The organism is Streptomyces sp. NPDC043853 (assembly GCF_056436025.1).
The window spans coordinates 1-57,671 of the sequence record NZ_JBWKDJ010000023.1 but is presented as its reverse complement, the minus strand read 5'-3'; the positions used below and the strand labels follow the sequence as shown (position 1 = coordinate 57,671).

Here is a 57,671-nt window from a genome sequence, read left to right as displayed (position 1 = left end):
ATGCCCAGCGCGTGGGCCGCCTCGGTCTGGCCCTCGTCGACCGACTGGATGCCGGCCCGGACGATCTCCGCCATGTAGGCGCCCTCGTTCAGGCCCAGGCCCAGCAGCGCCGCCAGGAACGGCGTCATGACCTGGGTCATCTCGTCCTTGTAGAACCCGAGGTTCAGGATCGGGAAGACCAGGGCGAGGTTGAACCAGATGAGGAGCTGGACGTACACCGGGGTGCCCCGGAAGAGCCAGATGTAGAACCAGGCGATGGTGCTGGTCACCGGGTTCTTCGAGAGCCGCATCACGGCGAAGACCACACCGAGCACCAGACCCAGCGCCATGGAGGCGATGCTGATGATGACGGTGTTGCCCAGACCCGAGAGGATCGTGGGGTCGAAGAGCTTCTCCGGCACGGTCGCCCAGCGCACGTTGCCCTGCGAGAAGGCGTACACGAGCGCCACGACCAGGGCGATGACGACCACACCGCTGATCCACCGGCCGTAGTGGCGGACGGGGATGGCGCGGATCATCTCGGGAGGAGTGCTCCCGGCCGGCGGGGTGTCCGCCGGGCCGGAAGTCTTGTCGAGCTTGTCAGTCACAGTGACTGCCCTTCAGTGCTGCAAGAGGGGGCGGAGTGCGAGGGGAGCACTCCGCCGGGGATGTCACTGGCCGGCGTTGATCTTCGCCTCGGTCACGGCGCCGGAGCCGGCGTTCCACTTGTCCAGGGCGGCCTTGTAGCTGCCGTCCTTGATGGCCGCCTCGAGGGCCGCCTTGAGGGCGTCGCGCAGCTCGGTGTTCTTCTTGTCCACCGCGATGCCGAGGGGGCCCGCGTCGGTCGGGTTGGCGATGGCCTCGAAGTCGTTGCCGCCGCCCGCCTTCAGTGCGATGTGCGCGGCGACCGGGGAGTCGTTCAGGTCGGCGACCGCGCCGCCGGCCTTCACGCGGGTCTGGGCCTCCGGGTCGGTCGGGAAGGACTCGATCTTGAGCTCGCCCTTGCCGTCCTTCTTGCACTTCTCGGCCTGGTCCTTGGCGACCTGCTCGTAGGTGGTGCCGCGCTGGACGGCGACCGTCTTGCCGCAGAGGTCGTCGAGGGTCTTGATGCCCTCCGGGTTGCCCTTCTTGACCAGCATGCCGGTGGAAGCCGTGAAGTAGTCGACGAAGTCGACACCGGCGCCGGTCTTGTTGCCCTTGTCGTCCAGACCCTCCTGGCGGGCCTTGGTGTCGCTCAGGGAGGACATGACCATGTCGCTGCGGCCGGTCTGCATGCTGCTGATCAGGGTGTCGAAGGTGCCCGACTCGAACTTGAAGGTCACGCCGAGCTGCTTGCTCAGGGCCGCCGCGACGTCCGGGTCCACGCCGATGATCTTGCCGCCCTCGGTGTACTCCATCGGCGCGTACGTCGCGTCCGTACCGACCTTGATCACACCGGCGTCCTGGATCTTCTTCGGCAGCTTCGAGAACAGCGGGGCGCTGCTGTTCTTGGTCTGGCCGGACGGGGTCGAGGAGCCCTTGTCGGTCTGGTCGCCACAACCGGTGAGGATCAGGGCGCCGGCGACCGCGATCGCGCCGACCGCGGCGATCCGGGACCGGGCGGCGGTCGTACGACGGGTGGTGCTAGCGGTCATGAGCTGGTTCCTCCGGCTGGGGTGGAAGCATCCGATGAGTAAGGCCACGCACGCACCATCGAGTGTCGCGACCTCGTGTGATTACGGCATCTTGCCATTCGGACTGACATATTCAGGCTGCCCGTCAGGTCAAAATCGGATAACGGGCGGAGGCGATCACCGGACAGGAGCGTCGGGTTCCGGTGTGACGGCCGCAACATGTGCGGCGAGTGGCCTGTTCCACGGAGGTTTCTACGGCCCGATGCGCCCCCGGGGTGCGCCCTCTTGGACTTTTCGCCGAAATCCGGACAACAGCTTTCGATTCATACAGGAATCGACTCGTCTGGGCCAGTGTTCTTCGGGTAGAACAGATGGTTACACCCCTCATCCGGGGCTCAGGGCGCGTGTGCGGCGCGCCCGCGCGTACGAACCTCCCCTTCGCGGAGACGGGCCAACCGTCGATGCGGAGCACGGACGCGGTGCCCGCCCACCCCTTAACCAGGAGTGGCCACCCTCGACATTTTCAATACTTAAGGGGTCACACACAGTGGCAGCGGAGATCGTCAATCCTCGCTCCGACGAGGAGACGGACAACAACCCGGACGCGGTGTTCGCACTGCACCGGGGCGGCAAGATGGCCATCCAGGCCACCGTGCCGGTCAACGACAAGGACGACCTGTCCCTGGCGTACACGCCGGGCGTGGCGAAGGTGTGCACCGCCATCGCCGAGCAGCCCGAGCTGGTGAACGAGTACACCTGGAAGTCCAACGTGGTCGCCGTCGTCACCGACGGTACGGCCGTGCTCGGACTCGGTGACATCGGTCCCGAGGCGTCCCTCCCCGTGATGGAGGGCAAGGCCATCCTCTTCAAGCAGTTCGGCGGCGTGGACGCGGTCCCGATCGCGCTCGCCACCAAGGACACGGACGAGATCGTCGAGACGGTCATCCGCCTCGCGCCGTCCTTCGGCGGGGTCAACCTGGAGGACATCTCCGCCCCCCGCTGCTTCGAGATCGAGCGCCGGCTGCAGGACGCCCTGGACATCCCGATCTTCCACGACGACCAGCACGGCACGGCCATCGTGACGCTGGCCGCCCTGCGCAACGCGGCGAAGCTGACCGGCCGTACCCTCGGCGACCTGCGCGCCGTGATCGCCGGTGCGGGCGCTGCGGGCATCGCCATCGCCAAGATCCTCGTGGACGCGGGCATCGGCGACGTCTGCGTCACCGACCGCAAGGGCGTCGTGTCCGCCGACCGCACCGACCTGACGGACGTCAAGGCGGAGATCGCGGGTCTGACCAACAAGACGGCCCGGACCGGCACGCTGGAGGAGGCCCTCGCGGGCGCCGACGTGTTCATCGGCGTCTCCGGCGGCACGGTCGCCGAGGAGGCCGTGGCCACGATGGCGGCGAACTCCTTCGTGTTCGCCATGGCCAACCCGAACCCGGAGGTCCACCCCGACGTCGCGCACAAGTACGCGGCGGTCGTGGCCACCGGCCGGTCGGACTTCCCGAACCAGATCAACAACGTTCTCGCGTTCCCCGGCATCTTCGCGGGTGCCTTCAAGGTCCAGGCCTCCCGGATCACCGAGAACATGAAGATCGCCGCTGCCGACGCCATCGCCGGCGTCGTCGCGGACGAGGAGCTCGCGGCCGACTACGTGATCCCGTCGCCGTTCGACCCCCGCGTGGCGCAGGCCGTCACCGACGCCGTCGCCGCCGCTGCCCGTGAGGACGGCGTCGCCCGCCGTCCGTAACACCGTCGTACGTCTGGCACCGCCGTACGCCGTACGCGATACCGCACAGGCCCGGCCGGAGCGATCCGGCCGGGCCTGTGTGCTGTCCGGGGCTACGGGGCCGCGCGGGTGCGGAAGTCCTCCACCGGCGGGATCTCCCAGCGGGACGGGTCCGGCACGGTGGCGAGGCCGGTCATGGCGGCCCCGCGGCGCGTCGATGACCGCGACGGCGGCCAGCGCGCCGAGCAGGACGCTGCCGGCCCCGTGTACGACGTTCAGGAGCACCGGGGCCATCGCGGCCGCCGCGAGGCCGGCCGCAGCAGCATCCGGCCGTGCACCGCCGCCCGGAAGTACGGCCGGGACGGCAGCGGCCGGGCGCGCAGCCCGGGGGCGGTGGTGCGCAGGTTGGCCGGGTCGCGCAGGTAGCGCTCGGTGGTCTCGAACTCCGAGTAGCCCCAGAACATGTCGCCGGGGTCGGCGATCACGGCCACCGGGTAGCCCTTGGGACCGGGCCGCCCGCCGACCGCCTGGACGAGCTGCCACCGCTCGGGCCACAGCATCCAGACGTGACGGCCGGCCGACCGGGGACCGAACTCGGCGAGCTGCTTGCAGTCCAGAGGCAGACCGGTCGGGGTGTCGAGTGAAGATCACTCGACGTCCGGACCGGCCGGACAGGCCGAAGGTTGTGGCCGTTTCGGCCCCGGGGACGACGGGTGCCGGAGGCTCCGGCCACGCGTCCGCCGGCAGTCCCCCTACTCGTCCTCGTCGTCCTCGTCGTCGAGACGGGCCAGCCAGGTCGCCAGCCGCTCGACCGGGACCTCGAAGTCGGGGTTGAGGTCGACGAACGTGCGGAGCTGCTCGGCGAGCCACTCGAAGGTGACCTCCTCCTCGCCGCGCCGCTTCTCCAGTTCCTCGATGCCGCGATCGGTGAAGTACAAGACAGGCTCCGTGGGTCATGGGTGATTCCAGGCCAGGATAAGCGGGCTTCCGCCCGGACCTCCCCTCCGGGCGGGGGCGGCGCTAGCCTGAACTGCTCCAACACGCGTGACGCGCGGGCCGGTTGGGTGCCGGGGGAGGGCCGGGGAGCCGGCGACCGGTACGTCCGCGGAAGCCTGGTGGGGCCTGGTGGGCCCGGGGGGAGGACAGGGCATGGGCGAAGAGCGCACGGGCGACACCGCGCGCGCCTTCGAGCTCCTGGAGCCCCTCGTCCTGGCGGCCACCGTGCGCATCCACGCGGCTCCGGACGGGTATGCAGACCCCGGGACCCTCGCCACCTGGGGGAGCGGCTTCTTCATCGCCCCCGGCTGGGTCCTGACGTGCGCGCACGTGGTGGGCGAAGGGGGTGGTGCGCCGGTGCGGCTCACGGGCCGGGAGATCGGCATCACCTTCTCCTCCGGGGACGACGGCACCACCGGGACCGTCGCCGGCCGGGTCGAGTGCGTGCTGCCCGAACCGGACGGCCGCCCCCGCCCCGCCGGGCTGTGGCCGCTGCCCGACCTCGCCCTGGTCCGCGTCCTGGCCCCCGTCTCGCACGCCTGCGTATGGCTCTCCGACCGCCCGCGCCCCCGCTTCGAGGACGTCGCCTACTTCGGCTGCACCGACGAGATGGGCTACCCGGAGATCACCGGGCGCACCACCACCCTGCGCGGCGTCCTGGGCCGCCAGGGCGCGCTCCGCCTCGGCGCGGAGGACGAGGTGGAGGCCGGCATGTCCGGCGGCCCCGTGGTGGACCTGGTCCGCGGCGAGGTCGTCGGCATCGTCAAGGCCCGCCGCCAGGGCGGCGGGGGCGGACTGGCCGTGGCCGTCACCCAGCTGCGCGAGCTCCCGCAGGCCCCCCGCGGCCGGGCCGGCCTCTACCGCCGGGTGATGCAGGGACACGACCTGCACCACTACGACCAGCACGTGAGCGACCTCAACACCCGCCGCACCTGGACCGACGTCCACGAGGAGCTGCCCGAGGGCCGCGAGCCCTTCGGCGGCCGGCAGCGGCTCACCGCCGCCGAACGCACCACCCTGTGCGGGCTGCTCGCCGAGCTCCCGCCGCCCGGCTCCTCCGAAGCCGTCCAGCAACTGGTGGAGGCCGCCCGCGGAGAGGACCGCGACCCCGCCCTGAAGGCCCCGCTGACCTGGCGGGACGGCCTGGGCCTGCTCTACGACCCGCCGGGCGTGGTCAGCGAGGCCGCCGCCATGCTGCGCTACGCCACCGACGTCAGCACCGCCGACCACCGCGAGCCGCCCGCGCCCGGCGCCGACGAGGAGCTCTGGGACTGGGTGCGCGGCACCGCCGAACGGCTGTGGCGGCCGCTCCGCCGCGAGCTCGGCGAACGCCACGACCAGGGCCTGGCCGACCGCGAACTGCGCCGCCGGGCCGCCGCCGCCCGCTCCGTCCGCGGCCCGGCCGGCCGCGAGGCCGGACTGCTCCCGGCCGGCCCGTCCGTGCTGCTGGAGATCTGGGCGCACACCTGGGACCCGCTCCACGACTGGCGGGTGTCGGTGTGGCTGGGCCCCGAGCACCTCTCCGCCGTCGACTCCGGCGCGGACGTCCGCCTCGAACGGCTGCCCACGGCGTTACGCGGCCCGCTCGTCGAGGGCTTCCGGCGCTGCGACACCCACGAGGGCGCCGCACTGCTCGAAGTCGCCGTCGAGCCGGAGCTCTTCGGACTCCCCGTCGACGAGTGGACGGTGACCGGCGGGGTGCCGCTGGGCGTGCAGCGGCCCGTGGTCTTCCGCTATCCGGCCGGGTCGCCGCCCCCCGCCGGGGAGCGGCTCCGCCGCCACACCGGCCGCTGGTCCAGGGCGATGACCGGCCCGCTCCGGGACGAGCGCGCCGACTGCTCCGGGGGCCGCGCCCGCATGCTCCCGTACGAGACCCTCGCCGCCCTCCCCGAGCAGGTGGTCCCGGTGCACTGCCGGCTCGGTGCCGTGCACGAGGTGCGGGACGCCGGATACGGGGTGTCGGTCGCCCGGCGGCCGCCGTCCGGACCGGCCGTCTCCTGCGCCCCCTTCCACCGCGGGGTGCGGGAGGAGCTCGCCGAGGCCGGCCGGACCGGACCGCTGCCGCTGCGGCTGCAGTCGCTGCGCGGCCGGGCCTACGGCCGGGACCCCGACGCGTACTGGGCTGCCGGAACGGTCCTGGTCTGGGAGGACCCCGACCGCCCGCTCCCCTGCGACGAGCCCTTGCAGGGAGACCTGTGAACGGCCCGGACGCCCGGACACCGCAGGCGCAGTCAGCCGAGGAGGCATCGTGAACGAGGAGTGGCTCATCTACCGGGGTGTCGGTGAGCCCCATGACGGCATCGGCGCCCTGCCCGACCCGCCGCCCTGGCGGGACTTCGACGGCGGACCGCTGGCCGCCCCCGCGCCCGCCGCGGCCGAACCCGACAGCACCGCCGCACGCCGGCTCGGCGCCCACCGGCACGCCGCCGAACTGCACCGGCCCGAGCCCGAGGAACTCGAAGCGGTCAACGCCGCGCTCTACCTGCGCCGGCCGCTGCTGGTCACCGGCTATCCCGGCACCGGCAAGTCCACCCTGGCGCACGCCGTGGCCCACGAGCTGAAGCTCGGCCGGGTGCTCCGCTGGCCGGTGGTCTCCCGGACCGTGCTCCAGGAGGGCCTCTACCGCTACGACGCCATCGCCCGGCTGCAGGACGTACAGATCGCCGGAGGCTCCGGCCAGGCCGCCCCCGGCATCGGCAAGTACATCCGGCTCGGACCGCTCGGCACCGCGCTGCTGCCCGCGGCCCGCCCCCGCGTGCTGCTCATCGACGAGCTCGACAAGAGCGACATCGACCTGCCCAACGACCTGCTGAACGTGCTGGAGGAGGGCGAGTTCGCGCTCCCCGAGCTGGAACGTGTCGCCGACCGCGAACCCGAGGTCGAGGTGCTCACCGACGACGGGGACCGGGTCACCGTCCGGGACGGGCGGGTGCGCTGCCGCGCCTTCCCGTTCATCATCCTCACCAGCAACGGAGAACGGGAGTTCCCCGCCGCCCTGCTGCGCCGCTGCATCCAGCTCAAACTGGGCCAGCCCGGCGAGAAGCGGCTCGCCACCATGGTCCGCGCCCACCTCGGGGAGGAAGCGGCCCGGCTCGGCGCCGAACTCATCAACGAGTTCCTCAGCCGCTCCCGCACCGAGCTGCTCGCCGCCGACCAGCTGCTCAACGCCATCTACCTCACCCACTACGCGGCCCCGCCCACCCGGGAGGACCTGGCCGACCTGCTCATCCAGCGCCTCGACCGCCCGAGGTGACGGGCCGTGACCGCCGAAGGCACCGGTCCCAATCCGGCCGACCGCCCCGTGCCCGAGCCCGAGCCCGGTGCCGCCGCGGGCGGCACCGCCGACCCGGGCCCCGGGCTGCGCACGCTGGTCGGCGTCCTGCGCTCGGGCGGACTCGACCCGGCCGCCGAGGAGCTGGCCGACGCCCTGTGGCTGGCCCTGCGCACCCGCGGAGCCGAAGGACCCGGCCCGTCGCCCGCCGGGACGGCCGACCGCCCGGCCGCGCCCCCCGGCACCCCGGACGGGTCCGACCGGCAGCGGGGCGCCGCCGAGCCCGGGCCCGTAAGCCCCTCCCCGCCGCCGGAGGACGACCCGCTGAGCCTCTACGCGCCCGGCCGCCCGGGCGGCCCCCGAGAGCCGGGCGGCCGGGGCGGTCAGCAGCCGGAGGACCCGGCGGGGCTGCCGCCGGGCACCGTGGCCCTGCCCGTCCGGGTGCCCGTCGCGGCGGCGCTGCCCCGGATCCTGGACATCCAGCGGGCCCTGCGCGCCCTCCAGCGGCACCGCCCGCCCGCCCCGCCCGCCCGGCTGGTGCTGGACGAGCCGGCCACCGCCGATGCCAGTGCCCGGGCGCTGGGCCAGGTCATCCCGGTGCTGCGGCCGGAGGCGCGGCGGGAGACCACCGTCCGGCTGGTGATGGACGCCTCCCCGTCCATGGCCGTGTGGCAGGACATGTTCGAGGAACTGCGGGCGGTGTGCGAGCGGCTGGGCGCCTTCCGGGACGTGCAGACGCACTACCTGCACCGGCTTCCCGACGGCACCCCGGCGGTGGGCCGCGGCCCGTCCCCGGACACCGGGGTGCGGTCCGCCGAGCAGCTGCGCGACCCCACCGGGCGGGGCATCACCATGGTGGTCTCCGACTGCACCGGGCCGCTGTGGCGGGACGGCCGGGCGCAGCGGCTGCTGCACCGGTGGGCCGAGTGCACCCCGTCGGTGGTCGTCCAGCCGCTGCCGCAGCGGCTGTGGGGGCGGACCTGGCTGCCCACCGAACGGGGCACGCTGGCCCGGGAGGAAGGGGCGCCGGGCGGGCTGCGGTTCCGGCCGGACCGGCCGACGCCGCACGGCCGGCCGTCGGGAGGCCTGACCGTGCCCGTGCTGCCGCCGAACGCGCGGGCGCTGGGGGCGTGGGCCCGCCTGGTCGCGGGGCTCGGGTCCGGTCCGGTGCCGGCCGAGGTGGGCCGGGTGCTGCCGGCGCACCCCGCCGCGCCCGCGCCGCCGCCGCGGGCCGCCCGGCCGCCGCGCGAAGTGGTGCGCCGGTTCCGGTCCACCGCCTCCCCGCGGGCCGTGCAGCTGGCGGTGTACCTGTCGGCGACCCCGCTCACCCTGCCGGTGATGCGGCTGGTGCAGCGGACGATGCTGCCGGACTCGGAGCCCTCGGACCTAGCGGAGGTACTGCTCGGAGGGCTGCTGCGCCGGTCCTCCGACCAGTGGTACGAGTTCGTGCCCGGGGTGCAGGAGGTGCTGCTGGGGCCACTGGGGCGGGACGAGGCCGCGCTCGTGCTCAAGCACTGCTCCGAGTACGTGATCCAGCACTTCGGGCGCGGGGTGCGGAACTTCCCGGCGCTGGCGGTGGCGCAGCTGACCGGGGTGGCCGAGGAGGAGCCGGGGGCGGACCCGGAGGCCGAACCGGCCCCGGGGAGCCGGATACCCCCGGCCCGGCTGCCGCAGGCGTTCGCCCGGGTCTCCGCCAAGGTGGTGCGCCGCTACCTGCCGGTACCCCCGCCGGAGGCCCCGACCCGGCCCGAGGTGCCGGGCCCCGACCGGGAGGCCGCCGTACGGGCCGCGCGGGCGCGGCTGGCCGCGCACGACCGCGACGGCGGCCAGCGCGCCCTGCACGAGGCGGTGGCGCTGCTGCGCCGGGCGGTGGCGGCGAACCGGGCCGAGGGACGGGGCGGCGGGGCCGGGCAGGGGTCCGGCCGGGGAGCCGGGGACCTGCCGGCCCGCGGGCGGGACCTCGCGGCCGAGCAGGCCGCGGAACGGGCCGCGGAACAGGCCGCGGACCGGGCGGCGTACGAGGCGGAGTACGAGCTCGCGGGCGCCCTGCTGCGGATGTGGACGGTGCAGCGGGACCCGGAGCTGCTGACCGAGGCGGAGCGGCTGGCCCGCCGGCTGACCGAGCTCCCGCTGCCGGAGAGCCCGGTGGCGCAGACGGGACGGGCCGGGCAGCCGGTGCGGGAGGTGCCGCCGGTGCAGGCGCGGGCCCGGGTGCTGCTGGGGCGGGTGCTCTGCGAGCAGGCCGGGGTGACGGCCGGCGCGGAGGCGGCGGTGGAGCTGCTGACCGCCGCCGACGCCGAGTTCGAGGCGGTGGAACGGCTGCTGCCTGCCGACCCGGAGCTCCGGGCGGAGGCCGCCGTGCGGCGCGCGGAGGCCCTGGTCCGCCTCCACGAGCTGCGCGAGGACCCGGTGCACCTGCACACGGCGTACTCCGTGCTGGCCTTCCACGCGGGCACCGACCCGGCCGGGGCCGGCTCCGGGCTGTCCCTGGCGCTGGGCCGGGTGCTGCTCGCCCTGGCCGACCGGGAGCCGGAGTCCGGCCCGCGCACGGTCTGGGCCGGACAGGCCGCGACCTGGCTGGCCGCGGGCCTGGCCGGGCTGGGCGGCGGCGGGGCCCCCGAGGCCGGAGCCACCACCGGGCCGACGGCCGATCAGGCCGCTCCCGCCGATCAGGCCGCTCCCGCCGGTCCCGTCGGCCGACCGGGCGGCGGCCCGGAGGACGGCCGGCCCGCCGACGGCCCGGAGACGGGTCCGGGGCGGCGGCTGGAACGCGCCGCGGCGCGGGTGGCGCTCGCCGGTGCCCTGCGCCACCTGCCGGCCCGGCTGGAGGAGGCCGTCGCGCAGCTGGGGACGGCGCTGGACGAGGCGGCCGGCGATCCCGAGGCGCGGCTGGCCGCGCTGGTCTGCCTGGCCCGGGTGCACCGGGCCCGGTACGCGCGGGACGGCGATCCTGCCGCGCTGGAGGCGGCGGGCGAGGTGTACGGGCGGGCCCGGCGGCTGATCCCGCGCGACGCCGAGGCGTACGGGGAGCTGCTGCCCGAGTGGGGCGACGTGCTGCTGGACCGGGCCCGGGCGGCGGACGGGCGGCGGTTCGTCTCGGCTGCCGTCCGGGTGCTCCGCGAGAGCAGGGCCGCGGTGCCGCAGTCCGATCCCCGGGTCGGGCGCCGCCTGCTGCGGCTGGCCACCGGCCTGCGGCTGCGGCACGGCTACGAAGCGGACCCGGTGGACCTGCGGGAGGCCGAGTACCTCCTCGAACTCGCCGTGCGGACCAGCCCGGAGCCGCTGGACCGGGCGCGGGCCTGGCGGGAGCACGGGGACGTGCAGCGGGAGCTGCACGCCCACACCCGGGCCGCGGACCGGCTGGACCTGGCCGCCGACTCCTACCGGCGGGCCTGGCGGGCCGCCCTGGAGGCCGACCGGGCCGGCCGCGGGGACACGGCGGCCCGGCTGGCGGCGCGGGTGCAGGAGCTGCGCGGGGAGGTACTGGAGCTGCTCGGGCGGCCCCGGGCCGCGCTGGACGCGTACCGGGCGGCCATGGAGCTGTGGCAGCGGCTCGACGAGGAGGGCGACGCGGCCCGCCGGGAGGCGGTCCACGCCCGGATCCGGGACCTGGAGAGCCCGTGAGGCCCGCCGTTTCCCCGGCCGGGACCGCGGGAAAGGGGCAGTGAACCGTACGGTCGTACGACACAACTGGGGGAGATGAGCAGCATGGTGACCGACAGTCAGCACACCGCCGGCGGCGTGGCAGCCCGTCGGTGCCCCGGCGAGCTGCCGGACCTGTCCGGCTTCGACCTGGCCGCCCTCCGCGGCATCGACCACCCGGTGCTCGCCGAGGTGATCGAGAGCATGGTCGAGCGCGTCACCCACCCCGCGGAGATCCTCAACGCCTTCGACTCCGGAGTCGTCTGACCGTCCCACGGCCATGGGTTGACCACTTTCCGCCGTTAGCCGCGCGCATCGGAAGGGCAGGGATGGGCAATCCGCCGGGACCGGCTCAGGGGGAGGCGGCCGGGGGCGGGGGCACTCCCCCGGACTCCGTCCGGGGGCACCCCCACCCAGCGGTAGCCGGGGGAGAGAGGAGCAGGCGATGACGCACACGACGGCGCGGCCCTCCGTGCTGCCCGCACACCGCCGGCACGCCCCCTGGCCGTACCAGCGGCTGGACGTTCCGGCCCTGCGCGCCGCCGGGCACCGCCCGCACCCGGTACGGCAGTTCGTGCTCAAGACCCGCAGCCGCTGCAACCTGGCCTGCACGTACTGCTACGTCTACGAGATGGCCGACCAGAGCTGGCGCGGCCGGCCCCCGGTGATGGCCCCGGCCACGGTCCGCCTCGCCGCCCGCCGTATCGCCGAGCACGCCGCCGTCCACGAACTGCCCCGGGTGGACCTGGTCCTGCACGGCGGGGAACCCCTCCTGGCCCCCGCCCCGGACCTCACCGCCCCGGTCACCGGGATACGCGCCGAACTCGCCCGCCGCTCCCCCCGGACCCGGGTCACCGCCAGCGTCCAGACCAACGGCACCCTCCTCACCCCGCGCCGCCTCGACGCGCTCGCCGCCGCCGGCATCCGGGTCGGGGTCAGCCTCGACGGCGGCCTGCCCGCGCACAACGCCCGCCGCGTGGACCACGCCGGACGGCCCGGATTCGCCGCCGCCGTGCGCGGGCTGCGACTGCTGGCCCGCCGCCCCGAGAGCTACGCCGGGCTGCTGTGCGTGGTGGACCCGGCGCAGGACCCGGTGGAAACGTACGAGTCCCTGCTCGGCTTCGCCCCGCCGACGATCGGGCTGCTGCTGCCGCTCGCCAACTGGAGCACCCCGCCGCCCGGTTCCCGGCCCGGCGCCACCCCGTACGCGGACTGGCTGATCGCCGTGTTCGAACGCTGGTGGCACGACGGTGTACGGCGCACCCGGATCCGGCTCTTCGAGGAGGTCATCGCCCTGCTGCTGGGCCTGCCCGCCGCCACCGAATCCCTGGGCCTGACCCCCGCGGCCACCGCCGTGATCGAGACCGACGGCACGCTGGAACAGGCCGACTCCCTCAAATCCGCCTACGAGGACGCCGCCGCGACCGGACTGCACCTGGCCCGGGACAGCTTCGACGACCTCCTCGACCACCCCGGGATGGCCGCCCGCCAGCTCGGGCGGGCCGCGCTCCCGGCAGGCTGCCGCTCCTGCGAACTCGTGACGGTCTGCGGCGGCGGCCACTACCCCCACCGGTACCGCCCCGGCCACGGCTTCCGCCAGCCGTCCGTCTACTGCGCGGACCTCCAGCAGCTGATCCGCCACATCGCCGCCGCCGTGCACGCCGCCGCGACCACGGCCGCGACCACGGCCGCCACCGGGCCCCGCCGGGACCCGCCGGGCTCCGCCCCGGATTCCTGCGGCCTGCGAGCGGCCGGGCCGCCGCCGCACCCGGGGAGTCCGGCCCCGGACACCGGGGGCCCCGCCCCCCGGCCGGTCGCGGGCCGCCGGATCACCGCCGGGCACGACCGGAAGGCGACTTCATGACGGCGGACGAGAGCGCGCGCGGCCGCACCCGGAGCGGGGCGGGCGTGCCCGCGCAGCGGTCGCCCGGAGCGCCGGGCCCGCCCGGGCCCGCGCCCGAGGGCGACCCGGCCACCGGCCCCGCGGCCACCGCCCCCGCGGGCCCGGCAGCCGGGAGCGTCGTGCCGGGCGGGTTCCGGGTGTCCGCCCGTACCCTGCGGGCGCTCGCCTCCTCCGAGCCCTCCGCGGAGGGGACCGCGCTGGTGCGGGACGTGTGGTGGTCCAAACGGCTGCTGCTGCTCCGGGCCGTGCTCGACGCCGCGCCGCCCGGAGAGGCCGGGGCGCACTGGGAGCTGCTGGAGACGGCCGAACGAAGCGACCCCGGAGCCGTCCGCGACGTACTGCTCTACCCGTCCACCGGGGTCTGGGCCGAAGAGGCCCTGCGCCGGCTGCACGCCCCCGACGGGCCGCCCGCCGACCTCGCCCACCTCGGCTCCCTCGCCGCCGCGGCCGCCCTGCGGGCCCGGATCCCCTTCGAGCTGACCCTGCGCCCCGTGCTGGGCCGCATCGCCCTGCCCACCCTCGGCCTGCTGCGCCCCCACCGGCTCGGCCCGGTCCCGCTCACCGAGGGGGCCTGGGACCCGGACCACCCCGAGGTCCTGCCGCTGCACACCCTGCCCGGAGGCCGTACCGCCCTCGACGACCTCGACCCGTACCGGGCCGCCCCCGGCCGCCCCGGCCCCGTACGGCCCGCCCGCCGCCTCACCCCCAAGGGGCACAAGCGCTGGGACACCCAGTGGTCCGGCGCCCTCACCCTGCTGGAGCGCTACGACACCGCCCGGGCCGGCGAGATCGCCGGACTGCTGCGCTCCGTCGTGCCGCTGTCCGGTGGCAGCCGCTCCGCCGGCGCCACCCTCCCGGCCGCCGCCGGCTCCGTCCTGGCCCGCGGGCAGGCCCCGCCCGCCCTCGCCGCGACCCTGGTCCACGAGACCCAGCACGGCAAACTCGGCGCCCTCACCGACGTCCTGCCACTGCACACCGCCGACCGGACCGCCCGCTACTGGGCCCCCTGGCGCACCGACCCGCGCCCGCTGGAGGGCCTCCTGCACGGCGCGTACGCCCATCTGGCCCTGGCCTGCTACTGGCAGCGCGCCGCCCTCTACGGCGCCCGCGCCGCCTGGGCCTGCCACGCCCGCTGCCGCGCCCAGCTCGCCGCCGTCCTCCCCGTCCTGCTCGGCGAACCCCAACTCACCAGGGCCGGGCAGGAGTTCGTGGCGGCCATGGCCGAGGCCGAACGGGCCATGGACGAACTGCCGCCGCCCGGCGACCAGCACGCCACCGCCCGCCGCACCCTCGAACGGGAACGCCGCGCCTGGTGCGAGGCGCATCCCGAACTCGCCGCCTCCGCACCAGGTTGACCGGCTGTGACCTGCGCTACATTTCTGTTCCCGTCCACGCCCCGGACCCGAGGGAGACGGCCCGTATGACCCTCGCCGTGCAAGCCCAGCGCTTCGTCATCAGCTTCGCCGGGTTCAACCGCCCCTGGGCCGTGTGGATCGCCCACCGGCTGGAGGAACACGGCCACCGCGTCACCCTCCAGCGCTGGGACCCGCAACGCAGCCCCGGACTCACCGAGGCCCTCGACGACCTCGCCCGGGCCGGCGGGAAGATCCTCGTCATCCTCAGCGAACGCTACTTCTCCGCCGGCACCCATACCGAGGACGAGTGGAACACCGCCCTCCGCGCGGTGACCGAGGCACACCCGGACCGGTTCGCCGCGGTCTCCCTCACCGACGCCCCGCTGCCCACCGCCGTGGCCGCGCTGGAGAAGACCGACCTGTGGGGCCTGGACGCGTACGAGGCGGAGTTCCGGGTGCTGCGCCGGCTGGAGCTGCCCACCGACCGGGTCGGTGCCGAGAGCGGCCGCCGCGGGCCCCGCTTCCCCAACGACCCGCCCGAGGTGTGGGGCCGGGTGCCGCGCCGCAACCCCCGCTTCACCGGCCGCAACGACGTCATCGGCGCCCTCCGGGAGGCACTCGCCGAAGCCCCGACCGGCGCCTCCGTGGTGACCCTGCTCGGCCTGTCCGGCGTCGGCAAGACCCAGATCGCCACCGAGTACGCCTACCGGTTCGCCTCCGAGTACGACGTGGTGTGGTGGGTGCCCGCCGAGGACCGCCCCACCCTCCGCGAACGCCTCGCCGACCTCGCCCCCGAACTCGGCCTGCCGCGCGGCGCCGGCAGCTACGGCGAGCAGATCCGGGCCGTCCTCGAAGCCCTGCGCCGCGGCAACCCCTACAGCCGCTGGCTGATGGTCTTCGACGGCTGCGACAACCCCGACGACCTCACCGACCTGCTGCCCTCCGGCGCCGGAGACGTGATCATCACCTCCCGGAACCACGAGTGGGCGTCCCGCCGCACCAACCTCGTGCAGGTCCCGCTCTACGCCCGGCCCGAGTCCATCACCTTCATCCGCCGCCGCGCCCTGCGGCTCACCGCCGAGGAGGCCGACCAGCTCGCCGAGGCGCTGGAGGACTACCCCCTCGCCCTCGACCAGACCGCGGGCTGGCTCGCCGACTCCCCGCTCACGGTCGGGGACTACCTGACCCTGCTCCAGCGCCGGCTGGACTCCCGGGAGGCGGTCACCGTCTCCGAGGACTACCCGCTGCCCTTCCCCACCGCGCTGGCCATACTGCTCAACAACGTGCGGGAGAACTTCCCCGACGCCCTCGCCCTGCTCCGGCTGTTCGTGTTCTTCGCACCCGGCCGGGTGCCGCTGCGGCTGCTCCGCGAGTTCCCCCTCGACGACGTGCCCGAACAGCTGGCCGGGCTGATCAACGACCAGGTCCGCTGGAACGCCGCCCTCAACAAGCTGGTGCAGTTCTCCGTGGTCCGGCTGGAGTACTCCGACCTGGCCGTGGAGGAGGGCGGCGGCGGCACCGAGACCGTGCAGCTGCACCGGATGGTGCACGGCATCGTCCGGGAGAACCTCGGCGAGGAGGAGGCGGACGTCCTCTCCCGCGCCGTCCGCCAGGTGCTGGCCGCCGCCGACCCCGGCCGGCCCACCGACTCCCGGCTCTGGCCCCGCTACGCCGAACTGATCCCGCACCTGGAGCCGTCCGGGGTCCTCACCAGCTCCAACCCGCGGATCCAGAACTTCCTGCTGCGCTGCCTGCGCTACCTGATCCTGGCCGGCGAGTACCGCACCTGCCTGCGGCTGGCCGAGCAGACCGACACGGCCTGGCGGGCCATGCTCGGCGAACACCACGACCAGGTACGGGAGCTCAGCTACCACTACGGCGGCGCGCTGCGCATGCTCGGCCACTTCCGCCGCGCCGAGGTGCTCAGCAAGGCGATCGCCGACCGGCTCCGCGCCGAGCGCGGCGACCGGGACCTGGAGACCCTCCGAGCCATCAGCACCTACGCGGCGGTCCTGCTGAACACCGCCAAGTTCGAACCGGCCCGGGAACTCCTGGAGCACTGCTTCGTCTCCTACCGGGAACTCCTCGGCGAGGACGACTCCATGACCCTCAACGCCGAGAACAACGTCGCCGTCGTGCTCCGCCTGCTCGGCCGCTACCAGGAGTCCTACGAGGCCGACCTCGACACCCTGCGCCGCCGCGAGCGGGTGCTCCGCGTCCGGCACATCGCCACCCTCTCCAGCGGCATCGGCTGCGCGATGGGCCTGCGCCTGATGGGCCGCTACCGCGAAGCCCTCGCCCGCCAGGAACAGGGCCTCAAGCTCAACGCCGCCGTCCTCGGCACCAACCACCCCCAGACCCTCCGCGCCGAACACAACCTCGGCCAGTGCCTGCGCCGCTCCGGCGACATCCCCGGAGCCGGCGCCCGGCTCCGCAGCGTCTGGGAACGCTCCACCCGCGTCCACGGGGCCGAGTTCCCCTGGACCCTGATGGTCGCCTCCGACTACGCCACCTACCTGCGGGAGTACGGGGACATCGAGGAGGCCCGCCGGATCTCCGAGGAGGTGGTCCGCGGCTACCAGACCCAGCTCGGCCTCGCCCACCCGTACAGCATCGGCACCGTCGGCAACCTCGGCCTGGTCCTGCGCGCCCAGGGCGAGCGCGAGGCGGCGCTCAGCCTCTGCGAACAGGCCCTCGTCGGCATGCGCGGCGCTCTCGGCGACCGGCACCCGTGGACCCTGGGCTGCGCCGTCAACGCGGCCGGCTGCCGCAACATCACCGACCGCTTCGCCGACGCGCTGGACCTGAGCCGGGACACCCTGCGGACCGCGGAACGGGTCCTCGGCACCGACCATCCGATGACCCTCACCGCACAGATCGCCCTTGCGGCCGACCTCCGCTCCACAGGGCGGATGGAAGAGGCCGCCAAACACGAGGACGCGGGCCTCAAATCCCTCGCCCGGACCCTCGGCCCGCAGCACGTGCACACCGTGTCGGCCCGTCAGCGCGTCCGCCCGTACTGGGACTTCGAACCGCAGCCGTAGCAGGCCGGCAGGAGGGCCCGTGTCGGCATGTCGGCCAGTTGTCCGGTTTCCGGGTCATTCGTGAGACGCACGCGAACCGGGCCTCCGGGATGATTCGCCGCGCCTGCGCATGCAACAGGGTGAATGGGTAAGCGACTTCGCCCAACCCAAGGACGGTCCTGTTGCGCAGGAAATCCCTCGCACCGCTGCTCGCCGCCGCCGGTCTCCTGGCCACCACCGTGCCCCTCCTCACCGCGACCCAGGCCACCGCCGCCGGCACGGACGCGGCGTACCTCAAGCAGAAGCCGAACTGGCAGCGCTGCGCGGCCGACCAGCCGGCCGGGTACGAGTGCGCCACCCTGAAGGTGCCGCTCGACTACCGGCACCCCGAGGGACGGAAGATCGACCTCGCCATATCCCGGATCAAGAGCACCAACCCCGGCAAGCGGCAGGGCATCCTGCTGTCCAACCCGGGCGGGCCGGGCGGTCCCGGCCTCGACATGCCGCTGATGATGAACCAGCTGATGCCCAAGGACGTGCGCGACCGGTACGACCTCATCGGCTTCGACCCGCGCGGCGTCGGCAAGAGCACCCCCATCACCTGCGGGCTCACCGAAGCCGAGCAGAACTTCGACCGCGCCTACCGGCCCGGGACGTACGCCGCCGACATCGCCTGGGCGCGCACCGTCGCCGACAAGTGCCGCGAGAAGTCCGGCGACGTCCTCCGGCACATCACCACCCGCAACACCGCCCGCGACATGGACACCGTCCGGGCCGTGCTGGGCGAGAAGAAGACGTCGTTCGTCGGCTACTCCTACGGCACCTACCTCGGCGCCGTGTACTCGCAGATGTTCCCGCAGCGCACCGACCGCTTCGTGCTGGACAGCGCGGTCGACCCGCAGCGCGCCTGGCGCGGCATGATCCAGGTGTGGGCGACCGAGGCCGAACCCGCCTACCGGCGGTGGACCCAGTGGGCGGCCCAGCGGAACGCCGCCTACGGGCTCGGCACCACCCCGGACGCGGTGTCGAAGACCTTCTGGGGCCTGGTGGCCCAGGCCGACCGGAAGCCGATCGACTTCTTCGGCACCAAGCTCAAGGGTGACGACATCCGGGCCGGCCGGGCGGTCTTCTTCTACCCGCAGCAGGCGTCGGACATCATCAAGCAGCTCAAGGCCGCGGCCGAGGGCAAGCCGCTGCCGAAGAACCAGGCCGCGGCCGACGGCCTGAAGAAGCTGCTGCCCGGCACGCTCATCGCCGACGCGTACGCCGGCCGGGCCCCGAGCGCGGAGTCCGGGGCGCCGGCGGACAACGGCTCCGCGGTCTTCTGGGCCGTGGTGTGCGGGGACACCGCAGCCTGGCCCCGCTACACCGAGCAGTACGCCCGGGACGCCGCGGCGGACAAGAAGAAGTACCCGCTGTACGGGGACATGGCCTCCAACATCAAGCCGTGCGCGTTCTGGGACCGCCCGGCCGAGGCGGCCACGCCCATGAACAAGCAGGCCAACGTGCTGACCGTGCAGAACGAATGGGACTCGCAGACCCCGCTGGTCAGCGGCCAGGGCATGCACCGCGCCCTGAAGGGCTCCCGGATGGTGCTCGCGGCCGGCGGCGAGGGCCACGCCGTGTACCTCTTCGACCCCCGCTCCTGCGTCAACGCCCCGGTGAACGACTACCTGTCCACGGGCCGGCTCCCGGCCAAGGACCTGACCTGCAAGAACCCGCCCGCCGACGCCTCGCGCCGGGTCGCCGGCCCGTCGGATTCCCGGTCGGTGCCGTTCCCGAAGGGCACCCCGCGGTTCTGACCGCTCCCGCACAGCCCGAAGGCCCGGCCTCCCCGCGAAGGGGAAGCCGGGCCTTCCGGTACGCCGTGCCTTCCGGGGCGGTTACGCCTCGAAGACCTCGTTGACCAGCTGCGCCTGCTCGGCCTGGTGCCGCTTGGCCGAACCCACCGCCGGGGACGAGCCGTGCGGGCGGGAGATCCGGCGCAGGCGCTCGCCCGCCGGGACGTCCGCGCCGACCGCCAGGTCCAGGTGGTCGATCAGGTTCAGCGCGATGAACGGCCACGCACCCTGGTTCGCCGGCTCCTCCTGCGCCCAGATGTACTTGGCCGCGTTCGGGAACTTGGCGATCTCGGCCTGGAGCTCGGCACCCGGCAGGGGGTAGAGGCGCTCGAGGCGGATAATCGCCGTTTCGCGAGCTGCAGCGTCCGTGATGCCGCGCTTCTCCCGCTCGGCCTCCAGGTCGTAGTAGACCTTGCCGGCGCAGAAGACGACCTTGCGGACCGCGTTCGGGTCGACCGTGCTGTCGCCGATGACCGGACGGAACGAGCCGGTGGTGAACTCCTCCGCCTTCGACGCCGCCGCCTTCAGACGCAGCATCGACTTCGGGGTGAAGACGATCAGCGGCTTGTGGTGCGGGTTGTGGACCTGCCAGCGCAGCAGGTGGAAGTAGTTCGACGGCAGGGTCGGCATGGCCACCGTCATGTTGTTCTGCGCGCACAGCTGCAGGAACCGCTCGGGGCGGGCGGAGCTGTGGTCCGGGCCCTGGCCCTCGTAGCCGTGCGGCAGCAGCAGGGTGACGCCGGAGGTCTGGCCCCACTTCTGCTCGGCCGAGGAGATGAACTCGTCGACGACGGTCTGCGCGCCGTTGACGAAGTCACCGAACTGCGCCTCCCAGAGCACCAGCGCGTCCGGGCGGGCCAGCGAGTAGCCGTACTCGAAGCCCATGGCCGCGTACTCGGAGAGCAGCGAGTCGTAGACGTTGAACCGGGCCTGGTCCTCGGACAGGTACAGCAGCGGGGTGTAGTCCTCGCCGGTCTCCCGGTCGATGAGCACCGCGTGCCGCTGGCCGAAGGTGCCGCGGCGGGAGTCCTGGCCGGACAGCCGGACCGGGGTGCCCTCCATCAGCAGCGAGCCGAAGGCCAGGGTCTCGCCCATGCCCCAGTCGATGGTGCCCTCGTCGATCATCGCCGCGCGGCGCTGCAGCTGCGGCAGCAGGCGCGGGTGGACGGTGACGCCCTCGGGGATGCTGACCTGGGACTCGGCGATCCGCTTGACCACCTCGAAGGAGACGGCCGTGGGAACCGCGGTCGGGAACTCGGCCTGCGCGACCGGCGCCGGGGCGCCCGCAAGGGGCTGCGAGGCGGCCTCGCGGACCTCCGCGAAGACCTTCTCCAGCTGGCCCTGGAAGTCCTGCAGCGCCTGCTCGGCCTCTTCCAGGGTGATGTCACCGCGACCGATGAGGGACTCGGTGTAGAGCTTGCGCACCGAGCGCTTCTTGTCGATCAGGTCGTACATCAGCGGCTGGGTGAAGGCCGGGTTGTCCGACTCGTTGTGGCCGCGGCGGCGGTAGCAGATGAGGTCGATGACCACGTCCTTGTTGAACGCCTGGCGGAACTCGAAGGCGAGCCGCGCGACGCGGACCACGGCCTCCGGGTCGTCACCGTTCACGTGGAAGATCGGCGCCTCGATCATGCGGGCCACGTCGGTCGCGTACATCGAGGAACGCGAGGACTCCGGGGCGGCGGTGAAGCCGACCTGGTTGTTGATCACGACGTGGACGGTGCCGCCGGTGCGGTAGCCGCGCAGCTGCGACATGTTCAGCGTCTCGGCGACCACGCCCTGGCCGGCGAAGGCCGCGTCACCGTGCAGGGCGACCGGCAGGACGGTGAAGTCGGTGCCGCCCTTGTTGATGATGTCCTGCTTGGCGCGGGCCACACCCTCCAGGACCGGGTCGACGGCCTCCAGGTGGGAGGGGTTGGCGACCAGCGAGACCTTGATCTGCTCGCCGTCGAGGCCGGTGAAGGTGCCCTCGGCGCCCAGGTGGTACTTCACGTCGCCGGAGCCGTGCATCGACTTCGGGTCGAGGTTGCCCTCGAACTCGCGGAAGATCTGCGCGTAGGACTTGCCGACGATGTTCGCCAGCACGTTCAGGCGGCCGCGGTGGGCCATGCCGATGACGACCTCTTCGAGGCGGGCCTCGGCCGCGGAGTCGATGACCGCGTCGAGCAGCGGGATGACCGACTCGCCGCCCTCCAGCGAGAAGCGCTTCTGGCCGACGTACTTCGTCTGCAGGAAGGTCTCGAAGGCCTCGGCCGCGTTCAGGCGGCGCAGGATGCGCAGCTGCTCCTCGCGCTCCGGCTTGGTGTGCGGGCGCTCGATGCGGTCCTGGATCCACTTGCGCTGCTTGGGGTCCTGGATGTGCATGAACTCGACGCCGGTGGTGCGGCAGTACGAGTCGCGCAGCACGCCGAGGATGTCGCGGAGCTTCATCATCGACTTGCCGGCGAAGCCGCCGACCGCGAACTCGCGCTCCAGGTCCCACAGGGTGAGGCCGTGCTCGGTGATGTCCAGGTCGGGGTGCTTGCGCTGCTTGTACTCCAGCGGGTCGGTGTCGGCCATGACGTGGCCGCGGACCCGGTAGGAGTGGATCAGCTCGAAGACGCGGGCGGCCTTGGTGACGTCGTCGTCGTGGCTGGCGTCGATGTCGCGGTTCCAGCGGACCGGCTCGTACGGGATCCGCAGGGATTCGAAGACCTGGTCGTAGAAGCCGTCCTCGCCGAGCAGGAGGTTGGCGACGATGCGCAGGAACTCGCCGGAGGCCGCGCCCTGGATGACCCGGTGGTCGTAGGTCGAGGTCAGGGTCATGACCTTGGAGATGCCCAGCTTGTTCAGGGTGTCCTGGGAGGTGCCCTGGAACTCGGCCGGGTAGTCCATGGAGCCGACGCCCATGATGACGGACTGTCCGGGCATCAGGCGGGGCACGGAGTGCACGGTGCCCAGGCCGCCGGGGTTGGTCAGCGAGACGGTGACGCCGGTGAAGTCGTCCATCGTCAGCTTGCCGACGCGGGCGCGGCGGACGATGTCCTCGTAGGCCTGCCAGAACTCGAAGAAGTTGAGGGTCTCGGCCTTCTTGATGCCGGCGACGACGAGCTGGCGGTCGCCGTTGGGCTTCACCAGGTCGATGGCCAGGCCGAAGTTCACGTGGTCGGGCTTGACCAGGGTGGGCTTGCCGTCCTTCTCCACGAAGGAGTGGTTCATCGACGGCATGGCCTTGATGGCCTGCACCATTGCGTAGCCGATGAGGTGGGTGAAGGAGATCTTCCCGCCCCGGGCGCGCTTGAGGTGGTTGTTGATGACGATCCGGTTGTCGAACAGCAGCTTCACCGGGACGGCGCGGACCGAGGTGGCCGTCGGCACGTCGAGGGAGGCGTTCATGTTCTTCGCCACGGCGGCGGCCGGGCCGCGGAGCGTCACCAGCTCGGGGCCCTGGGGGGCCTCGGTGGCGGGCGCGGCCTTGGCGGCGGCAGCGGGGGCGGGGACCTGAGCGACCGGGGCCGGTGCGGCGGCCGGGGTCGGGGAGGTGACAGTCACAGCAGGGGCACCAGAGGGGGTGGCAGGAGCAGGGGCAGGAGCTGACACGGGTGCGGCGGGCTGCGCGGCGCCGACCGCCCCCGTGGCGGCTGCGTCGGCGGCCTGCACGGCCGGGGCGGGAGCGGCGGCGGCCGGAGCGGCCGGGGTCGCGGGTGCGGTCGCGACGGCGGTGGCGGCCTGTGCGGAGGCGCCGTCCGTCGTGGTGGACCGCTCCGCCTTCACCGGGGCGGCAGCGCCCCCCGGCTTGTAGTCGGCGAAGAAGTCCCACCAGGCCCGGTCGACCGAGTTCGGGTCCTGGAGGTACTGCTGATAGATCTCGTCGACGAGCCACTCGTTGGCACCGAAGCCCGAGGCAGGGGTCTTCCCGCCCTCTGCTGCTTCGGTCGTGGTGGTCGGGTTACTGGGGGACTGTGGCGACACGGCGGCAACCGCCCTCTTCCGCTTCACAAGGTATGGACAGCGGGAATAAAGGCTACGCCTCCCCGGCGGTCAGATGCAGTCCGGGCGGAACTTACGTCGCGTAGGTCACATCGAACGGCGGGTTTCGAGGGCCGGAATGGCGGGAAACAAGCGTGGTTCGGGTAGGCGTCAGCCAGGTTGCGACCCCCTGGCTTCGCACCCCTGACGCATCCCCGGCACATGTGGCCGAGATCATCTCCGTACCTCCTCGAACCCTACGTCAACCCGAGGGTTTGGGACTCCCCGGAAGCGTGACGAGGATCCGGCAGCCCCGGGAGGATTCGGCCACCCCGATGTGACCGCCGTGCAGCTCCACCGCCCAGCGGGCGATCGCCAGGCCCAGCCCGGTGCCGCCGTCCCCGCTGCCGGGCAGGCCGGCACTGCCCCGGTTGAACCGCTCGAAGACCCGGTGCCGCTGCCCCTCCGGGATGCCCGGACCCTCGTCGATGACCTCCAGCGAGAGGCTGCCGGGGGCGTCGCCGCCGCGGGCACGGACGGTGACCCGGCCGTGCTGCGGGCTGTGCTTGACCGCGTTGTCGATCAGATTGCCCACCACCTGGTGGAGCCGCTCCGCGTCCGCGACGGCGGTCAGGTCGGGCGGGTACACGTCCAGGTGCAGGTGGACGTCCTTGCGGGTGTGCCGTCCGGAGCCGGAGGCGAGCATCGCCCGCTGGCCGGAAGCCAGCCCGGCCTCCTTCAGGACTCCCGACAGGTACGGCCACACCTCGAAACGGCGGGCCTTCAGCGGCACCACGCCGTTGTCCACCCGGGACAGGTCCAGCAGGGTCTCCACCAGCCGGCCCAGCCGCTCCGTCTGCTTCAGCGCGGTCCGCATGGTTTCCGGATCGGCCGCCGACACCCCGTCCACCACGTTCTCCAGCACCGCGCGCAAGGCCGCGATCGGGGTGCGGAGCTCGTGGGACACGTTGGCGACCAGCTCCTTGCGGTGCCGGTCCACCGCCTCCAGGTCGTCCGCCATCACGTTGATGGTGGCGGCCAGGTCGCCCAGCTCGTCGCGGCGGTCCGCGCCGCGCACCCGCCGGGTGAAATCGCCCTGGGATATCGCCCGGGCCACGGTGGTCATGTTGTCCAGCGGCGCCGTCAGGCCGTGCGCCACGAACTGGGTGATCAGCATCGAGGCGATCACCGAGAAGACCGTGATGAACCGGACCTCGGTCTTGGTCCGCAGCGCCACCATCAGCAGGCCGGTGGTGATGAACACCGAGACGACGACCAGGGTGCCGAGCTTGGTCTTGATCGAGAACGGCGAGAACGGCCGCAGCCCCTGGCCGGGCCGGGTCACCCGGGCCGCCGCCCGGGCCCGCGCACGGGCCGCCGCCGTCCCGGCCGCCGTACGGGCGAAGCGCTCGGCGCGGGCCGCGCGGTCGGCGCGGACCGCGCGGAACGTACGGCGGCCCGGCCGGGCGGGGCGGGAGGTCACGACCCCGCCGGGGTCTCCAGGGCGTACCCCACACCGTGCACCGTACGGATCCGCTCGGCGCCGATCTTCCGGCGCAGCGCCTTGATGTGGCTGTCGACCGTACGGGTGCCGGAGGCGTCCGCCCAGTCCCACACCTCGGCCAGCAGCTGTTCCCGGGAGAGCACCGCCCGCGGGGTGCCCGCGAGGCAGACCAGCAGGTCGAACTCGGTCGGGGTCAGGTGCACGTCCTCGGCCTGCACCCGGACCCGGCGCTGCGCGTGGTCGATCTCCAGGTCGCCCAGGCGGAGGGTGGAGCCGCGCGGGGTGGTGGCCGCCTGCGCGGCCCGCTCCACCCGGCGGAGCAGCACGTGCACCCGGGCGGCCAGCTCGCGCATGGAGAACGGCTTGGTCATGTAGTCGTCCGCGCCGACCCCGAGGCCGACCAGCATGTCGGTCTCGTCGTCACGGGCGGTGAGCATGAGCACCGGCACGGGCCGCTGGGCCTGCACCCGGCGGCAGACCTCCAGGCCGTCGAAGCCCGGCAGCATCACGTCGAGCACCAGCAGCTCGGGCTGCCAGCTCTCGGCGGCCGCGACGGCGGCCGGGCCGTCGCCCGCCGTCTGCACCTGGAAGCCCTCGGCGCGCAGCCGCGCGGCGATGGCCTCGGCGATCGTCTGGTCGTCCTCGACGACGAGGACCCGCCGCTGGGCGCCGGGGGTCGCCGCGCCGCCGTTCTGCGTGGTGTGTGTCTGATCCATCTTCCCGCCCCGGTAGTCAGGTAATGCGGTGCAGCCTAGAGGAGCCTCCGGCCTGCGGCTATGTGGGGTCTAGGCCGGATTCCGGCCGAGATGGATCACGTCCGGGACACCTCGGGCAACCGGGACCTCTTCGGTCCGTACTGAGCTGAATCCGGCATTCCGCAACGCTTCCTCGAAGGCGGTGGAGGGCTGGGCCGACCATACGGCGAGCACCCCGCCGGGGGTCAGCCGGGCCCGGCAGGTGGCGAGTCCTGAAGCGGAATACAGGCTCCGGTTGTCCTCGGTGACGGTCCAGTCGGGACCGTTGTCGATGTCCAGGCAGAGGGCGTCGTAACGGTCGGAGGACGACTCCAGGTACGCCACCAGGTCCGTGTGCAGGATCGTTACCCGGGGGTCGGCGAGGGCGGCCCCGGAGAGGCTCCCGAGCGGCCCGGTCCGGTGCCAGTCGATGACCGCCTGCTCACGCTCGGCGACGGTGATCCGCCCCCAGCGGTCCTGGGCGGCGGCGTGCGCGAGCGAGAAGCCCACGCCGAGCCCGCCGATGAGCACGGCGGGCGGCGAGACCGGGCTGTCGAGGGCCAGGTACGCCGCGTCGACGAGCAGCCGCTCGGAGTGGCCGTCCGAGGTGTCCATCAGGAAGCAGCCGTTGGCGATGATCTCGTACGTCGGCCCGGTGCGGCGGAGCGCGACCTCGCCGTGGGGGCCGGTGCGGCGGTCGAGCGTGACGGTCTCGGTGTCGCTCTGGATCTCGGTCTCGGTCATGTGATCCCCAACGAGCCCGCGTCGCACCGTGTTCCGGCGATCACACAGGATCACGAACGGGGTGGCCGATGCTCCGGCGGTCGGTGTTCCGGTGGTCGATGCTCCGGCGGTCGATGCTCAGGGGAGCGGGACGAGATCGATGATGCGCGCCAGGGCCGGCGGAACGTCGGGGCCGCCCGTGACCACCTCGCGGCCCTCGGCGACGAGGGCGTAGCGGAAGCCGTCCGGCCCCGGGTCCATCCCGCCTGCGAGCGCGCAGGCCGTCGCGCCCGCACCGGCGCCGGAACGGGCCGACCGGAGGAATCCGCTCACACCCCACCCCCGTAAGGTCACAGTCGGCGGGACGAGCGCCGACGGGACGAGTATGGAGCCCGCCGGCCCCGCGAGGAAGCACACGGAACCCACGGAACGTGCGGAACGCACGGAACGCGCGGAAGACACCCGGAGGCCGACCATCAGCCGCGATCCACGGTGGCGTGTCCGGAGCCGGCCCCTGCTCCTGTGCCTGTGCCTGCGCCTGCTTCCGCTCCTGCCGGCCGCTGCCGCCCTCGCCCTCGGCCTGTGGGGCCTCGAACGGGGCGGCAGCATGTGGCGCGACGAGTCCGTCACCTGGCAGGTGGCCCACCGCCCGCTCGCCGACCTCTGGGGCCTGCTCGCCCGGATCGACGCCGTGCACGGCCTCTACTACCTCCTCATGCACGGCCTCTTCGCGCTCTGGGAGGGCGGGCTGTGGACCCTCCGCCTCCCCTCGGCCGTCGCCACCGCCCTCGCCGCGGCCGGGGTCGCCGCCCTCGGCCGCCGCCTCGCCGGGGACCGTGCGGGCCTGTTCGCGGGCCTGCTGTACGCCGTGCTGCCGCCGGTCCAGACGTACGCGCAGGAGGGCCGTTCGTACGCGCTCGTCGCCGCGGCCGTGGTCTGGTCGACGTACGCGCTGCTGCGGGGACGCTGGGTCGCGTACGCCGCGCTGCTCGTGCTCGCCTGCTGGCTGCACGAGTTCGCCGTCCTCGCCCTGCTCGCGCACGCCCCGGCCGGGTGGCGCTCACGCGGCTGGCGGTGGAGCGCCGCCGCGGTCTGCGCCCTGCTGCTGCCCCTGGCCGTCCTGAGCGCCGGCCAGGCCGCGCGCCAGCTCGGCTGGCTGGGCCGCCCGAGCGTCACGGACTGGGCGGCGTACGCCGTGACGGCAGCGACGGCACTCCTGTGCGCGCGGGTCCTGACCGCTGCCCCCAAGGCTGCCCCCATCGCTGCCCCTGCGGCTGGTCCGGCGGGCGGGGGCGCGCCCGAGAGCCCCGGCGGGGACCTGGTGCGGGTGGCGCTGCCGCTGGCGCTGCTCCCCGCCGGGCTGCTGATGACCGTCTCGCTGGTCAACCCCTGGTACGTCGACCGCTACGTCCTCTACTCGCTGGCCGGCCTCGCGCTCCTCGCCGGCGCCGCGCTGTCCCGGCTGCGCCCGCGCGCCTGGGTGCCGCTGACGGCGGCCCTCACCGCCGCCTTCCTGCCCTGGAGCCTGTGGCTGCGCACGCCCGACAGCCGCAAGGACGACGTGCCGGCCGTGGCCGAGGCGGTCCGGGCCGTCGCCCGCCCCGGCGACGACGTCCTCTTCCTGCCGTCCCGGCGCCGGGAGTGGCTGCTGTCCTCCCCGGCGGTGTACGCGGGTCTGCACGACCTCGCCCTCGACCGGACCCCCGCGGCCTCCCGCACCCTCCAGGGCACGGAGCTGCCGTCGACGGAGATCCGCGCCCGGCTGGCCGCCTCCTCGCGGGTCGTGGCCCTGCTGGACCCGGCGGACGAGCCGCGCGACCCGTACCCGCGGGAGGCGGTGAAGCGGCAGACCCTCGTCAGCCACTTCGAGCTGTGCGCCACCACGGAGGTCCGGGGCGCCCGGGTCGCGGTCTACGCCCGGCCGGGGGAGTGCGGCTGACCCTCCCCGACTCTTTTGAACGTGTTTAAATGAACGCGTTCAGGCAGAGGGGTGAGGGTGATGGCCGGTTTCGGCGGTGGCGGGAGAACGAGCAGTTCCCACACGCAGTGGCTGCTCGTCGTCGGGGCGGTGGCGGTCATGGTCCCGGTGGCCTACGACCAGCCGGGCATCGCAGCGGCGGTCCTCCCGCCCGCGGCCCTGCCGCTGTGCTTCGTGCGCAGCCGCAGCCGTTTCAGGGCGGCCTGCCTCTCGATGGCCGGCCTGCTCCTGGGCGTGCCCGCACTCCTCCTCTTCTTCGGCGGGGGCCTCGCCGCTGCGGTCATGGCCGGGGTGGCCGCCCCGGCGGGTGTCCTGCTCCTGCTCGCCGCGTACGCCGACCCGCGGGACCGCCGCCGCACCTCGGCCGTGATGGCCGGGCTGGGCGTGCTGATCGTGGCCGCCATCGCCGTGCACACGGTCGACTGGCTCCGGACGGCGCCGCCCGCAGCGCCCTCGCGACCCCACACCTTCCGGGTCGCACTCGATGCGGAGGGGCGCGCCTTGGCCGGCGACCCGCGCCCGGTCGAGGACCAGCTCCTCCGCCACGGTGCGACCTCGGTGACCGGACTGGTCTTCGACGGCCGGGCCTCCCTCGAGGTCGCCTTCCCCGAGGACATCCCGGAGGAGCGGCTCGCCGAGCTCTCGCGCCACCTGGAAGGGATGCGGGGGGTGACCGGGATCGAGCTGTGCCCGGTGTCGGAATGCGGCTGAGGCCAACCCATTGGCCGAGGAGCCGGGCTGACGGAGGATGAGGCGGCAGCGCAGAAACGATCATTCCGTCGTACCAGCCCCGGAGCCACCGATGACCCCTCACTCCGCCCACGGCCCGCTCGGGGACGCGCCCCACGGCCGGTCCCGCAACACGCCCGGCGTCCCGCCCGGCGGACCGCTCGTGACCGCCGGATGGCTCGCCGCCCGGCTCGGCGAGCCCGGCCTCCTCGTCCTCGACGCCTCGGTCGGCGCGCACCGGGGCGCGGACCGGCGGATACCCGGCGCCCGGCCCTTCGACCTCGACGGCGAGCTCTCCGACCACTCCTCGCCGGTGCCGCACACCATGCCGGACGCCGCCGCCTTCACCCAGGCCGTACGCGCCCTCGGCCTGGACGACGACAGCACCGTGGTCACGTACGACGCCGCCGGCGTCTACTCCAGCGCCCGCGCCTGGTGGATGCTGCGCGCCATGGGCTTCGACCGGGCGGCCGTCCTCGACGGCGGCCTGCCCGCCTGGGAGGCGGCCGGCCTGCCGGTGGAACACCGGCCCGCCGCCCACGACGGACCGCGCGGCGACTTCACCGCACGGCCCCGCCCCGGCCTGCTGGCCGACAGCGCCGAGGTGCTCGCCGCGCTCGCCGACCCGGCCGCCACGGTCCTCGACGCCCGCAGCCGAGGCCGCTTCACCGGCACCGCCCCCGAACCCCGCCCCGGGCTGCGCCCCGGCCACATGCCGGGCGCCGTGAACCTCCCCTTCACCGAGCTCCAGACCCCGGACGGCCGGCTGCTCCCGGTCCCCGAGCTCCGTGACGCCCTCGCCGCCCTGGCCCCCGCTCCGGACCGGCTGTTCCTCAGCTGCGGCTCGGGCGTCACGGCCTGCGTCCTGGCCCTCGCGGCCGACCTGGCCGGCTACCGGCACCTCACGGTGTACGACGGCTCCTGGAGCGACTGGGGCCGTGACGGGTCCGGCCTCCCCGTCACCACCACCGACTGACGGGTCGGTGGGGGTCGTTTCCGGCCGTGTGAGGATGATCAAGTTTTCGAACATCCTTACACGGGGGCGAACATGAACATCCGTAAGACGTTGGTGATCGGCGCGGCCGTGGCCGTGCTCGGCTCGACCGCCGCATGCGGCGGTGACGGTAACGGTGACGGCAGCGGTCTGCCCAAGGCCAAGGACATGGCGCCCATCCAGGCGTTCGTCAGCAAGCACACCGAGTGCCGGGACCTGACCGAAGGCGCCGCGTACGACAAGTCCGCGTCCGAGAGCAGCGGCAGCAGCGGCCCCGGGACCGCCTGGGGCGAGGAGGAGGCCCCGGACCCGTCCTGGGCCATCAAGGAGAGGGCGGTCTGCCAGGACGGCGGGGGTGACCCCATAGCCCTGCTGTCGGTTTCCGACATGAAGAAGTTCCAGACCGCCGCCCTGAAGAACAAGGACAAGTTCCTGGTCGGGCACGACTTCGCGCTCGTCCCGGTTGGCGACGGCGCGATGGAGCGGCTGACCCACGCGGGCCTGAAGCTCCTGTCCTGCGAGAAGGACTTCGACATCCCCAGCGGCTACGAGAACAAGCCGGCCGCCGTCGAGGGCTGCTTCCTGACGAACTTCATCCCGAAGTAGCGCCGCTGCCACCCCCGGTGCCCGCCGCCGACCGCAGCGCCTCCGGGGAACCCAGCAGACCCGCGGGCAGGTAGTCGGACCGGAGGGCCGGTTCCCAGCCGTGGGCCTGGACCGCGAGGGCGGCGGCCGCGAGGGCGCCGAGCGGCAGCAGGGTCCTGGGGGCCGGACCGGCCCCCACGCACTCCCGGTGCTCGGTCAGCCGGGCCGCGAGCGCCTCCTCGAACGCCGCCCGGTCGTCGTCGAGGAGGACACGGAGCAGGCGGTGGTCCGGCGTGAGCCGGCCGGCCGCGTCCAGCCTCCGGGCCGACTCGGCGCGCTCGTCGGCGTCCGGCTTGCGCAGGGTGACGGTGGGCCAGGTGCCGGGCAGGTGTCCGCTCGACGGGGTCAGGTACCCGCACAGGGCGTCCATGGCGGCGAGGTCCGCAGGATCCGACACCGAGTCGAAGCGGGAGTACGGCACCCCGTCGCGGACCGCGGGGGCGTAGTCCTCCCGCAGCAGCAGGCCGATGACCCGCATCCACTCCCACACCAGACCGCTGACCAGGCACAGCCTGAACGCGTCCAGCCAGGTCGCGGCGGTGGGCGCGTCCCGCACGAGGTCGCTGAAGGACATGTCCATGGTGCTGAGGGTCTCGTCGATGACCGGGATCAGGATCTCCTGGTCCCCGTCGGGGAAGCAGCCGACGCTGAGCAGCCCCAGGGAGCACTCCGCCGCCGTCCGCAGTGCCGCGCGCGCGGTCCTGTCGAGTCCGGGCTCCGTCGCGGCCCGGGCGGCGACGTGGTCGAGGAGCTCGTCCCGCATCAGGTGGAGCCCCTCCGGGTAGGCGCTGCCGTACCGCACGTCGTACCACCGGTCGTAGGCCCGCGACGTGATGCCGTCGAGCGCCTCCGCCATCCGCGCGCCGTCGACTTCGTGGCCCTTCACCTCGTGCACCGTCGCCGCCCCCTCAAGATCGTTCCCTTTGGGCGCGGCACGTTACCAGCGGCCTCGGACAACGACCCCGGTCCGCCGGCCCGCCCGGTGGGCGGACCGGCGTGAGGACCGGCGCGCGAAAGCCGTTCGCCCCGGGCGAACGGAGGTTGGGGAACACTCCCCGGCGTCGATGCATTGAGTCCATGTAGCTCAACTTCACTGCCGGAGGGAAGATCATGGCTTCGACGTCCGTAACGCTCACTCTGCCCGTGCTGCCGCTCGACGACGAGGTCGTGCTGCCCGGGATGGTGGTTCCGCTGGACCTGACCGACGCCGAGGTGCGCGGAGCCGTCGAGGCCGCGCAGGCGGCCGTCAGGAGCGGGAAGCCCCGGGTCCTGCTCGTGCCCCGGGTCGACGGCACGTACGCCGGCACCGGTGTGCTCGGGACCGTCGAACAGGTCGGGCGCCTCTCCGACGGCGATCCCGGGGCGCTCATCCGTGCCGTCGGCCGGGTCCGGATCGGGGCCGGCACCACCGGCCCCGGCGCCGCGCTCTGGGTGGAGGGCGAGACCGTCGTGGAGCGGGTGCCCGACCCGCTGCCCGGTGCCGTCACCGAACTGGTCAAGGAGTACAAGGCGCTCGCCACCAGCTGGCTGAAGAAGCGCGGCGCCTGGCAGGTCGTGGACCGGGTCCAGGGGATCGAGGGAGTGGGCGCCCTCGCCGACAACTCCGGGTACTCCCCGTTCCTGACCGTCGCCCAGAAGGTGGAACTCCTGGAGACCGCCGATCCGGTCGCCCGCCTCAAGCTCGCCGTCAAGTGGCTCAGCGACCACCTCGCCGAGCAGGACGTCGCCGAGTCCATCGCCAAGGACGTCCAGGAGGGCGTGGACAAGCAGCAGCGCGAGTTCCTGCTGCGCCGTCAGCTGGAGGCGGTCCGCAAGGAGCTGCGCGAGCTGGGCGGGGAGAAGGAGGGCGAGGAGGCCGACGACTACCGCGGGCGGGTCGAGGCCGCCGACCTCCCCGAGAAGGTGCGCGAGGCCGCTCTCAAGGAGGTCGAGAAGCTGGAGCGGTCGAGCGACCAGAGCCCCGAGGGCTCCTGGATCCGCACCTGGCTCGACACCGTCCTGGAGCTGCCCTGGAACGAGCGCACCGAGGACGCGTACGACATCCGCGGCGCCCGCGCCGTGCTCGACGCCGAGCACTACGGACTGGAGGACGTCAAGGACCGGATCACCGAGTACCTCGCCGTCCGCAAGCGGCGCGGCGACCGCGGCCTCGGGGTCGTCGGCGGGCGCCGCGGCGGGGCCGTGCTCGCCCTCGTCGGCCCGCCCGGCGTCGGAAAGACCAGCCTGGGCGAGAGCGTCGCCCACGCCATGGGACGGAAGTTCGTCCGCGTGGCGCTCGGCGGCGTCCGCGACGAGGCCGAGATCCGCGGCCACCGGCGCACCTACGTCGGCGCCCTGCCCGGCCGGATCGTCCGGGCGATCAAGGAGGCCGGGTCCATGAACCCGGTCGTGCTGCTCGACGAGATCGACAAGGTGGGCTCGGACTTCCGGGGCGACCCGGCCGCCGCCCTCCTGGAGGTCCTCGACCCGGCGCAGAACCACACCTTCCGGGACCACTACCTGGAGGTGGAACTCGACCTCAGCGACGTGGTCTTCCTGGCCACCGCCAACGTGCTGGAGGCCATCCCCGAGGCCCTGGCCGACCGCATGGACCTGGTCCGGCTGGACGGCTACACCGAGGACGAGAAGGTCGTCATCGCCCGCGACCACCTGCTGCCCCGGCAGCTGGAGCGGGCCGGCCTCGGCGCCGACGAGGTCACCCTGGAGGAGGGCGCGCTGCGCAAGCTCGCCGGCGAGTACACCCGGGAGGCCGGCGTCCGGAACCTGGAGCGGGCCGTCGCCCGGCTGCTGCGCAAGGTGGCCTCCCGGCACGAGCTGGGGGAGCGCGAACTGCCCGTCACCATCGGCGAGCAGGACCTGCGCGGGCTGCTCGGACGCCCGCACCACGTGCCGGAGTCCGCACAGGACCCCGCCGAGCGGCGGACCGCGGTGCCCGGCGTGGCCACCGGCCTCGCCGTCACCGGAGCCGGTGGTGACGTCCTGTTCGTGGAGGCCTCCCTCGCGGACCCCGAGACCGGCGCGGCCGGACTGACCCTCACCGGCCAGCTCGGCGACGTGATGAAGGAGTCGGCGCAGATCGCGCTGAGCTTCCTGCGCTCGCACGGCGCCGAACTGGAACTGCCGGTCACCGGGCTCAAGGACCGCGGGGTGCACATCCACTTCCCGGCGGGCGCGGTGCCCAAGGACGGGCCGAGCGCCGGCATCACCATGACGACCGCGCTGGCCTCGCTGCTCTCCGGACGGCAGGTGCGCACGGACGTGGCGATGACCGGTGAGGTCTCGCTGACCGGGCGGGTGCTGCCGATCGGCGGGGTCAAGCAGAAGCTGCTGGCCGCCCACCGGGCCGGGATCACCACGGTGATCATCCCCAAGCGGAACGAGGCGGACCTGGACGACGTTCCGGCCGAGGTGCTGGAGCGGCTGGAGGTGCACCCGGTGACGGACGTGCGGCAGGTGCTGGAGCTCACGCTGAAGGAGGCGGAGCTCGCCGTCACCGTCGCCGCGTGACGCGTTCGCTCCCCTGACCGGGGAGACGCGCGACGGCCCGGCCCCGCCCACTGCGGGGCCGGGCCGCCGTGCTGGGAAATACTGGTGTCTCCACACACCACGGATGGGAGCGGTACGTGCACGGGAGTGAAGACCAGGAGTTCCTCGCACTGGAGCGGGAGCTGTCCGTCTTCCTCCGGCGGGCCCGCGCCTCCTCCGGCGAGATGGCCCGCGAACTGCACCCCGGGCTGGAACCGGCCGCGTACGGACTGCTCGTACGGCTGGAGGACGCGGGCAGGCAGCGGGCCACCGACCTCGCCGCGTACTTCGGCGTGGGCAAGGCCACGATGAGCCGTCAGCTGCGGGCGCTGGAGGATCTCGGTCTGGTCGCGCGCGAGCAGGACCCGGCGGACGGCCGGGCCTTCCTGGTCGGCCTCACACCGGAGGGCCGGGAGAGGTTCCGAGAGGTCCGGGACGCCCGGCGGGCCCGCTACATGCGGAAGCTGGCCGACTGGGACCGCGGCGAGGTCGCGGAACTGGCGCGCCTGCTGAACCAGCTGAACGCGGGCACCGAGTAGGGCCCGAAGCAAGGGGCGCCTCCGCCGAGGTGTGGGCAGGCGTTCCGCAGGGCGATGGGGGTCTCCCCTGCTCGAGCGAAGTCGAGAGCTTGGGGGAGGGTGGGCACACCGGAACGCCGCCCCGCAGGCTCGCTCCCGCCCCACCGAAGCGTTGCCTCGGCTCCGGCCGCAGCGCCGCCCGGGCAGGGCTGTGGCTTCGCCGGACCCGGCACCGCCTGGAGCGGAGCTCCGCCCGGACGGGGTCCGGACCGTTGCCGGACCGGGGCGCGGGGCGGCTGCGCGAGCCCTCGCGGGACCGGGGTGCCGTGTGCCCCCCTCCCCCAAGCTCTCGACTTCGCTCGAGCAGGGGGGACCCCCATCGCCCCAGCGGCACGACTGCCCACACGGCCGGCGGCGAGGGGCCGCCCTGCCCCCGCGGCGGGGGCACGACTGCCCGCACGGCCGGCGGCGCGGGGGCCGGCGCGACTGCCCCGCGGCGGGAGGCGTGCGGCAGCCGCGCACCCCACGGCCGTGGGCGAACGGCCGTCAAGGCCACGGCGGCGGCCGAGGCCGCAGGGGCGGGCCGGTGGCGGACCCGCCCCGCCGGGAGCGCTACAGCTCGGCGTACAGCGCCGAAGCGTCATCGTGCCGCTTCCCCCGGAGCGAAACGCGGGCCGGGTCCGATTCGAGCGTGCGGACCCGGTCGATCAGGCCCGCCGCGCCCTCCTTGCGCAGCACGGCCATGCAGGCCGCCCAGTCGCCCTCCCGGAACGTGTCCGTCCAGCGGCTCGCGCCGTCCGTCAGCGCCGCCACCGCCCGTACCCGCTCCCGTGGTGTCCGTCCCGTCACCGCCCGCCCGGCCGCCGCCGGATCCGCCGCCGCCGTGAAGAAGGCGCCCGCCCGGCCGTACGCGTTGCGCAGCGCGTCCGTCGCCGCGTGCGAGCGCAGCACCTCCGCCGGGACGTGGTCGAGCCGGTCGTCCCGTACCGCTCTCACCCCGCCCTCCGGAGATTCCAGCAGCAGCACCGAATCGGAGAGCACGAGGTGCTCGACGTACGCCTCGTCCCAGCGGACCGCGACCACCGTCGCCTGCGGGGTGCGCGTGTGAGAAAGGTCACACGTGTCCCGGTGTGCGGCCGCCGTGCCCACGATCGCCTCCGCCAGCGCCTCGGCCAGCGGCATGTCCCGCCGCGAACCGGACAGTTCGGTCATCCGGCCGCCGAGCCGGGAGGTGAACCACGGCACCCCGTGCGCGCAGCCGTCCGGCCCCCGCGGCGGGGTCACCCCGTCCAGCGCGACCAGCACTCCGCCCCCGCCCGAGGCGGGCATCACGGCGGATACCCAGTCCTCATTGGGGTGTTCCGCGTTGCCGGGGGCGGAGGCGAGGTCGATGCGCATGGAGACAGTGTGCCCGGGATGTCCGGAACTGTGCGGCCGATGCGGCGGCCGCCCGCCAGCCGCGCCCCGCGCCGGCCCGGCGGGCCCGGGTCCGTACCAAATGCCCGGCGTCGCCCCGGTGACGGCACCCTGACGGAAGGGGAACCTCCACCCCCCGAAATGTGGGCAGGCATCCTGCCAAAGCCCCGTGCGTTCTTTCAACCGCCCGTCCACGGAGCGGCCCGCACGGCCCGGTGTCCGAGTTGTTCGCCAACTCCTCCGTGATGTTCACTCGTTCGTGTGGCCGGGTGGGCGTTGTGCGGCTCTGTCCCAAACACACTGCAAAGGTCTGAAGCGGTACGAGGGAGCAGGGGGCGTTTACTTGTTGACCGGCCGTTACCTCGGCCACACGAGTAGACGAGCACGAGCACACGTACAGGATTGCGAGCACCGGTGCAGAAGAAGCGGTCTCGGAAGAACGGCACCGCCACCACCGCCGACGGCCCCGCCATCGTCGACCTCCCCACGGGACGCCGCGTACGCGTGCGCCGCAGGCTGGTCATCGGTGTCGCCGTCGCGGCCCTCGCCGTCCTCGGCGCCGGCGCCCCTGCCGTCATTTCCGCCTCGGCCGACCTGAACGAGTCGCAGCGGTTGGTGAACCGCGCCGAACAGGTCAGGCACATCCTCACCCTCGCGCACACGCTCGCCGACGAGCGGGACGCCGTCACCGAGTACATCGCCAGGGGACGCCCCGCGGCCGGCAAGGCCGCCCTCCAGGAGCGCTCCGAACGCGTCGACCGGCAGACGGCCGAGGCCCAGGAGGACGCCGGCGAGGAACTCGCCCTCGCCCTGGGCCGCATCGAAACCGTCCGCGCGGCCGCGGTCACCGGCAAGAGCAGCGCCCTCGCCGCCAACCAGGCCTACTCCGCGGTCATCGCCGAACTCCTCGTCCCGGCCGCAGAGCTGGCCGAGGACACCCCGCCCCGGGCCACCGCGGCCCTGGCCACCACCCGCCCCATGGCCCCGCTGGGCCTGGCCGCGGACCAGGCCTCGGCCACCCGTGGACTGCTGCTCGCCGCGCTGGCCGTCCCCCGCGGCGAGCAGGCGTCCTCCTCGGCGTCCGCCGGTGCGTCCGGCTCCGCCGCGGCGGCCTCGCCCGTGGAGGACGAACTGGCCGCGGCCGCCCAGCGCGCCCGGGTGCGCGAACAGGGCGCCCTGGCCGACTTCGGCCGGGCCGCACGGCCCGACGTACGGGAGACCCTGGCGGCGACCGTCACCGGACCGGAGGTGAAGGCGGCGGAGGACTACCTGGGCAAGCTCACCGACCGGCCCACCCTGGCCCCCGCCGACCGCAAGCTGAACGCCGAGGCCGTGGGCACCGCCCTGTCGGCCCGCATCGACCGGATCCGGTCGGTGGAGTCCACCCTCGCCACCGAACGGGTCACCGCGCTGGCGGGCCTGCGCGACGACGACGTGACCGCACTGGAACTGCTGATCGCCCTGCTCGGCGTGCTGTTCCTGGTCACCGTCGGCGTCTCGACGGCGGTCGCCCGCTCGCTGACCCGGCCGCTGTCGGTGCTGCGGCGCGGCGCCGCCCGGCTGGCCACGGCCGAGGGCTCCATCGAGCCGGTCCGCTTCACCGGCCGCAACGACGAGTTCGCCGAGGTCGTGCGCTCGCTCAACTCGGTCCGCGGGATGACCGTCTCCCTGCACACCAAGATCGCCGGCCTGGACGCCGACCGGCGGCGCCTGATCGGCCGCAACGAGGCACTGACCGCGGGGCGTGCCGAACTCGAGGAGCAGCTCGCCGACCTGCGGGCCGGTCTCGAGGAACACCGCCGCATCATGATCACCACCTCGGTGTCCCTGTCGCTGCGCACCCTGGGCCTGGTGGAGCGACAGCTCACGGTCATCGAGGAGCTGGAGTCCAAGGAGCAGGACCCGGACCGGCTGGCCACCCTCTTCAAGCTGGACCACCTGGCGACGGTGATGCGCCGCCACAACGAGAACCTGCTGGTGCTGGCCGGGCAGGAGCACGGCCACGGCCAGGCCGGGCCGGTGCCGCTGGTCGACGTCATGCGCGCCGCGGTCTCCGAGATCGAGCGCTACGAGCGCGTCGACCTGCAGTCCCTGCCCGCCTACACCCAGGTGGCCGGCCACGCGGCCGACGACATCTCGCACGTGCTCGCCGAGCTCCTGGAGAACGCCACCACGTTCTCCCCGCCGGAGGCCAAGGTGAAGGTCTCGGGCCGGCTGCTCGACTCCGGCGCCGTGGTGCTGTCCGTGGTCGACGAGGGCATCGGCATCACCGAGGACCGGCTGGAGCTGCTCAACCAGCGGCTGTCCACGCCCGACGCCTACGAGGCGGAGTCCGAGTCGGAGCACGGCCTGGGCCTCGGCCTGTACGTGGCCGGCCGGCTGGCGGCGGCGCACGGGGTCGAGGCGGAGCTGCGGGCCTCGCGGAGCGGGGGCACGGAGGCGCTGGTCGTCATCCCGGCCTCGCTGCTGCCCGCGGGCTCGCCGTCCGCGCCGGTGCACACGCTGAGCGTCCCCGGGGCGCCGCTCCTGCAGCTGCCGGGCGTCGTGGCGGAGGCGAACGAGAACACCCTGCCGCCGCGGCTCCGGCCGCCGCGGCACGAAGCGGACGGCACCCCGGCGGAGGCCGTGGCCGTACCGGCGGAGGCCGCGACCGACGTCGCCGCGGACACGGAGCAGGACCGGGAGCCGGCCGCCGTGGAGGCGGACCCGGCCGACGACGACTTCCACCTGGCCCCGGCGGCTCCGGAGCGGGCCCCGGCCGAGGCGGCGGACGACTTCCACCTCGCCCCGGCCGCGGTCGGCGCGGATGCGCTCGTCGACCCGGACCCGGACCCGGACCCGGACCCGGACCCGGACCCGGACCCGGACCCGTTCACGGACCCGGACACGGACGCAAGCGCGGATGCCGGCGCGGATCCCGACGCGTACGCCGACGGCGGTGCCGCCGGACCGGCCGCGCCGACCGCCACCGTGCCGGAGGTGCGCTTCCCGGACGCCGGCGAGGAAGGCGGACTCCCGCCCGCCGATCAGGTGTTCAGGGCCGGGGCCGTCCCGGAGCAGGCCGCGCACGAGCAGGCCGCCCCGGAGACCGCCGAGCCCGAGCCGGACCCGGAGCCGGACCCCGGGCCCGCACGGGAGCAGGCCGCGTCCGCACCCGACTACGTACTGCCCGAGCCGCCGGCCGCCACGGACCCCGAGGCGGTCCTGCCGCCCGTGAGCCAGGTGTTCCACGTGGACGCGCCCGAGATGGACCTGCCCCCGCAGGGCCAGGTCTTCACGGTGCCCGCACCCGAGCCGGAGACCGTGCCCGAGGCCGGGGAGCAGCTGCCCCCGCAGGGCCAGGTCTTCACGGTCACGGCCCCGCAGCCGCAGGCCGACCGCCCGCAGCGGCAGACGGAACAGCCGCAGGCGTCGCTGCCGCAGCGCCGCCGGCCGGAGCCGCACCCGGACCCGCAGGGCCGAGAGCCCGGGCCGTCGCACGCCCCCGTACCGGCCCAGCCCGCCGACCCCGAGGGCGCCGTCACCGACAAGGGCCTGCCCAAGCGGACCCCGCGCGCCGCCGCCGCGCCCCGCGTCGCGGCGCCCAGGCCGGAACCGAAGAAGGTCGATGCCGAGGAGCTGCGCCGGCGCCTCGGCGGGTTCTACCAGGGGGCCCGCGACGGGCGCCGCGTCGTGGCGGCGGAGCTCGCCGAGGGACGGGACGATCAGGGGGACACCGCACAGGAGGCACGCACATGACCGCGCCCAGTACGTACGGACTGAGCACCCAGGCCCGCAATCTGCAGTGGCTGCTGACCGATCTGGTCGAGGAGGTGCCCGGCATCGTCTCGGTGGCCGTGGTCTCCTCCGACGGCCTGCTGCTCCTCTCCTCCGACCCGGAGACCCCGGGCGAGCAGAAGGAGCAGCGCGACCGGCAGTTGCAGCAGCGGTCCAGGGGCCCGCGCGGCGCCGCCGCCGACCTGGCCACCATCGTCTCCGGCCTCGGCAGCCTCACCACTGGTGCCGCCGAGCTCATGGACGGCGGGTCGGTCCGGCAGACCATGGTCACCATGGAGCACGGCTCCGTCTTCGTGATGACGATCAGCGACGGCTCCCTGCTGGGCGTGCACGCCACCCCGGACTGCGACATGGGCGTCGTCGCGTACCACATGGCGCTCTTCGTGGGCCGGGCCGGTCACGTCCTCACACCCGAAGTCCGCAGCGAACTGCGCCAGTCCATGGAAAACCCGGAGAACGTCACGTGACCGCACCGCCGGCGCCGGCCTCCGCGCCCTCGTCCCGCCTGCCGATACGCGGGGCGGACCGCCGTCCCGCGCGCGTCCGCCCGTACTCGCTGACCGGTGGCCGTACCCGCTTCACCCAGGTCCTGCAGGTCGAGACCTTCGTCGCCGCCCTGGACACCACGCCCAGGAGCGGCGACCGCATGCCCGAGATGCGCGCCATCGTCGAGGTGTGCCGCCGCATGCGCACCATCGCCGAGATCGCCGCGCTGCTGAAGTTGCCGATGGGTGTCGTCCGCGTGCTCGTCAGCGATCTCGCAGACCAGGGAAGGATTCGCGTCTACGGCACCGGGCACGGCACCGGCCGGCCCGAACGCGCACTGCTCGAAAGGGTGCTCAGTGGGCTCCGCCGTCTTTGAACCACCGGTCGTCATCGAGGACGAGCCCGTCCAGCCCTGGCAGTACGACCGCTCCCGCGCCCCCGTCGCCGTCAAGGTGCTCGTCGCGGGCGGCTTCGGCGTGGGCAAGACCACCTTCGTCTCGGCCCTCTCCGAGATCACCCCGCTGCGCACCGAAGCCCTGATGACCCAGGCGAGCGCGCCCACCGACGACCTGTCCGGCACCCCGGACAAGAGCACCACCACCGTCGCCATGGACTTCGGCCGCGTCACCCTCGATGACGACCTGGTCCTCTACGTGTACGGCACCCCCGGCCAGGAACGCTTCTGGTTCATGTGGGACGACCTGGTGCGCGGCGCCGTCGGCGGCATCGTCATGGCGGACACCCGCCGGCTCCGCGACTGCTTCCCCGCCCTCGACTACTTCGAGACCTGCGGGCTGCCGTACGCCGTCGCCGTCAACCACTTCGAGGGTTCGGCCTCCTACGAGGAGGAGGACGTTCGCGAGGCCCTGACCATTGCGCCCCAGGTGCCTGTGGTGATCATGGACGCGCGGCGTCGCGCCACCGTCATCGAATCGCTGCTGACCCTCGTGGGCCACGCCCTCGACAACACGCCGGAATAGCCGCACCAGCCGTCACCGAACAGCCGGAAGAGCACAGCCGCTCCAGCGGGAACAACGGAACAGGGACACGAACACGCCATGCGCAAGATACTCGTCGTGGGAGCCGGCCAGTCCGGTCTCCAGCTCGCCCTCGGACTGCAGGCCAAGGGGTACGAGGTCACCCTGATGTCGAACCGGACGGCGGACGAGATCCGCACCGGCCGGGTCATGTCCACCCAGGTCCTGTTCGACACCGCGCTCCAGCACGAACGCGACCTCCAGCTCAACTTCTGGGAGCAGCAGGCCCCGCGCATCGAGGGCCTCGGCGTCTCCGTCGCCGCCCCCGACGGCAGCCGCGCGATCGACTGGCTGGGCCGCCTCAAGGGCCACGCCCAGTCCGTCGACCAGCGCGTGAAGATGGCCGGCTGGATGGACGCCTTCGTGCAGCGCGGCGGCCAGCTGGTCATCCACGGCGCGACCGTCTCCGACCTGGACTACCTCTCCCGTACGTACGACCTGGTGCTGGTCGCCGCCGGCAAGGGCGAACTGGTGTCCATGTTCGGCCGGAACGCGGCGCGCTCCCCGTACGACAGCCCGCAGCGCGCGCTGGCCGTCTCCTACGTGCACGGGCTCGGCCCGCGCCCCGAGCACCCGGAGACCGAGGCGGTCCGCTGCAACCTGGTGCCGGGCGTCGGCGAACTGTTCGTCATGCCCACCCTGACCACTTCCGGGCGGGCGGACATCCTCTTCTGGGAGGGCCTCCCGGGCGGCCCGCTCGACGTGTTCACCGGTGTCAACGACCCCGCGGAGCACCTGGAGCTGACGCTCTCCCTGATGAAGACGTACCTGCCGTGGGAGTACGCGCGCGCCACGAAGGCCGAGCTGACCGACGCCGGAGGCACGCTGGCCGGCCGGTACGCGCCGGTGGTCCGCAACCCGATCGGCCGGCTGCCGGGCGGCGGCCTGGTGATGGGCGTCGCGGACGTGGTCGTCGCCAACGACCCGATCACCGGGCAGGGCGCCAACTCGGCTGCGAAGTGCGCGGCCTCGTACCTCTCGTCGATCCTGATGCACGGGGACAACCCGTTCGACGAGGCGTGGATGAAGGCCACCTTCGACAAGTACTGGTACACCACCGGCAAGCCGGTCACCGACTGGTCCAACGCCATGCTCGGCGTGCCGCCGGAGCACGTGCTGAACCTGATCGGCGCGGCCGGGCAGCTCCAGCCCGTGGCGGACCGTTTCGCCAACGGCTTCGACAACCCCTCCGACTTCGACGCGTACTTCTACGACCCGGAGGACGCGGCCGACTACCTGGCGGAGGTCTCCGCCTCGGTGGGCGCCTCCTCGGCGGAGTAGCCGGTGTCGTCGGAGGAGTCCGACAGCTCCTCGGACAGGCCGGACGGGCCGTCGTCCAGCTCGGGCGGGGCGGTGTACTCCCCCTCGGCGAGCGGGACGCCGGCCGGGTCCGGTCGGACCGCGCCGAGCAGCGGATTGGCAGCGATCGGCGACACCTTGACCTTCGCGCCCGGCCGCGGCGCCTGGATGACCTTGCCGTCCCCGGCGTAGATCGCCACGTGCGTGGCCTTGGGGAAGTACACCACCAGGTCCCCCGGGCGGAGCCGGTCCAGCGGCACCCTGGGGAGCTGCGCCCACTGCTCCTGGCTGGTCCGGGGGATGGTGCGCCCCGCGTGCGCCCACGCCTGCGAGGTCAGCCCCGAACAGTCGAAGGAGGCCGGGCCCTCCGCCCCCCACACGTACGGCTTGCCGAGCTGTGCGGTGGCGTAGCCGAGCGCGGCCCCGCCGGCCGCGGTCGGCGCGTTGTTCCGGGCGGGCAGCCGCCCGGAGCCCTCCAGCGCGCGCTGGGCCCGTTCGGTCCCGGTCCGCTCGCGGACGGCCAGCTCGGCCAACTGCTCCCGGCTGAGCGAGGCGAGCAGCCGCTCGACCTCCCTGAGCCGGCCGGTGACCTCGTCCCGGCGCTTCTTCTGCTCCGCGGCGAGGGTCTGCTGGGTGTCCAGGGCCTGCCGGGCCGCGCCGGCCAGGGCGGACGCCCGCTTCTCGGCGCCGGTGAGCCGGCTGACCAGGGCGGCCTGGGCCTGGGCCTCGCGGGCCGCCATCCGCCGCTGCTCCAGCACGCGCTGCGGATCGCCGGACAGCATCATCCGCGCGTACGGCGACAGGCCGCCGCTGGCCTCCTGGTACTGGGCCCGGGCCAGCCGCCCGGCCTCGGCCCGCTCCTTGTCCAGCGTGCTCCGCGCGGCCCCCAGCTCGGTGCTCAGCCGCTGCTCCTGCTCCTGCCGGGTCTTGAGCGCGGCCTCGGCGGCGTTGTACGCCTCGGTGGCTTCCTCGGCACTCTGGTACAGCCCTTGCAGCCGTACGAGCAGTGCCCCGACTCCGCCCACACTCCCCACGGCCTCCGCGGCGGGCCCGGCCGCCCCCTTCACGCCGTCCGCCCCGGCCTCCTCCCGGTCCGGGCGAGGCGCCACGGGAGCTCCGGGCACACCGAGAACCCGGGGTACTCCGGCCGCTCCGAACACTCCGGACAAGGCCGCGATCGACGCGGCCGCGGAAGAGGGGTCGGGGTCGCCCGGCGCGACGGGCGTGGCGCTCGCGACCTCCGTAACCGCTCCCGGCCCGGTGGGCAGGACGGCGGCGAGCACTGCGGCGACACAGGCGGCGCGCAGCAGCCGACGTGACATGGGATCACCTCCGAGGCGGCGATCGTGCCACGCGCGATAGGACAAATCCCCCACCCGTGTCGGCCAGGTCGCCGACCCCACCCGTTCGGCCCGTCCGCGAACGGGATCCCCCCGAGCCGCCGCCCGCGTACGCGCCCCAAGAACCGCAGCGAACCGCACCCCAGGCGCCCCCCGCCAACACCCCGGCACGGCAGCCCCGCCCGGCAGAGCGAGGACAAGGGGCGCGGAGAACCACACGACCGCCACGGCCGGCGAACGGCCCGGCTACAACGCTCCCGCCCCGGGGCGGGAGCTGGGGGCGCGAGGAACTGCGCGCTCGGCCACGGGCGGCGCGCGGGCCCGCTACAACGCTCCCCCCGGGGTGGGGGCTGGGGCGGCAAGCCCCAGTTCGGGAAGGGGCGGGGTGGGGAAAGGCTCCGCGCAGCGGACCCGGCCCCCCGCTACGGGTTCAGCAGGCGCGACTTGGCCGTGCTGAACTCCTCCGGAGTCAGCAGGCCTTCGCGGGCCAGCTCCGCCAGACGGTGGAGCTGGTCGGCCAGGTCATGGTCATGGTCATGGCCAGGTGGCCGGGCCGCGCCCGTCGCAGCCGCCCCGGCCCCGGTCAGAGCTCCGCCTCGGGTTTCCGGCCCGGCCGGGGCGCGGGCCCCGGTAACGGCCCCGGCAGCCCCGGCCCCGACCCCGGTCCCGGCCGGACCGCCGGTCCCGGCCTCGGCCTCTGCGCCGCCTTCATCGGCCCCAGCCCCAGCCTCGGCAGCCGCCCCGGCGGCCTCCCCGGCCCAGGGGACGGCCGGGGAAGGCTCCCACGGCTCCGGCGCACCCCCCGGCACCTCCGGAGGAGCCGCCGGGCCGCCGTCCCACACGTACGCCCCCCGCGCCAGCAGCCCGCGCAGCAGTGGGCGTCCGGGCTCCCGTTCCGCCGGGTGGACCACCGCGCCCATGGGCCGGATGAACATCAGGCCACCCCCAGCTCGGCCAGCCGTTCCGGCGGGATCCGGACCGAGCCCGCGATCCGTCCCCCCGCCGCGCGCACCGCGACCGCCGCGTCCGCCGCCCACACGTGCTCCACGAGCAGCAGCAGTGCACAGCTGCCCCGTTGCAGCAGGTCCGCCGCCTCGCGGACGTCCTCCGGCCCGATCAGCCGGGCCACCTCACGCCCCACCAGCAGCCCGTGCAGTTCGACGAACTCGTCGAACTCCGCCGCCAGCACCTCACCGGACGCCGTCTTCGTCGCCACCAGACCGTCGATCAGCCGGACGTTCCCGGTCTTCCGCAGCCCCAGTACCGCCTCCACCGCCGGCACCCGGAGCTGCTCCTCGGGAAACGCCAGCACCAGGAACTCAACAGGCCCCATGACCACCACCACGCCCCATGACCACCACCACGCAGAAGGTTGCAGAAGGTTTTCGGCGACTCCTCGGCACACTATGACATAGCCGGACATAACCTCAGACTGCTTGCTACGTTTCCCATATGACCGCATTGACGGCAAAGGTGGCGGACCCCGCGGATCCGGACGGCCCCCCGCCCCTCCCCGGCGGACCCCAGGCCAAGCGCCGTGGCGTCGAGCTGGCGCTCCTCGTCGGCGCCGTCGCCATCTCCGTCCTCGGCCACCTCCACGTCGGCATCGCCGTCCTCGGCCGCATCCCGCCCCAGGCGTCCCGCTACGCCGCCGGACTCGCCCTCGCCGCCCTCCTGGCCCACCTGGCGGTCCGCTTCGCCGCCCCCTACGCCGACCCGGTCCTGCTCCCCATCGCGGTCCTGCTCAACGGCCTCGGCCTGGTGTTCATCCAGCGCCTGGACCTCACCACCCCCATCCGTCCCGGCGACGCCGGAGACCAGCTCCTCTGGTCCGCCCTCGGGGTGGCGCTCTTCGTCCTCGTCCTGGCCCTGCTCCGCGACCACCGGGCACTCCAGCGGTACACCTACCTCGCCGTCGCCACCGCCCTCGTGCTGATGCTCGTCCCGGTGTTCTTCCCGCCCGTCAACGGCGCCCACATCTGGATCCGCTTCGCCGGACTCTCCTTCCAGCCCGGCGAGTTCGCCAAGATCCTGCTCGCCGTCTTCTTCGCCTCGTACCTCGCCGCGAACCGCACCGCCCTCGCCCTGACCGGCCGCCGCGTCTGGCTGGTCCGGCTGCTCCCCATGCGCGTCCTCGGCCCGATCCTCGCCATCTGGCTGATCAGCGTCGGACTGCTGGTCCTGGAACGGGACCTCGGTACCTCCCTCCTCTTCTTCGGCCTCTTCGTGATCATGCTGTTCACGGCCACCGGCCGGCTCGGCTGGATCGCCGTAGGCCTGCTCCTGGCCGCCCTCGGCGCGTACGCCGTCGGCACCTTCGAGCCGCACGTCCACGGCCGCGTCGAGGACTGGCGCGACCCCTTCGCCTCCATCGGCCGGGGTGAGGGCCCCGGCCAGCTCGCCCAGTCCCTGTTCGCGTTCGGCGCGGGCGGACTCCTCGGCTCCGGCCTCGGCCAGGGCGAGTCCTTCCTGATCGGCTTCGCCGCGAAGTCCGACTTCATCCTCGCCACCGTCGGCGAGGAGCTCGGCCTCACCGGCCTCGTCGCCCTGCTCCTGCTCTACGGGCTGCTCGTCGCCCGCGGCTTCGAGGCCGGGCTGGCACTCCGCGACCCCTTCGGCCGGCTCCTCGCCACCGGCCTCGCCTCGATCATCGCCCTCCAGGTCTTCGTGATCGCCGGGGGAGTGACCGGCCTGATCCCGCTCACCGGCATGGCCATGCCCTTCCTCGCCCAGGGCGGCTCCTCGGTGGTCACCAACTGGATCATCGTCGCGCTGCTGGTCCGGCTCAGCGACTCCGCCCGCAAACCCCGCCCCGCCGGTGACCGGGACACGCCGACCGGCCCACCCGGAAGCCCACCCGGAAACCAGCTCGGAAGCCCGCCCGGGAGCCCGCTCGGGACCACCACCGACTCCGCCGGGTACCCCACCGGAAACCCGCACCCCAGCGGGAGCGGGAGCGGGAGCGGGAACGGGAACGGGAACGGGGCCCCCACATGATCCGCTACATCCGCTGGTGCGCGTACTTCTGCGCCCTGCTCCTGACCGCTCTGCTGGTCAACGCCGCCCGTCTCCAACTGGCCGAGGCCGGAACCCTGGCCGCCAACCCCGCCAACAAGCGGAGCGCCATCACCCGGTACGCCCAGCCGCGCGGCTCCATCCTGGTCGACGGCAGGCCCGTCACCGGGAACCGCGACAGCGGCCAGCTCCTGCGCTACGAGCGGACCTACACCGACGGCCCGCTCTACGCACCGGTCACCGGCTACTCCTCGCAGACGTACGGCACCAGCCTCGTGGAGCGGGCCGAGGACCGCGTCCTCGCCGGCACCGATCCCGGCCTCGCCTTCCTGCCGCTCTGGCACGACCTGACCCGCAGCCGCCCGGACGGCGGCCACGCCGTCACCACCGTCAGGGCCCGGATGCAGCGGGCCGCGTACGCCGGCCTGGCCGGCAAGCGGGGCGCGGTCGCGGCCCTGGAGCCCGCCACCGGGCGCATCCTGGCACTGGTGAGCAGCCCCTCGTACGACCCGGGCGTGCTGTCGGGCACCGGCCCGCGGGTGAAGGAGGCGTGGGCCCGGCTGAACGGGGATCCGACCCGTCCGATGCTCAACCGCGCCCTGCGGGAGACGTACCCGCCGGGCTCCACGTTCAAGATCGTGACGGCCGCGGCGGCGCTGGACGCGGGCGTGGTCACCGATGTGGACGCACCCACCGACACCCCGGACCCGTACCCGCTGCCCGGCACGCACACCCTGCTGCCGAACGCCTCGAAGGGCTGCGAGGACGCCTCGATGGCGGAGGCGGTGCGCTGGTCCTGCAACACCGTCATGGCGAAGATCGGCGTACGGGTCGGACTGAGCGGCATGGTGGACGCGGCACGCCGCTTCGGCTTCAACGACACCGGGCTGCGGGTCCCGGCCTGGGTCTCGCGGTCGAACTTCGACACCGACATGAGCCAGGACCAGCTGGCGCTGTCCGCCATCGGCCAGTTCAACACCACGGCGACGCCACTGCAGATGGCGATGGTGGCGGCGGCCGTCGCCAACGGCGGGGAGCTCAAGGCCCCGTACCTGGTGGAGTCCGCCACCCAGGCCGACGGCGACCAGGTGCGGCGGACCGTCCAGCGCAGCCTGGGACGCGCGATGAGCCCCGCGACCGCACTGCGCCTGCAGGAGCTGATGGTGGCGGTGGTGGAAGACGGCACCGGCCGCAACGCCGCAGTCCCGGGCGCCGTGGTGGGTGGCAAGACGGGCACGGCACAGCACGGCGTCGGCAACACCGGTACCCCGTACGCGTGGTTCATCGCCTGGGCGAAGGGGGACCGTTCGGCGGTGCCGGAGGTCGCGGTGGCGGTGGTCGTCGAGGACGCGGCGGCCGATCGCCGCGACATCAGCGGCAACAGTGCGGCGGCCCCGATCGCCCGCGCGGTGATGCGTGCGGCCCTGCCGCCGGCGCCCCGGCCCGCCTCCCCGCCCGGCCGGCCGGCCGGGCGCGCGTCCGAAGCCCGCACGTCCCCGGCACCCTAGGGAGCCAAGCCCCCGCCGCCCTCCGTACCGCCTTCCTCGACGGCCGCGGCGACCTCGGCCACCCGCGCCCGTTCCTCCGCCGCGAAACGCTCCCGGTCGAGAGCCTCGGCCAGCTCCTCGTCCTGGCGCATCAGCAGATCGAGGCTGGAGTCGCCCAGGTCGAAGACGCCCATGTCCACGTAGGCCCGCTGGAGCCGTTCGCCCCACAGGCCGATGTCCTTCACGCACGGCACGATCCGGCTGAACAGCAGCTTGCGGAACAGATGGAGGAACTCCGACCGTTCGGTGAGCTCCTCCGCCTCCCGCCGCGGGATGCCGAAGTTCTCCAGGACCTCCACCCCGCGCAGCCGGTCCCGCATCAGGTGGCAGCCCTCGATCACGAACTCCTCGCGCTCGCGCAGCTCCGCGTCCGACAACTCCTTGTAGTAGTCGCGCAATGCCATCCGCCCGAACGCCACGTGCCGGGCCTCGTCCTGCATCACGTACGCGAGGATCTGCTTGGGCAGCGGCTTGTCCGTCGTGTCGCGGATCATCCCGAACGCGGCCAGCGCCAGCCCCTCGATCAGCACCTGCATGCCCAGGTAGGGCATGTCCCAGCGGGAGTCGCGCAGGGTGTCGCCGAGCAGCCCCTGGAGGTTGTCGTTGATCGGATAGAGCATGCCGATCTTCTCGTGCAGGAAGCGCCCGTAGATCTCGGCGTGCCGGGCCTCGTCCATGGTCTGGGTGGCCGAGTAGAACTTCGCGTCCAGGTCCGGTACGGACTCCACGATCCGCGCGGCGCACACCATCGCGCCCTGTTCGCCGTGCAGGAACTGGCTGAACTGCCAGGCCGTGTAGTGCCGGCGCAGGTCGCCCTTGTCCTTCTCGGTCATCTTCGCCCAGTGCCGCGTCCCGTACAGGGTCAGCACGTCGTCGGGGGTGCCGAGCGGATCGTACGGGTCGACCTCCAGGTCCCAGTCGATCCGTTTGGTGCCGTCCCACTGCTTGTCCTTGCCCTTCTGGTACAGGGCCAGGAGGCGCTCGCGCCCCCCGTCGTACTCCCAGTTGAAGCGGGCGGCGCCGGAGGCCGGCACCGGCCATACGCCCTCGCCCGGGTGGGTGGTGTAGAGCTCGTGCGTCGACACTGGCGGCCCTCCTCGGCTCCGTGGACGGGCCTTACGGAGCAGGACAGTTGGCGGTGGGGTGCGGTGCAGTGCGCATACGCGAGCGGTTGCTCGTGAGTGCAGTGCAGCACGCTGGTAGACGCGGGGTCAACAAGTCGTGCGCGAGGGATTGACGGTCTTGCTGACAAGGAGTCTCATAACTGGTGACGTTGACAGTGACCGCCGGTAACGCCTTCCAGCGCCTTCGCCGGTGACCCACTCCCACCCACGAGGACGAGGGGTCCGACCCATGACCACCGCGCACAGGACGGCCGGCGACCGCGACCGCGACCTGGCCGACATCACCCTCCTCCGGGACGCGCTCGGCGCGCTCAAGGACCGTGAGCAGGTCGCCGAGCGGCTGCTGGAGTCCTCCGCCAAGCACTCCTTCGACCCCGACGCGGAACTCGACTGGGACGCCCCGCCCGTCGACGGCAAGTGGTACTGGCCCCCGGAGCTGGTCTCGCTCTACGACACCCCCCTGTGGAAGCGGATGTCCGAGGAACAGCGCATGGACCTCGCCCGCCACGAGGCCGCCGCCCTCGCCTCCCTCGGCATCTGGTTCGAGATCATCCTCATGCAGCTGCTCGTCCGGCACATCTACGACAAATCCCTGACCAGCAATCACGTCCGGTACGCCCTCACCGAGATCGCCGACGAGTGCCGCCACTCGATGATGTTCGCCCGCATGATCCAGAAGGGCGGCGCCCCCGCCTACCCGGTCTCCCGCCTCAACCACAACCTGGCCCGCGTCCTCAAGACCATCTCCACCACCCCCGGCTCCTTCGCCTGCACCCTGCTCGGCGAGGAGATCCTCGACTGGATGCAGCGCCTCACCTTCCCGGACGAGCGCGTCCAGCCCCTCGTCCGCGGCGTCACCCGGATCCACGTCATCGAGGAGGCCCGGCACGTCCGGTACGCACGCGAGGAACTGCGCCGCCAGATGGTCACCGCCCCGCGCTGGGAGCAGGAACTCACCCGCATCAGCTGCGGCGAGGCCGCCCGGGTCTTCTCCCTCGCCTTCGTGAACCCGGCGGTGTACGACAACGTCGGCCTGGACCGGCGCGAGGCCGTCGCCCAGGTCCGGGCGAGCGGCCACCGCCGCGAGGTGATGCAGACCGGCGCCAAGCGCCTCACCGACTTCCTGGACGACATCGGCGTCCTGCGCGGCGTCGGCCGCAGGCTGTGGAAGAGCTCGGGCCTGCTGGCCTGAGACGGGGCCGCTGCGCAGGGGCGGGACGGGGGCGCGGGACGGTACGGGGACACCGGTCCGGACGGGGGCGCGGGACGGTACGGGGACACGGGTTCGGACGGGGGCGCGGGACCGTACGGGGACACGGGTTCGGACGGGGGCGCGGGACCGTACGGGTACACCGGTCCGGACGAGGGACACGCGTCCGGACATGGGACACGGCGGGAGGGGGGAACCCTCGCTTCCCGCCCCGCCCGCCCGGCCGAGGAGCGTTACGCTGCGGGCATGACGCCCACCTCCAAGGCCGCCCCGGCGGCCCCGGTTCCGGCGCAGGCGGCCAAGGCTCCGGCGGCTCCGGCACCCGTTGTCCCGGAACCCGTCGCTCCGCCGTCTCCGCGCGCGTACCGCCGGCTCAGCGTCGAGGAGCGCCGGAGGCAACTGCTCGCCACGGCCCTCTCCCTCTTCGCCCAGCACGCGCCGGAGGACGTCTCGCTCGACGACGTGGCAGAGGCGGCGGGCGTCTCCCGGCCCCTGGTCTACCGCTACTTCCCCGGCGGCAAGCAGCAGTTGTACGAGGCCGCACTCCGCTCCGCGGCGGAGGAGCTCGACCTCTGCTTCGCCGAACCGCAGGCCGGCCCGCTGACCCGGCGGCTGTCCCGGGCCCTCGACCGCTACCTGGCCTTCGTCGACGAGCACGACGCCGGTTTCAGCGCACTGCTGAAGGGCGGCAGTGTGGTGGAGACCTCCCGGACCACGGCGACGGTCGACGGCATCCGCCGGGCCGCGGCCCGGCAGATCCTCGTCCACCTGGCCGTACCCGAACCCGGACCACGGCTCCGGATGATGGTCCGCACCTGGATCACGGCAGTCGAGGCGGCCTCGCTGATCTGGATCGACGAGGGCAAGCAGCCCGCCGTGGAAGAGCTCCGCGACTGGCTGGTCGACCAGTTCATCGCCCTGCTCACGGCCACGGCCGCGACGGACCCGCAGACGGCGGCGGCCGCCCGCGCGGCCCTGGCCCTGGAATCCCCGGACGGCCCGGCGGGAGTCCTGGCCCGGCGCGTGATCCCGGTGCTCTCCGAGGCGGCGCACCTGCTGTGACACTGGTGGGGTGAAAAGCGAACCCACCCGCTTCGAGGGCGGCCCGATGGACGGCCGGGTCCTGCCGATCATCCTCGGCCCGACCGGCCACCCGCCCAAGTGGTACGAGATCCCGGTCCCTGACCCGGCAGGCGGCCCCCCGACGGTCCTCCTCTACAAACGGGTCCCGGCCGGCCACTCGAAGCGCCTGCACCTCCAACAGGGCTGGAAATACGAGTACGACCCGACGGGCATCAAACCCAAACCCCGCTGGCCCTGGACCAAGCCCTCCCGCTAACCGTTTCCCGGATGCGGTAGGGCGCCTGCCCGCCGTCTGCCCGGGTCCGGGAACACGTCGTGGATCACCGGCGTGCCGCCCGACCGGGCTGCGGTCCGGGCGCCGCCGGTGTCTACTGGCGCCATGGGCTTCACCGGCTTCCCCCAGGAGGGGTTCGCGTTCTACGAGGCGCTGACCGCCGACAACTCCAAGAGCTTCTGGGCAGCGCACAAGGAGACGTACGAGTCGGCCGTTCGCGAGCCCATGGCCGCGCTGTGCGCCGAGCTGGAGGCCGAGTTCGGCCCGGCGAAGATCTTCCGCCCCTACCGCGATGTCCGCTTCGCCGCCGACAAGTCGCCCTACAAGACACAGCAGGGCGCGCACACCTCGCAGGGCTACTACGTCGCGATCGACGCGGACGGCCTCCTGGTCGCTGCCGGGCTCCACGGGCCCACGAGTGCGCAGCTCGCGCGCTACCGGGCGGCCGTGGACGCCGACCGCTCGGGCAGTGAGCTGGCCGCCCTCCTGGAAGTACTCCAGGCCGACGGATTCGAACTGGCGGGTGACCGCCTGAAGACCCGGCCGCGCGGCGTCGCCGAGGACCACCCGCGCCTCGACCTGCTGCGCTACCGCAGCCTCTACGCCCACCGCGGCTGGCCCCCCGACCGCTGGGTGAGCACCCGCGAGGCCCTTGACCGGGTGCGCTCGTCCTGGCGAGCCCTGCGCCCCTTCGCCGAGTGGTGCAGCACCCACGCGGGCGCCGCCGAGGATTAGCCCGCCCGTCCGGCCGACGCGATGGGCGGGCCCGCCGGCGCGAGAGCCGGCGGGCCCCGGACCACGGGTGCGGGCGAGCGGCTGCACCGCGGACGCTCAGGCCGCCGAACGGAACACCGGGCAGTGGGCGCGGCCCGGGAGAGCTATGGCGCGCCGGGCCCGGGCTGTGGCTGAGGCTCAGGCGAGGGAAGCGTCAGCTCCGCCACCGCCCCACCCTCATCCGCATTACGGAACCGCAGCCGTGCCCCCAGCACCGCCGCCTGCCCCACCGCGATCGTCAGTCCCAGCCCCGTACCCTTGCCCCCGGCCCCGGCCCCGGCCCTGGGCTCCGTACGGAACCGCTGCGGCCCCTCCGTCACCAGGTACTCCGGATACCCCTCCCCGTGGTCCCGCACCGTCACCACCGGCTGCCCGTCCTGCGCCACGTCCACGGTCAGCACCACCGGCCCCCGCCCGTGTTTGTGCGCGTTCGCCACCAGATTGCCCAGCACCCGCTCCAGCCGCCGCCGGTCCGTCTCCACGTACACGTCCCGCGCGACCACGACCTCCGTATCCGTCCCGGACGCCCGCACCACCCGTTCCGCCAGCGGCCCCAGCCGCTGCAACTCCGCCTCCACCCGCTCGGTGCCCGCGTCCAGCCGGGAGATCTCCAGGAGGTCCTCCGTCAGCTGCCGCATGGTCCGTACCCGCTCCTGCACCATCTGCGTCGGCCGCCCCTCCGGCAGCAGCTCGGAAGCGGCCTGCAGACCGGTCAGCGGGGTGCGCAGCTCGTGCGCCACGTCCGCCGTGAACCGCTGCTCCCGCACCAGCTTCGCCTGCAGGGTCGAGGCCATGGTGTCCAGCGCCCCGGCGACCGTCGCCACCTCGTCCTGCCTCCGCGCCGGACGCCTCGTACCGGGGTCCCCGACCCGCGCGTCCAGGTCCCCCCGGGTGATCCGGCGGGCGACGGTGGCCGTCTGGTGCAGCCGCCGGGTCACCCGGGTGACCGCGAACGCCCCGATGAGCAGCGTCCCGCCGATCGCCAGCACCGACGACCCGATGATCGCGTTGTCCAGGCCGCTGATCGTGCCCGCGCTCTGGGTGTAGTCGACGGCCGTGGCCAGCGCCTTCCCGTCCGCCGGGGCCGCCGCCCACATCGCCGGACGGCCGTCCTGGTCGCCGACCATCGTGCCGCGCTGCCCCGAGAGTGCGAGCGCGCGCAGCGAGGGCGGCAGCCCGGGCGGGTCGACGGCCGAGTCGGACGGCAGCGCCTCGCCCGCCTCGTACAGCCGTGCTGCCTCGGTGAGCCGGACGAGGGCCTTCTCGCGGGCGGTGTCGACGGTCTGCCGCGTCACCTCCACGTGCACCAACGCGCCGAGCACGGCCGCCAGCGCACAGCACATGACCACGATGAAGCTCGCCGCCTTGAAGGTCAGCGTCGCGGTCCACGCGGGCAGGCCCGGCAGGTGCAGCTTCATGACGCGTGGGGGGAGGGGGACGGCCGAGCCGGTGCGGAGGCCGGCGCGGAGGCCCGTCCGGAGGCCGGTGAGGAGGCCGATGACGGTGCCTGTGCCACCCGGGTGATCTGCTCCCGCGTCGGCAGCATCGCCCGCTGGTTCGCGTCGTACGACCACGCGGTGGCGAGCTCGTAGCCGGGATTGCCGCTCGGCGCACGGACGATGACGTCCAGCCCGGCCAGTTCCACGCTGACGGCCGGCTGCGTGGTGGCCATGATCCGGTTGAGCCGCCCGTCGGGGTCGGCGGTGTAGACCCGTACGGCCAGCTCGTGTTCCGCGCCGGGGAACTCGATGCCGACGATCAGCTCGTCCTTCCCGTTCCCGGTGAGGTCCCGGTAGTACGGCTTGAGGACCGGGCACAGGCCGGAACCCCGCCCCGAGTGCCTGCCCTCGCCCGCCTGGCCCGGCGCGCAGGCCCGGATCGCGTCCGCGGTCCCGGCGGGCATTCCGTCCGGGCCGGTGACCTGGTCCCCGTACGCCTTGAGCTCGGCCTGCACCAGCGCCACGGGGTCCACGCCGTGCACGTTCTGGTCGATGACGGGAGGCAGGTCGCGCACGTACTGCGGCGGCTCCCCACCCGGGTTCGCGGGCAGGACGGACGCCCCCTGGCGGTGGGGCCACAGATGGACCGGCCCGCTCGCGGTGGGTGTCGTCCCGGCCCCGGCCAGCCCGCCGGTATCGGTGCCGCAACCGGCCGACAGGAGCAGGAGCAGGGGCAGGGGTACGGCAAGGACGAGAAGGCGGCGCAAACGCCCCGGAAGAACGGGCACGCGGACAACGGGCACGCGGACAACGGGCACGCAGACGGGGACGGGCCGCGGCACGCGGGACACACGGCTCTCACGGGGCGGCTTCACGGACCTCCGTCCTCCCGTCCTCCTCGTAGGCACGTGGTGTCCGTCCCACCTTATGTGCCGATAGGCACGGTTTGCCCCCGGGGTGCCTCCCTGAGCCGCTCTCCGGGCCGCTCCCCGAGCCGCTCTCCGGCCGTCGACTAGGCCGTCGACCCAGCCGTCGACTCAGCCGTCGGTCCGGCCGCGCCGCAGCATCGCGAACCCGAGCCCGGCCGCACCGACTGCGGCCATGCCGCCGCCCGCCGCGACCAGCAGCGCCCCGTCACCCGGACCGTCCGCCAGGTGGTTCAGCCGCAGCGCCTCTGCGGGCCCGGCGCCCCGAACGCCCTCCGCGGAGGTGTCGGCGGAGGCGGCGGCGGAGGCGACCGCGCCGGTGCGAAGGACGGCGGGATCGACGGCGCCATCGGGTACGGCGGGATCGACGTGCGCACCGTTCCGCTTGCCGGTCTTCCGGCCCTCGACCGGGCCTGACGGGCCGCCGCCCGCGGTACCGGAGGACACCCGCGAGGACAGCCGCCCGTCGGGCTCCAGCGTCACGCGCAGGGACTTCGTACCGCCGTACCCGATGGCGCCGTCCCGGCTGACGAGGCGTGCGACCTTGGTGCCGCCGCCGACGATGTCGGCTTCGTAGCCGTCCTTCCCGACCCGGTAGACCTCGGCCGTGGAGACGCCGTCCGCGAGAGCCAGGGTCTTCACGAACGTCCGCGGGACGGAGGCGGGCGCCGCGTCGGCGAGGGCCGCGGCGACGGGCAGCGCCAGCACACTTCCGGCGCATGCGGCGACGGCGGCGGCGCGGACGAGGGTGCGGCGGAGGGTGCTCACGATGCTTCCTTCGGACGGACGGACGGACGAACGGGAGGGAGGGATGGAAGATCGGGCCCTTGAGCCCAGGCCGGGAATCGGGGGGAACACATCAGAGGGACAGAGCCGCCCGGCACGCCACGCTGCTCCCTGCTCCCTGCCGAAGAACCTAGGAGGGGGTCGTTGCAGCTCCGCCGTGGTTGTGTAACAACCGTTCGGCACTGTCCCCACGGAGCCGTTACACAACCGCCGGGCAGACTCGCCCATGTCCGTCCGGAGACCGTACGGGGGATTGCCGAGCGCCGTCCGGCCTGCTCCCATGGACGGCGGGGGTGACGCCGATGGCGAAGGCGAAGGCAGCGGCTCCGCTCGGGCGGGGCAGGGGGTTGAGGGTCCTGCCGGGTGGGCAGCACGCGCGCGGACGGCTCTACGTGAACACGCCCGACGGACGCAGCGTGGCCTGGTACGACCGCGAGGCGAGCCGGGTCTGCGTGCTCTCCGAGGACCAGACGGATGCGGTACTGGCGGCCTTACGCCCGTACCTGACCGGCAGTGTCGCGGTCGGCCCACCGCCGGTGCCGTCCAGGGCCGACCTGGTACGCCTGGCCCTGCACCCGGACGACGACCTGGCCCCGAACCGGCCCGGCGAGGGGATCCTCGGCGAACTCGAGTACGGCACCCCCGGCGCGACCGGCACCCGGACCCGGCACCGGCTGCGCCAGGACCTCCTCGCCCAGCAGCGGATGGGCACGGAGCTGGACGAGCTCGAGGGCGCGGGCTGGCGCGTACTGCACGCGGTGCCGCTGCCGGGCGCCGGCCGCATAGACCACCTGCTGATCGGCCCGGCCGGCGTGTGGTGCGTCCGCACGGTCCCGGGCCGACGCCAGCGCACCCACGTGGGCGACCTCCTGGTCACGGTGGGGCGGGCGGAACCCCGCGCGGACCCGCGCTGGACCCGACGTGCGGCGGAACGCGCCTGCCACGCGCTGACGGTGGCAGTCACCCCGGCGGTCGCGGTCGTGGACGCTTCCCGCGTGGATGTGGCCCCCACCCTCAAGGACGTCCAGGTCCTACGCGAAGGCACCACGACCGCCCTGTCGCGACAGGGCGGCATCCTGAAGCCGGCCGACATAGAAATCCTGTACGCAACGGCCCGCGACCGCCGCACGTGGGCGGAGATCTAAGCCGACCGGCCCTGGACGGGTCGGGTCGGGTCGGGACGGGTCGGCACGGGACGGGTCCGTCGGTCGGTCGGGCGGGGGCGGGGTCAGGGGCAGTAACCGGACTCCGCGTCAGCGGGACCGGACGGCGGGGCGGGGTCTGGGGGTTCCGCGACTTCGCCTGGGCGGTATCTGGGAGGTGCCCGGGGGCTGCCCGTCAGTCCCAGTGTCATTACGTGCCGGCCGCCGGCGTCAAGGGCGCTCCCGTTGGTCGCGTCGGCAAGCCGATGGCCCTTCGGGCCACCCTTGACACCGACGACCGTCACGCAACGACAAGGACTGTCGGGCGGCCCCCGGGGGATGG

The 57,671-nt window shown here is 73.8% G+C and carries 45 protein-coding genes (1 of these 45 running past the window's edge); 27 read left to right on the top strand and 18 right to left on the bottom strand.

The annotated features are described in order from the left end of the window. On the bottom strand, positions 1-587 hold the 5' portion of the coding sequence (locus AC067U_RS36315; protein WP_478834131.1) for an amino acid ABC transporter permease. Its footprint begins 358 nt before the window's first position; 587 of the gene's 945 nt are visible here — the first part of the coding sequence; the start codon lies at positions 585-587; its stop codon lies beyond the left edge, outside the window. Between the two features lie 63 nt (positions 588-650). Next, complete coding sequence (locus AC067U_RS36310; protein WP_478834130.1) at positions 651-1,613, bottom strand: ABC transporter substrate-binding protein; 963 nt, start codon at positions 1,611-1,613, stop codon at positions 651-653. Positions 1,614-2,139: 526 nt separating this feature from the next. On the opposite strand from AC067U_RS36310, the gene AC067U_RS36305 reads away from it, so the two are divergent. Then, on the top strand, positions 2,140-3,345 hold the full coding sequence (locus AC067U_RS36305; protein ID WP_478834129.1) for an NAD(P)-dependent malic enzyme: 1,206 nt from the start codon (positions 2,140-2,142) through the stop codon (positions 3,343-3,345). Positions 3,346-3,599: 254 nt separating this feature from the next. On the opposite strand, the gene AC067U_RS36300 is transcribed toward AC067U_RS36305, so the two are convergent. Both AC067U_RS36300 and AC067U_RS36295 read right to left on the bottom strand, forming a co-directional pair. Continuing rightward, positions 3,600-3,884: a hypothetical protein gene (locus AC067U_RS36300; protein ID WP_478834128.1), complete on the bottom strand. Its 285-nt coding sequence runs from the start codon at positions 3,882-3,884 to the stop codon at positions 3,600-3,602. A gap of 192 nt (positions 3,885-4,076) precedes the next feature. Next, positions 4,077-4,262, bottom strand: coding sequence for a DUF6104 family protein (locus tag AC067U_RS36295; protein WP_010061466.1), 186 nt, complete (start codon positions 4,260-4,262; stop codon positions 4,077-4,079). Positions 4,263-4,473: 211 nt separating this feature from the next. Between AC067U_RS36295 and AC067U_RS36290 the strand changes: the two genes are divergently transcribed. The 8 genes from AC067U_RS36290 (at position 4,474) to AC067U_RS36255 (ending at position 19,316) form a co-directional block, all read left to right on the top strand. Beyond that, complete coding sequence (locus tag AC067U_RS36290) at positions 4,474-6,519, top strand: VMAP-C domain-containing protein (protein ID WP_478834127.1); 2,046 nt, start codon at positions 4,474-4,476, stop codon at positions 6,517-6,519. A 49-nt stretch (positions 6,520-6,568) separates the two neighbouring features. After that, the gene (locus AC067U_RS36285) at positions 6,569-7,573 is read left to right on the top strand and encodes an AAA family ATPase (RefSeq protein ID WP_478834126.1); all 1,005 of its coding nucleotides are present in this window, start codon (positions 6,569-6,571) and stop codon (positions 7,571-7,573) included. Positions 7,574-7,579: 6 nt separating this feature from the next. Further along, on the top strand, positions 7,580-11,215 hold the full coding sequence (locus tag AC067U_RS36280) for an SAV_2336 N-terminal domain-related protein (protein ID WP_478834125.1): 3,636 nt from the start codon (positions 7,580-7,582) through the stop codon (positions 11,213-11,215). 84 nt (positions 11,216-11,299) lie between these two features. Continuing rightward, a complete protein-coding gene (gene fxsA / locus AC067U_RS36275; protein ID WP_478834124.1) occupies positions 11,300-11,500 on the top strand; it encodes an FxSxx-COOH cyclophane-containing RiPP peptide in 201 nt (66 codons plus the stop codon). A 178-nt stretch (positions 11,501-11,678) separates the two neighbouring features. Then, positions 11,679-13,097: an FxsB family cyclophane-forming radical SAM/SPASM peptide maturase gene (locus AC067U_RS36270; RefSeq protein ID WP_478834123.1), complete on the top strand. Its 1,419-nt coding sequence runs from the start codon at positions 11,679-11,681 to the stop codon at positions 13,095-13,097. Further along, the gene (locus tag AC067U_RS36265) at positions 13,094-14,491 is read left to right on the top strand and encodes an HEXXH motif domain-containing protein (RefSeq protein WP_478834122.1); all 1,398 of its coding nucleotides are present in this window, start codon (positions 13,094-13,096) and stop codon (positions 14,489-14,491) included. The genes AC067U_RS36270 and AC067U_RS36265 overlap by 4 nt, the downstream gene beginning before the upstream one ends. A 65-nt stretch (positions 14,492-14,556) precedes the next feature. Then, positions 14,557-17,535 carry an FxSxx-COOH system tetratricopeptide repeat protein gene (gene fxsT / locus AC067U_RS36260; protein ID WP_478834121.1) on the top strand — a complete coding sequence of 993 codons (2,979 nt, stop codon included), beginning with the start codon at positions 14,557-14,559 and terminating at the stop codon, positions 17,533-17,535. 161 nt (positions 17,536-17,696) lie between these two features. Next, positions 17,697-19,316: an alpha/beta hydrolase gene (locus AC067U_RS36255; RefSeq protein WP_478834120.1), complete on the top strand. Its 1,620-nt coding sequence runs from the start codon at positions 17,697-17,699 to the stop codon at positions 19,314-19,316. An 81-nt stretch (positions 19,317-19,397) separates the two neighbouring features. On the opposite strand, the gene AC067U_RS36250 is transcribed toward AC067U_RS36255, so the two are convergent. The 5 genes from AC067U_RS36250 to AC067U_RS36230 all read right to left on the bottom strand — a co-directional run bounded on the left by AC067U_RS36250 (position 19,398) and on the right by AC067U_RS36230 (position 26,597). Then, positions 19,398-23,306 (bottom strand): multifunctional oxoglutarate decarboxylase/oxoglutarate dehydrogenase thiamine pyrophosphate-binding subunit/dihydrolipoyllysine-residue succinyltransferase subunit, encoded by a 3,909-nt coding sequence (locus tag AC067U_RS36250; protein WP_478834119.1) that lies wholly within the window; start codon positions 23,304-23,306, stop codon positions 19,398-19,400. A gap of 259 nt (positions 23,307-23,565) precedes the next feature. After that, entirely contained in the window at positions 23,566-24,648 is a 1,083-nt protein-coding gene (locus tag AC067U_RS36245; RefSeq protein ID WP_478834146.1) for a HAMP domain-containing sensor histidine kinase, read from the bottom strand. 134 nt (positions 24,649-24,782) lie between these two features. Then, positions 24,783-25,523 carry a response regulator transcription factor gene (locus AC067U_RS36240; protein WP_478834118.1) on the bottom strand — a complete coding sequence of 247 codons (741 nt, stop codon included), beginning with the start codon at positions 25,521-25,523 and terminating at the stop codon, positions 24,783-24,785. A gap of 69 nt (positions 25,524-25,592) precedes the next feature. Next, positions 25,593-26,285 (bottom strand): spermidine synthase family protein, encoded by a 693-nt coding sequence (locus tag AC067U_RS36235; RefSeq protein WP_478834117.1) that lies wholly within the window; start codon positions 26,283-26,285, stop codon positions 25,593-25,595. Positions 26,286-26,402: 117 nt separating this feature from the next. Beyond that, positions 26,403-26,597 (bottom strand): hypothetical protein, encoded by a 195-nt coding sequence (locus tag AC067U_RS36230; RefSeq protein ID WP_478834116.1) that lies wholly within the window; start codon positions 26,595-26,597, stop codon positions 26,403-26,405. Positions 26,598-26,871: 274 nt separating this feature from the next. Here AC067U_RS36230 and AC067U_RS36225 point away from each other — a divergent pair, with 274 nt between their 5' ends. The 4 genes from AC067U_RS36225 to AC067U_RS36210 all read left to right on the top strand — a co-directional run bounded on the left by AC067U_RS36225 (position 26,872) and on the right by AC067U_RS36210 (position 30,571). Further along, positions 26,872-28,203 (top strand): glycosyltransferase family 39 protein, encoded by a 1,332-nt coding sequence (locus tag AC067U_RS36225; RefSeq protein ID WP_478834115.1) that lies wholly within the window; start codon positions 26,872-26,874, stop codon positions 28,201-28,203. Between the two features lie 60 nt (positions 28,204-28,263). Next, entirely contained in the window at positions 28,264-28,953 is a 690-nt protein-coding gene (locus AC067U_RS36220) for a hypothetical protein (RefSeq protein WP_478834114.1), read from the top strand. Positions 28,954-29,044: 91 nt separating this feature from the next. Next, on the top strand, positions 29,045-29,947 hold the full coding sequence (locus AC067U_RS36215; protein WP_478834113.1) for a sulfurtransferase: 903 nt from the start codon (positions 29,045-29,047) through the stop codon (positions 29,945-29,947). Between the two features lie 72 nt (positions 29,948-30,019). Beyond that, positions 30,020-30,571, top strand: coding sequence for a hypothetical protein (locus tag AC067U_RS36210; RefSeq protein WP_478834112.1), 552 nt, complete (start codon positions 30,020-30,022; stop codon positions 30,569-30,571). Here AC067U_RS36210 and AC067U_RS36205 read toward each other — a convergent pair. Next, a complete protein-coding gene (locus AC067U_RS36205) occupies positions 30,558-31,505 on the bottom strand; it encodes an immunity 49 family protein (RefSeq protein WP_478834111.1) in 948 nt (315 codons plus the stop codon). The genes AC067U_RS36210 and AC067U_RS36205 overlap by 14 nt on opposite strands. A gap of 215 nt (positions 31,506-31,720) precedes the next feature. On the opposite strand from AC067U_RS36205, the gene lon reads away from it, so the two are divergent. Both lon and AC067U_RS36195 read left to right on the top strand, forming a co-directional pair. Continuing rightward, a complete protein-coding gene (gene lon, locus AC067U_RS36200) occupies positions 31,721-34,117 on the top strand; it encodes an endopeptidase La (RefSeq protein ID WP_478834110.1) in 2,397 nt (798 codons plus the stop codon). Between the two features lie 116 nt (positions 34,118-34,233). Next, a complete protein-coding gene (locus tag AC067U_RS36195) occupies positions 34,234-34,674 on the top strand; it encodes a MarR family winged helix-turn-helix transcriptional regulator (RefSeq protein WP_478834109.1) in 441 nt (146 codons plus the stop codon). Between the two features lie 591 nt (positions 34,675-35,265). On the opposite strand, the gene AC067U_RS36190 is transcribed toward AC067U_RS36195, so the two are convergent. Further along, a complete protein-coding gene (locus AC067U_RS36190) occupies positions 35,266-36,051 on the bottom strand; it encodes a hypothetical protein (protein WP_478834108.1) in 786 nt (261 codons plus the stop codon). Positions 36,052-36,483: 432 nt separating this feature from the next. Between AC067U_RS36190 and AC067U_RS36185 the strand changes: the two genes are divergently transcribed. The 5 genes from AC067U_RS36185 (at position 36,484) to AC067U_RS36165 (ending at position 42,650) form a co-directional block, all read left to right on the top strand. Beyond that, positions 36,484-39,807, top strand: coding sequence for a nitrate- and nitrite sensing domain-containing protein (locus AC067U_RS36185; protein WP_478834107.1), 3,324 nt, complete (start codon positions 36,484-36,486; stop codon positions 39,805-39,807). Next, positions 39,804-40,313, top strand: coding sequence for a roadblock/LC7 domain-containing protein (locus AC067U_RS36180; protein ID WP_478834106.1), 510 nt, complete (start codon positions 39,804-39,806; stop codon positions 40,311-40,313). Before AC067U_RS36185 ends, AC067U_RS36180 begins: the two co-directional genes overlap by 4 nt. Further along, positions 40,310-40,708, top strand: coding sequence for a DUF742 domain-containing protein (locus tag AC067U_RS36175; RefSeq protein WP_478834105.1), 399 nt, complete (start codon positions 40,310-40,312; stop codon positions 40,706-40,708). The genes AC067U_RS36180 and AC067U_RS36175 overlap by 4 nt, the downstream gene beginning before the upstream one ends. Continuing rightward, the gene (locus tag AC067U_RS36170) at positions 40,689-41,312 is read left to right on the top strand and encodes a GTP-binding protein (RefSeq protein WP_478834104.1); all 624 of its coding nucleotides are present in this window, start codon (positions 40,689-40,691) and stop codon (positions 41,310-41,312) included. Before AC067U_RS36175 ends, AC067U_RS36170 begins: the two co-directional genes overlap by 20 nt. 78 nt (positions 41,313-41,390) lie before the next feature. Further along, positions 41,391-42,650, top strand: a complete 1,260-nt coding sequence (locus AC067U_RS36165; protein ID WP_478834103.1) for a styrene monooxygenase/indole monooxygenase family protein — start codon at positions 41,391-41,393, stop codon at positions 42,648-42,650. On the opposite strand, the gene AC067U_RS36160 is transcribed toward AC067U_RS36165, so the two are convergent. From AC067U_RS36160 to AC067U_RS36150, 3 genes are all read right to left on the bottom strand, one after another. Continuing rightward, positions 42,602-43,990, bottom strand: a complete 1,389-nt coding sequence (locus AC067U_RS36160) for a C40 family peptidase (protein WP_478834102.1) — start codon at positions 43,988-43,990, stop codon at positions 42,602-42,604. The genes AC067U_RS36165 and AC067U_RS36160 overlap by 49 nt on opposite strands. Before the next feature lie 440 nt (positions 43,991-44,430). Continuing rightward, on the bottom strand, positions 44,431-44,943 hold the full coding sequence (locus AC067U_RS36155; protein ID WP_478834101.1) for an SHOCT domain-containing protein: 513 nt from the start codon (positions 44,941-44,943) through the stop codon (positions 44,431-44,433). Continuing rightward, entirely contained in the window at positions 44,943-45,341 is a 399-nt protein-coding gene (locus AC067U_RS36150; protein ID WP_478834100.1) for a DUF6325 family protein, read from the bottom strand. The genes AC067U_RS36155 and AC067U_RS36150 overlap by 1 nt, the downstream gene beginning before the upstream one ends. A 119-nt stretch (positions 45,342-45,460) precedes the next feature. Here AC067U_RS36150 and AC067U_RS36145 point away from each other — a divergent pair, with 119 nt between their 5' ends. Beyond that, the gene (locus AC067U_RS36145; protein ID WP_478834099.1) at positions 45,461-47,005 is read left to right on the top strand and encodes an FtsW/RodA/SpoVE family cell cycle protein; all 1,545 of its coding nucleotides are present in this window, start codon (positions 45,461-45,463) and stop codon (positions 47,003-47,005) included. Next, positions 47,002-48,531: a penicillin-binding transpeptidase domain-containing protein gene (locus tag AC067U_RS36140; RefSeq protein WP_478834098.1), complete on the top strand. Its 1,530-nt coding sequence runs from the start codon at positions 47,002-47,004 to the stop codon at positions 48,529-48,531. Before AC067U_RS36145 ends, AC067U_RS36140 begins: the two co-directional genes overlap by 4 nt. Here AC067U_RS36140 and AC067U_RS36135 read toward each other — a convergent pair. Next, the gene (locus AC067U_RS36135) at positions 48,528-49,655 is read right to left on the bottom strand and encodes a ferritin-like domain-containing protein (protein ID WP_478834097.1); all 1,128 of its coding nucleotides are present in this window, start codon (positions 49,653-49,655) and stop codon (positions 48,528-48,530) included. The genes AC067U_RS36140 and AC067U_RS36135 overlap by 4 nt on opposite strands. Positions 49,656-49,923: 268 nt before the next feature. On the opposite strand from AC067U_RS36135, the gene AC067U_RS36130 reads away from it, so the two are divergent. The 4 genes from AC067U_RS36130 to AC067U_RS36115 all read left to right on the top strand — a co-directional run bounded on the left by AC067U_RS36130 (position 49,924) and on the right by AC067U_RS36115 (position 52,996). Continuing rightward, positions 49,924-50,886: an AurF N-oxygenase family protein gene (locus AC067U_RS36130; RefSeq protein ID WP_478834096.1), complete on the top strand. Its 963-nt coding sequence runs from the start codon at positions 49,924-49,926 to the stop codon at positions 50,884-50,886. Positions 50,887-51,150: 264 nt separating this feature from the next. Then, positions 51,151-51,966 carry a TetR/AcrR family transcriptional regulator gene (locus AC067U_RS36125; protein ID WP_478834095.1) on the top strand — a complete coding sequence of 272 codons (816 nt, stop codon included), beginning with the start codon at positions 51,151-51,153 and terminating at the stop codon, positions 51,964-51,966. A 10-nt stretch (positions 51,967-51,976) separates the two neighbouring features. Continuing rightward, on the top strand, positions 51,977-52,243 hold the full coding sequence (locus tag AC067U_RS36120; RefSeq protein WP_478834094.1) for a hypothetical protein: 267 nt from the start codon (positions 51,977-51,979) through the stop codon (positions 52,241-52,243). Between the two features lie 123 nt (positions 52,244-52,366). Continuing rightward, positions 52,367-52,996, top strand: coding sequence for a DUF2461 domain-containing protein (locus tag AC067U_RS36115; RefSeq protein ID WP_478834093.1), 630 nt, complete (start codon positions 52,367-52,369; stop codon positions 52,994-52,996). A 143-nt stretch (positions 52,997-53,139) separates the two neighbouring features. Here AC067U_RS36115 and AC067U_RS36110 read toward each other — a convergent pair whose 3' ends face one another. The 3 genes from AC067U_RS36110 to AC067U_RS36100 form a co-directional block, all read right to left on the bottom strand. Then, positions 53,140-54,453: an ATP-binding protein gene (locus AC067U_RS36110; protein WP_478834092.1), complete on the bottom strand. Its 1,314-nt coding sequence runs from the start codon at positions 54,451-54,453 to the stop codon at positions 53,140-53,142. Further along, complete coding sequence (locus AC067U_RS36105; RefSeq protein ID WP_478834091.1) at positions 54,450-55,241, bottom strand: hypothetical protein; 792 nt, start codon at positions 55,239-55,241, stop codon at positions 54,450-54,452. Before AC067U_RS36105 ends, AC067U_RS36110 begins: the two co-directional genes overlap by 4 nt. A gap of 270 nt (positions 55,242-55,511) precedes the next feature. Next, positions 55,512-56,168, bottom strand: a complete 657-nt coding sequence (locus tag AC067U_RS36100) for a hypothetical protein (protein WP_478834090.1) — start codon at positions 56,166-56,168, stop codon at positions 55,512-55,514. 410 nt (positions 56,169-56,578) lie between these two features. Between AC067U_RS36100 and AC067U_RS36095 the strand changes: the two genes are divergently transcribed. Then, a complete protein-coding gene (locus AC067U_RS36095; RefSeq protein ID WP_478834089.1) occupies positions 56,579-57,331 on the top strand; it encodes a nuclease-related domain-containing protein in 753 nt (250 codons plus the stop codon). Positions 57,332-57,671 lie beyond the last annotated feature (340 nt).

Excerpts from the sequence above, each read along its gene's own strand:
- AC067U_RS36240 (WP_478834118.1), bottom strand. The coding sequence starts at position 25,523 with ATGGATCAGACACACACCACGCAGAACGGCGGCGCGGCGACCCCCGGC.
- fxsT (WP_478834121.1), top strand. The coding sequence starts at position 14,557 with ATGACCCTCGCCGTGCAAGCCCAGCGCTTCGTCATCAGCTTCGCCGGG.
- AC067U_RS36140 (WP_478834098.1), top strand. The coding sequence starts at position 47,002 with ATGATCCGCTACATCCGCTGGTGCGCGTACTTCTGCGCCCTGCTCCTG.
- AC067U_RS36300 (WP_478834128.1), bottom strand. The coding sequence starts at position 3,884 with ATGCTGTGGCCCGAGCGGTGGCAGCTCGTCCAGGCGGTCGGCGGGCGG.
- AC067U_RS36225 (WP_478834115.1), top strand. The coding sequence starts at position 26,872 with ATGTGGCGCGACGAGTCCGTCACCTGGCAGGTGGCCCACCGCCCGCTC.
- AC067U_RS36145 (WP_478834099.1), top strand. The coding sequence starts at position 45,461 with ATGACCGCATTGACGGCAAAGGTGGCGGACCCCGCGGATCCGGACGGC.
- AC067U_RS36310 (WP_478834130.1), bottom strand. The coding sequence starts at position 1,613 with ATGACCGCTAGCACCACCCGTCGTACGACCGCCGCCCGGTCCCGGATC.
- AC067U_RS36155 (WP_478834101.1), bottom strand. The coding sequence starts at position 44,943 with ATGTTCATCCGGCCCATGGGCGCGGTGGTCCACCCGGCGGAACGGGAG.
- fxsA (WP_478834124.1), top strand. The coding sequence starts at position 11,300 with ATGGTGACCGACAGTCAGCACACCGCCGGCGGCGTGGCAGCCCGTCGG.
- AC067U_RS36150 (WP_478834100.1), bottom strand. The coding sequence starts at position 45,341 with ATGGGGCCTGTTGAGTTCCTGGTGCTGGCGTTTCCCGAGGAGCAGCTC.
- AC067U_RS36215 (WP_478834113.1), top strand. The coding sequence starts at position 29,045 with ATGACCCCTCACTCCGCCCACGGCCCGCTCGGGGACGCGCCCCACGGC.
- AC067U_RS36165 (WP_478834103.1), top strand. The coding sequence starts at position 41,391 with ATGCGCAAGATACTCGTCGTGGGAGCCGGCCAGTCCGGTCTCCAGCTC.
- AC067U_RS36180 (WP_478834106.1), top strand. The coding sequence starts at position 39,804 with ATGACCGCGCCCAGTACGTACGGACTGAGCACCCAGGCCCGCAATCTG.
- AC067U_RS36270 (WP_478834123.1), top strand. The coding sequence starts at position 11,679 with ATGACGCACACGACGGCGCGGCCCTCCGTGCTGCCCGCACACCGCCGG.
- AC067U_RS36265 (WP_478834122.1), top strand. The coding sequence starts at position 13,094 with ATGACGGCGGACGAGAGCGCGCGCGGCCGCACCCGGAGCGGGGCGGGC.
- AC067U_RS36110 (WP_478834092.1), bottom strand. The coding sequence starts at position 54,453 with ATGAAGCTGCACCTGCCGGGCCTGCCCGCGTGGACCGCGACGCTGACC.
- AC067U_RS36115 (WP_478834093.1), top strand. The coding sequence starts at position 52,367 with ATGGGCTTCACCGGCTTCCCCCAGGAGGGGTTCGCGTTCTACGAGGCG.
- lon (WP_478834110.1), top strand. The coding sequence starts at position 31,721 with ATGGCTTCGACGTCCGTAACGCTCACTCTGCCCGTGCTGCCGCTCGAC.
- AC067U_RS36125 (WP_478834095.1), top strand. The coding sequence starts at position 51,151 with ATGACGCCCACCTCCAAGGCCGCCCCGGCGGCCCCGGTTCCGGCGCAG.
- AC067U_RS36210 (WP_478834112.1), top strand. The coding sequence starts at position 30,020 with ATGAACATCCGTAAGACGTTGGTGATCGGCGCGGCCGTGGCCGTGCTC.
- AC067U_RS36190 (WP_478834108.1), bottom strand. The coding sequence starts at position 36,051 with ATGCGCATCGACCTCGCCTCCGCCCCCGGCAACGCGGAACACCCCAAT.
- AC067U_RS36220 (WP_478834114.1), top strand. The coding sequence starts at position 28,264 with ATGGCCGGTTTCGGCGGTGGCGGGAGAACGAGCAGTTCCCACACGCAG.
- AC067U_RS36235 (WP_478834117.1), bottom strand. The coding sequence starts at position 26,285 with ATGACCGAGACCGAGATCCAGAGCGACACCGAGACCGTCACGCTCGAC.
- AC067U_RS36130 (WP_478834096.1), top strand. The coding sequence starts at position 49,924 with ATGACCACCGCGCACAGGACGGCCGGCGACCGCGACCGCGACCTGGCC.
- AC067U_RS36160 (WP_478834102.1), bottom strand. The coding sequence starts at position 43,990 with ATGTCACGTCGGCTGCTGCGCGCCGCCTGTGTCGCCGCAGTGCTCGCC.
- AC067U_RS36290 (WP_478834127.1), top strand. The coding sequence starts at position 4,474 with ATGGGCGAAGAGCGCACGGGCGACACCGCGCGCGCCTTCGAGCTCCTG.